At 32.6% G+C, this 53993-nt stretch carries 49 protein-coding genes and 1 pseudogene (1 of these 50 only partly in view); 20 read left to right on the plus strand and 30 right to left on the minus strand.

The window, feature by feature from the left end; all coding sequences use genetic code 11:
* The 5 genes from ACN0WY_RS11645 to ACN0WY_RS11665 all read right to left on the minus strand — a co-directional run.
* On the minus strand, nt 1-725 hold the beginning of the coding sequence (locus tag ACN0WY_RS11645) for a TonB-dependent receptor (RefSeq protein WP_417800452.1). Its footprint begins 1744 nt before the window's first position; 725 of the gene's 2469 nt are visible here — the first part of the coding sequence; it begins with the start codon at nt 723-725; its stop codon lies beyond the left edge, outside the window.
* Nucleotides 726-879: 154 nt separating this feature from the next.
* Nucleotides 880-2298, minus strand: coding sequence for a hypothetical protein (locus ACN0WY_RS11650; protein ID WP_417800453.1), 1419 nt, complete (start codon nt 2296-2298; stop codon nt 880-882).
* Complete coding sequence (locus ACN0WY_RS11655; RefSeq protein WP_417800454.1) at nt 2298-3242, minus strand: alpha/beta fold hydrolase; 945 nt, start codon at nt 3240-3242, stop codon at nt 2298-2300. The genes ACN0WY_RS11650 and ACN0WY_RS11655 overlap by 1 nt, the downstream gene beginning before the upstream one ends.
* Nucleotides 3243-3245: 3 nt before the next feature.
* The gene (locus ACN0WY_RS11660; protein WP_330489407.1) at nt 3246-4748 is read right to left on the minus strand and encodes a class I adenylate-forming enzyme family protein; all 1503 of its coding nucleotides are present in this window, start codon (nt 4746-4748) and stop codon (nt 3246-3248) included.
* On the minus strand, nt 4723-6231 hold the full coding sequence (locus ACN0WY_RS11665) for a sodium/pantothenate symporter (RefSeq protein WP_330489406.1): 1509 nt from the start codon (nt 6229-6231) through the stop codon (nt 4723-4725). The genes ACN0WY_RS11660 and ACN0WY_RS11665 overlap by 26 nt, the downstream gene beginning before the upstream one ends.
* Before the next feature lie 231 nt (nt 6232-6462).
* On the opposite strand from ACN0WY_RS11665, the gene ACN0WY_RS11670 reads away from it, so the two are divergent.
* From ACN0WY_RS11670 to bioA, 5 genes are read left to right on the plus strand one after another with little or no spacing between them, the layout of a single operon-like run.
* Complete coding sequence (locus ACN0WY_RS11670; RefSeq protein ID WP_417800455.1) at nt 6463-7590, plus strand: aminotransferase class I/II-fold pyridoxal phosphate-dependent enzyme; 1128 nt, start codon at nt 6463-6465, stop codon at nt 7588-7590.
* 8 nt (nt 7591-7598) lie between these two features.
* Nucleotides 7599-7979, plus strand: a complete 381-nt coding sequence (locus ACN0WY_RS11675) for a putative signal transducing protein (protein WP_417800456.1) — start codon at nt 7599-7601, stop codon at nt 7977-7979.
* On the plus strand, nt 7976-8584 hold the full coding sequence (gene bioD, locus ACN0WY_RS11680) for a dethiobiotin synthase (RefSeq protein WP_417800457.1): 609 nt from the start codon (nt 7976-7978) through the stop codon (nt 8582-8584). Before ACN0WY_RS11675 ends, bioD begins: the two co-directional genes overlap by 4 nt.
* Nucleotides 8585-9733, plus strand: coding sequence for a hypothetical protein (locus tag ACN0WY_RS11685; protein ID WP_417800458.1), 1149 nt, complete (start codon nt 8585-8587; stop codon nt 9731-9733).
* The gene (bioA, locus tag ACN0WY_RS11690; protein WP_417800459.1) at nt 9711-10976 is read left to right on the plus strand and encodes an adenosylmethionine--8-amino-7-oxononanoate transaminase; all 1266 of its coding nucleotides are present in this window, start codon (nt 9711-9713) and stop codon (nt 10974-10976) included. Before ACN0WY_RS11685 ends, bioA begins: the two co-directional genes overlap by 23 nt.
* Here bioA and ACN0WY_RS11695 read toward each other — a convergent pair.
* Complete coding sequence (locus tag ACN0WY_RS11695; RefSeq protein ID WP_330489400.1) at nt 10962-11399, minus strand: cytochrome c oxidase assembly factor Coa1 family protein; 438 nt, start codon at nt 11397-11399, stop codon at nt 10962-10964. The two genes, bioA and ACN0WY_RS11695, sit on opposite strands and share 15 nt — an antisense overlap.
* 88 nt (nt 11400-11487) lie before the next feature.
* Here ACN0WY_RS11695 and ACN0WY_RS11700 point away from each other — a divergent pair, with 88 nt between their 5' ends.
* Together ACN0WY_RS11700 and bioB are read left to right on the plus strand one after the other, a co-directional pair.
* The gene (locus ACN0WY_RS11700; RefSeq protein WP_330489399.1) at nt 11488-12651 is read left to right on the plus strand and encodes a beta-ketoacyl synthase N-terminal-like domain-containing protein; all 1164 of its coding nucleotides are present in this window, start codon (nt 11488-11490) and stop codon (nt 12649-12651) included.
* Between the two features lie 106 nt (nt 12652-12757).
* Entirely contained in the window at nt 12758-13855 is a 1098-nt protein-coding gene (bioB, locus tag ACN0WY_RS11705; protein WP_330489398.1) for a biotin synthase BioB, read from the plus strand.
* A 34-nt stretch (nt 13856-13889) separates the two neighbouring features.
* On the opposite strand, the gene ACN0WY_RS11710 is transcribed toward bioB, so the two are convergent.
* From ACN0WY_RS11710 to ACN0WY_RS11725, 4 genes are all read right to left on the minus strand, one after another.
* Complete coding sequence (locus ACN0WY_RS11710) at nt 13890-14468, minus strand: methyltransferase domain-containing protein (RefSeq protein WP_417800482.1); 579 nt, start codon at nt 14466-14468, stop codon at nt 13890-13892.
* A 105-nt stretch (nt 14469-14573) separates the two neighbouring features.
* Nucleotides 14574-15161, minus strand: coding sequence for a porin family protein (locus ACN0WY_RS11715; protein WP_274634365.1), 588 nt, complete (start codon nt 15159-15161; stop codon nt 14574-14576).
* Between the two features lie 24 nt (nt 15162-15185).
* Entirely contained in the window at nt 15186-15959 is a 774-nt protein-coding gene (locus ACN0WY_RS11720; RefSeq protein WP_417800460.1) for a membrane metalloprotease, read from the minus strand.
* A 118-nt stretch (nt 15960-16077) separates the two neighbouring features.
* Nucleotides 16078-17130, minus strand: a complete 1053-nt coding sequence (locus ACN0WY_RS11725) for a hypothetical protein (protein WP_330489394.1) — start codon at nt 17128-17130, stop codon at nt 16078-16080.
* Between the two features lie 128 nt (nt 17131-17258).
* On the opposite strand from ACN0WY_RS11725, the gene ACN0WY_RS11730 reads away from it, so the two are divergent.
* The 4 genes from ACN0WY_RS11730 (at nt 17259) to ACN0WY_RS11745 (ending at nt 22214) form a co-directional block, all read left to right on the plus strand.
* Nucleotides 17259-17768 (plus strand): RNA polymerase sigma factor, encoded by a 510-nt coding sequence (locus tag ACN0WY_RS11730; protein WP_417800461.1) that lies wholly within the window; start codon nt 17259-17261, stop codon nt 17766-17768.
* A 49-nt stretch (nt 17769-17817) separates the two neighbouring features.
* Entirely contained in the window at nt 17818-18729 is a 912-nt protein-coding gene (locus ACN0WY_RS11735) for a FecR family protein (protein ID WP_417800462.1), read from the plus strand.
* On the plus strand, nt 18719-21247 hold the full coding sequence (locus ACN0WY_RS11740) for a TonB-dependent receptor (RefSeq protein WP_417800463.1): 2529 nt from the start codon (nt 18719-18721) through the stop codon (nt 21245-21247). Before ACN0WY_RS11735 ends, ACN0WY_RS11740 begins: the two co-directional genes overlap by 11 nt.
* A 94-nt stretch (nt 21248-21341) precedes the next feature.
* The gene (locus ACN0WY_RS11745) at nt 21342-22214 is read left to right on the plus strand and encodes a cupin-like domain-containing protein (protein ID WP_417800464.1); all 873 of its coding nucleotides are present in this window, start codon (nt 21342-21344) and stop codon (nt 22212-22214) included.
* 32 nt (nt 22215-22246) lie between these two features.
* Here the strand turns inward: ACN0WY_RS11745 and ACN0WY_RS11750 are convergent, their stop codons facing one another.
* From ACN0WY_RS11750 to panB, 7 genes are all read right to left on the minus strand, one after another.
* On the minus strand, nt 22247-22609 hold the full coding sequence (locus ACN0WY_RS11750) for a hypothetical protein (protein ID WP_417800465.1): 363 nt from the start codon (nt 22607-22609) through the stop codon (nt 22247-22249).
* Nucleotides 22610-22633: 24 nt separating this feature from the next.
* Entirely contained in the window at nt 22634-22903 is a 270-nt protein-coding gene (locus ACN0WY_RS11755; protein ID WP_330489388.1) for a TM2 domain-containing protein, read from the minus strand.
* Between the two features lie 35 nt (nt 22904-22938).
* A complete protein-coding gene (locus ACN0WY_RS11760) occupies nt 22939-23331 on the minus strand; it encodes a VOC family protein (RefSeq protein WP_330489387.1) in 393 nt (130 codons plus the stop codon).
* A 1-nt stretch (nt 23332) separates the two neighbouring features.
* Nucleotides 23333-23791 (minus strand): DUF1801 domain-containing protein, encoded by a 459-nt coding sequence (locus tag ACN0WY_RS11765; RefSeq protein ID WP_417800466.1) that lies wholly within the window; start codon nt 23789-23791, stop codon nt 23333-23335.
* A 76-nt stretch (nt 23792-23867) separates the two neighbouring features.
* Nucleotides 23868-24827 (minus strand): 2-hydroxyacid dehydrogenase, encoded by a 960-nt coding sequence (locus ACN0WY_RS11770; protein WP_417800467.1) that lies wholly within the window; start codon nt 24825-24827, stop codon nt 23868-23870.
* Nucleotides 24828-24877: 50 nt separating this feature from the next.
* Nucleotides 24878-25204, minus strand: a complete 327-nt coding sequence (locus tag ACN0WY_RS11775) for a four helix bundle protein (RefSeq protein ID WP_417800468.1) — start codon at nt 25202-25204, stop codon at nt 24878-24880.
* 73 nt (nt 25205-25277) lie between these two features.
* Nucleotides 25278-26096, minus strand: coding sequence for a 3-methyl-2-oxobutanoate hydroxymethyltransferase (panB, locus tag ACN0WY_RS11780; RefSeq protein WP_330489383.1), 819 nt, complete (start codon nt 26094-26096; stop codon nt 25278-25280).
* Nucleotides 26097-26261: 165 nt separating this feature from the next.
* Here panB and ACN0WY_RS11785 point away from each other — a divergent pair, with 165 nt between their 5' ends.
* The 5 genes from ACN0WY_RS11785 (at nt 26262) to ACN0WY_RS11805 (ending at nt 29268) form a co-directional block, all read left to right on the plus strand.
* Nucleotides 26262-26735: a nuclear transport factor 2 family protein gene (locus ACN0WY_RS11785; RefSeq protein ID WP_330489382.1), complete on the plus strand. Its 474-nt coding sequence runs from the start codon at nt 26262-26264 to the stop codon at nt 26733-26735.
* A 5-nt stretch (nt 26736-26740) separates the two neighbouring features.
* Complete coding sequence (locus ACN0WY_RS11790) at nt 26741-27661, plus strand: hypothetical protein (protein WP_330489381.1); 921 nt, start codon at nt 26741-26743, stop codon at nt 27659-27661.
* A gap of 15 nt (nt 27662-27676) precedes the next feature.
* On the plus strand, nt 27677-28249 hold the full coding sequence (locus ACN0WY_RS11795; RefSeq protein ID WP_417800469.1) for a sigma-70 family RNA polymerase sigma factor: 573 nt from the start codon (nt 27677-27679) through the stop codon (nt 28247-28249).
* A 5-nt stretch (nt 28250-28254) separates the two neighbouring features.
* Nucleotides 28255-28515: a hypothetical protein gene (locus tag ACN0WY_RS11800; protein WP_417800470.1), complete on the plus strand. Its 261-nt coding sequence runs from the start codon at nt 28255-28257 to the stop codon at nt 28513-28515.
* Nucleotides 28516-28626: 111 nt separating this feature from the next.
* Nucleotides 28627-29268 carry an O-methyltransferase gene (locus ACN0WY_RS11805; RefSeq protein WP_417800471.1) on the plus strand — a complete coding sequence of 214 codons (642 nt, stop codon included), beginning with the start codon at nt 28627-28629 and terminating at the stop codon, nt 29266-29268.
* 85 nt (nt 29269-29353) lie between these two features.
* Here the strand turns inward: ACN0WY_RS11805 and ACN0WY_RS11810 are convergent, their stop codons facing one another.
* Nucleotides 29354-30472 (minus strand): histidine decarboxylase, encoded by a 1119-nt coding sequence (locus tag ACN0WY_RS11810; RefSeq protein ID WP_330489378.1) that lies wholly within the window; start codon nt 30470-30472, stop codon nt 29354-29356.
* A 165-nt stretch (nt 30473-30637) separates the two neighbouring features.
* On the opposite strand from ACN0WY_RS11810, the gene ACN0WY_RS11815 reads away from it, so the two are divergent.
* A complete protein-coding gene (locus tag ACN0WY_RS11815) occupies nt 30638-31102 on the plus strand; it encodes an Lrp/AsnC family transcriptional regulator (RefSeq protein ID WP_417800472.1) in 465 nt (154 codons plus the stop codon).
* A gap of 33 nt (nt 31103-31135) precedes the next feature.
* On the opposite strand, the gene ACN0WY_RS11820 is transcribed toward ACN0WY_RS11815, so the two are convergent.
* The 8 genes from ACN0WY_RS11820 to ACN0WY_RS11855 form a co-directional block, all read right to left on the minus strand.
* Entirely contained in the window at nt 31136-31417 is a 282-nt protein-coding gene (locus ACN0WY_RS11820) for a twin-arginine translocase TatA/TatE family subunit (protein WP_330489376.1), read from the minus strand.
* Between the two features lie 98 nt (nt 31418-31515).
* Nucleotides 31516-31809 (minus strand): FoF1 ATP synthase subunit delta/epsilon, encoded by a 294-nt coding sequence (locus ACN0WY_RS11825; RefSeq protein ID WP_099214712.1) that lies wholly within the window; start codon nt 31807-31809, stop codon nt 31516-31518.
* Nucleotides 31810-31853: 44 nt separating this feature from the next.
* Nucleotides 31854-33365 carry a F0F1 ATP synthase subunit beta gene (atpD, locus tag ACN0WY_RS11830; RefSeq protein WP_330489375.1) on the minus strand — a complete coding sequence of 504 codons (1512 nt, stop codon included), beginning with the start codon at nt 33363-33365 and terminating at the stop codon, nt 31854-31856.
* Between the two features lie 169 nt (nt 33366-33534).
* The gene (locus ACN0WY_RS11835; protein WP_417800473.1) at nt 33535-34890 is read right to left on the minus strand and encodes an OmpA family protein; all 1356 of its coding nucleotides are present in this window, start codon (nt 34888-34890) and stop codon (nt 33535-33537) included.
* A gap of 119 nt (nt 34891-35009) precedes the next feature.
* Nucleotides 35010-36203, minus strand: a complete 1194-nt coding sequence (gene kbl, locus ACN0WY_RS11840; RefSeq protein ID WP_330489373.1) for a glycine C-acetyltransferase — start codon at nt 36201-36203, stop codon at nt 35010-35012.
* Nucleotides 36204-36249: 46 nt separating this feature from the next.
* Nucleotides 36250-39378: a UvrD-helicase domain-containing protein gene (locus ACN0WY_RS11845; RefSeq protein WP_417800474.1), complete on the minus strand. Its 3129-nt coding sequence runs from the start codon at nt 39376-39378 to the stop codon at nt 36250-36252.
* Nucleotides 39379-39467: 89 nt separating this feature from the next.
* Complete coding sequence (locus ACN0WY_RS11850; protein ID WP_417800475.1) at nt 39468-40304, minus strand: ZIP family metal transporter; 837 nt, start codon at nt 40302-40304, stop codon at nt 39468-39470.
* A 28-nt stretch (nt 40305-40332) separates the two neighbouring features.
* A complete protein-coding gene (locus tag ACN0WY_RS11855; protein ID WP_417800476.1) occupies nt 40333-40992 on the minus strand; it encodes a metal-dependent transcriptional regulator in 660 nt (219 codons plus the stop codon).
* A 133-nt stretch (nt 40993-41125) separates the two neighbouring features.
* Here ACN0WY_RS11855 and ACN0WY_RS11860 point away from each other — a divergent pair, with 133 nt between their 5' ends.
* The 3 genes from ACN0WY_RS11860 to ACN0WY_RS11870 all read left to right on the plus strand — a co-directional run bounded on the left by ACN0WY_RS11860 (nt 41126) and on the right by ACN0WY_RS11870 (nt 48413).
* Nucleotides 41126-43456, plus strand: a complete 2331-nt coding sequence (locus ACN0WY_RS11860; protein WP_417800477.1) for a TonB-dependent receptor — start codon at nt 41126-41128, stop codon at nt 43454-43456.
* A gap of 135 nt (nt 43457-43591) precedes the next feature.
* Nucleotides 43592-46339, plus strand: a complete 2748-nt coding sequence (locus ACN0WY_RS11865) for a carboxypeptidase-like regulatory domain-containing protein (protein ID WP_417800478.1) — start codon at nt 43592-43594, stop codon at nt 46337-46339.
* 121 nt (nt 46340-46460) lie between these two features.
* Nucleotides 46461-48413, plus strand: a complete 1953-nt coding sequence (locus tag ACN0WY_RS11870) for a hypothetical protein (RefSeq protein WP_417800479.1) — start codon at nt 46461-46463, stop codon at nt 48411-48413.
* A 56-nt stretch (nt 48414-48469) separates the two neighbouring features.
* Here ACN0WY_RS11870 and ACN0WY_RS11875 read toward each other — a convergent pair whose 3' ends face one another.
* From ACN0WY_RS11875 to ACN0WY_RS11890, 4 genes and pseudogenes are all read right to left on the minus strand, one after another.
* Nucleotides 48470-48895, minus strand: coding sequence for a hypothetical protein (locus tag ACN0WY_RS11875; RefSeq protein WP_330489366.1), 426 nt, complete (start codon nt 48893-48895; stop codon nt 48470-48472).
* Nucleotides 48896-48983: 88 nt separating this feature from the next.
* On the minus strand, nt 48984-49955 hold the full coding sequence (locus ACN0WY_RS11880) for a zinc metalloprotease (RefSeq protein ID WP_330489365.1): 972 nt from the start codon (nt 49953-49955) through the stop codon (nt 48984-48986).
* Between the two features lie 366 nt (nt 49956-50321).
* Nucleotides 50322-53180 carry a translation initiation factor IF-2 gene (gene infB, locus ACN0WY_RS11885; RefSeq protein ID WP_417800480.1) on the minus strand — a complete coding sequence of 953 codons (2859 nt, stop codon included), beginning with the start codon at nt 53178-53180 and terminating at the stop codon, nt 50322-50324.
* A 132-nt stretch (nt 53181-53312) separates the two neighbouring features.
* A pseudogene (locus tag ACN0WY_RS11890) lies at nt 53313-53993 on the minus strand (transcription termination/antitermination protein NusA); the annotation flags it as partial.

Genomic DNA, 53993 nt, shown 5'->3' on the forward strand with positions numbered 1-53993 from the left:
GTTCCTTCTGAAGTCCTTGGGTTTTTAGTTATTGTACTTACCAAACCGTTATGAGCATTTGGTCCATACAGTGTTCCATTAGGGCCTAATAATATTTCTACTCGTTCAACATCGTCTTTCGTAACTGTTGAAAACGACCCATAAGGCAACCCTGTAGCGATTAACATAGAAACTCTATCGTCGGTCATTTGTAAGTTTTTTGAATTGAATGCCGAATTAAATCCTCTAATATTAATACCCGTTCCTAATACTCCGCTACGCACAAAATCAACTCCTTTTTGTCTTGCGGCTAATTCACCTATGTTAAAACTTGGAAAATCTTGAATATCTTTAGCATTAATTACATTAACCGTTGCGGGCACTTCTGTAATTTTTTGCGGTTTTTTATTTGCTGTTAAAATAACCTCGTCTAAAACACTACTTGCTTCTTTTAAAGAAATGTTTAGTTGTGTGTTTTTTCCTTTTTGAACAGCTACTGTTTTAGTTATACTTTCAAATCCTACAAATGAGATAAGTACATTATAAGATCCTTCTTCAATATTTTCAATTGCAAATTTCCCTTCAAAATCGGTATCAATCCCCTTGTCTATACTTTTAATATACACTGTGGCTCCTGGCAAAGGCACTCCATTGGTATCTGTAACTATTCCTGTAACACCTCCTGTACCTTGAGCACTCATTGTTAAAGAACTAATTAAGACTAAAAAGAAAAATAGTTTTTTCATAATTTTAGATTGTTATTAAGTTTGTTTCTCTCGCAATCTATTGGGAAATAGAAAATAAACTATTTAAAAAACAAAAACTATAAAGTGTGACTTTGAATAACTTTTATTTTTTAACTATAAAAACCACACAAAAAATTCAGCTACAAAAGGGGAGTTACTGTATATGAGACTTTAATTGTAAAAAAGCTTCTGGAAGGTTGTCTGACAGCTTATTTATTACTTTAAACATGAGTTGCTTCTGGTTTATTGTAGGTTGGATATTTCCTAAAGGCTGTTTTATTTCTTCTAGTAAACGAGTCGAATTAATTTTTCCTTCCATATATCTTGACAGTGAAATACTCCAAGATATATTCGGAACATAATTGTTCTTTTTTTGGCGTTCTTTTTCTTTTTCTATCAAGTTAAATTTAGAAGCTAGTTTCAACACTTCATCATATTTTTCTTCTGTGACTAACACGTTAATATATGATGTAAAAAAATGATGCCAGCGATGTTTCAACACTTCTTTTTTATGTTTTCTTAAAAAGGCTTTTGCTGTTGCTTCGGCTATTTTATGTTTATGAAGTTCTGAAAGCACCCGAACTTTATAGGAACAATACCCTATTTTTTGATGATAATTATGAATTTCTTTATAGAGCCCCTCATACTTTTCAAGTAAATAATATGCTTCTTCAGGTTTGTTATTTCGCAACAAAATAGCTACTAAATTATTCAAATACATTAAGGTATCATTGTTGTTCTGTCTAATAGAAAGGTGCCCATAGAACTCTGCCTCTTCAAACTCGTTTTGTTTTGAATGCAACAAAACTCGACTCGCATAATAGTTAGAAAGTAGACGCCTTGAATACATTTTTCCTTGACTGAAATACACATCTATTTGATTGAAAAGCAATTTTAACTTATCATTCTCATTATAATTTGTGTACATAAATGCCAACAATACAAATGCTTGATAGCGATTTTTACCATCGATTGATTCATCTTTAAACACATGTAGCAACCAATCTTCTAGATGTTTTGTTTCATTATTATTTAACGTATACTGATTGGTAATTTCTGTGGTTGCTTCATACAACTTTTCGTGTATTTCTTTTGCTGCTATATAATTAGCTTCATAGTCCTTAATAAAGTTAGCCACAATTTCGTGATCTTTATAACGCATCCGCACTAATAAATACGACTTGTACTCTTTGGCAAGAGTATAAAGACTCTGAAAATTATGCTTGATGGATTTGTAAGTGATGATATACTGAAGAAATTCTTTTTCCTCTTGTGAAGTGATGGCATCGGTTAAAATTTTCTTTTTTAACGACATTAACCAATCTATAGTAACATCAACATCTATGTTGCTAAGTTTTTTTTGAGTCCAGTTTTTTACATATGAATACTTTCGTTTATCTATAGAAGTATCAAACTCTGTAAAACCATTTTTTGACAATGCATTTTTTATAATAAGATTGCTTATTACACATTTTTCTTCTCCTTTAAATGAATACACTGTTTGAAGGTATTTTGCTTCATTTGGCAAAATAGTTTTACTAAACTCTCTGAATTTTTTAAGTTTTGTTTTCATTAATCACTTTCTACAAATTCTTGTATGAGCAAGTTAACTTTTTTAAACTTTTCAAATTGCGCAAAATGTCCACAGTTTTCTATATATTTTACAGTAGCATTTTTAATTTTATCTTTCGCTACATTTCCCACATCTTGAATCGTTAATGTAGGATGTAAATACCTGTTTGGAATTAACTTGTCTTTATTTCCCAAAACAACTAAAGTTTTTGGAGAAATTTTTTCTAAATCGTCATACACGGGATCGTCTAACATTCCAAATACACTTTTTACAATCGCATTACAGTGTGCATCAAAATCGGATGCTTGTTTAATTCGAATACGATCTTCAATCATTTTTGAAACCTCTGCTGGTTGTTCAAAAAAGTTGAGTGCATAATTTTTTGCAATTTGGTCGTTTGAGGTGTTCTTTACTACTTCTGCTGTGTATACACTTTTAAGAACATTTCCTTGATCTTTTGTGAATTTTTCCAACCCTGCTGGGGCTATTAACACTAATTTTTGCACCACTTCTGGATGCTGTAATGCTAGCCTCATACTCGCTTGTCCTCCCATAGAATGCCCGACTAAAACCACATTTTTTAATCTTTTCTTTTTGATAAATTTAGATACAATATCAGCAAAAAACGTAGGCGTATAGGCTACTTCTGGTTTTGAAGATTTACCATGACCAGGCAAATCGACGGCAACACAAGTATAATTCTCTTTTAAAGCTTTTATATTTTTAGACCAAGCATCTGCATTACTACTTAAACCATGTAAAAAAAGTAAGGTCTTAGCTCCTTTTCCTTCTTTAATATATGCAATTTCTATAGTATCAATTTGTATACATCTCGTTTTAAATTCATAACCTGAAAGTAGTTCTTTCATTGCTTTTTTTGTGCTTTGTGCTAACGCAATGGTGTTTATTAATGTAAAAATCAACACCAAACTTACCTGTTTCATCTTTTATGTATTAATCGAATTAAAATAGCGTAACAAATCTTTTCTCGATACTTTGCCTACACTTGTTAAAGGTATTTCATCTAAAAAGAATATATATTTTGGATGCTTGTATGACACCAATGTTTCCTTTAATTCTACTCTTATAGCTTCAATCGTAATTTCTTTATTTTCAAGTGTTATGAAAGCCACCCCTATTTCTCCCCATTTTTCATCTTTCATGCTTAACACTACCGCTTTTTTAATTCCTGTTAGTGTTTCTAAATGTGCTTCTATTTCTTGCGGATAAATATTTTCTCCTCCAGAGATATACATCTCATTTTTTCTCCCTTTCATATACAAATAACCATCTTTATCCATATATACAAAATCACCTGTAAACAACCACCCTTTCTTAATAGCATTATTGGTTTTTACAGAGTTATTCCAATACCCAGGAGTTACAATATTGCCCCTTATACATAGTTCACCTACTTCATTGAACTTTACCTCCTCTCCTTCTTTATTTACTATTTTGGTTTCTAAATAAAAATTAGGTTTGCCTATTGAGTTAGGTTTTAACGCTGCCATTTTATGATGAAGTGATGTTATACTAGGGCCTGCTTCTGTTAAACCATATCCTGGACGTATGTATATGTTTTTTTCTTTCTTCCAATACGACACCAATTCAGGTGGGACTTTTTCTCCGCCAGAAATAATATAACGCAGTTCTTGAAGACCGATCTTTTTAAAAACAGGTGTTTTTTGCATCATTAACAACATTGTTGGAAGCGCCATAAACAACGTTGTTTCATTTAACTCTAGCAAGCACAACACCTTTTCCGCATCAAACTTTTCTAGCATCCCAATATGGGCTCCTTTGTGCAATAATGGAGTAACAAAAACATTCCATCCTGATGTATGATAAGGCGGTAAAGTATTTAATGTAGAATCTCTAAATGTTATCCCTAATTGCATAGAGGTATTTAAACTGTTCCAAAACAACATTTTGTTTGTGTACAACACTCCCTTAGGATTTCCTGTAGTACCTGAGGTATAGAAAATAAACAATGGATTTTCTTCCTTAATAGTATAGTCTCTCCTTACAACTTCAACCGTTTTATTTTTATAGAAATATTTTACATCATTCATTAACAGCACAGAAGAACTCACCAATTCCAACCCTTCAAATTTCTCTATAAAACCCTCACTATAAACAACTAATTTGGGTGTACAATCGTCTATTAGTTTTTGTAATTCATTTACAGAAAAACGGTAATTTAAAGGCACCAAAATACCCCCCATTCTTTGACAAGCTACAAAAAGAACGATATACTCTAAACCGTGTTCTGCTAAAACAGCAACTCTATCTCCTTCTTCTACCCCTATCTTAATGAACTTAGCTACCAATCTATCCGCATAGGTATCTAAATCCTTATACGTATAGTTTTCATGAGTATCATAAGAAGTAAGCGCTACTTTATTGGGCGTGTAATCTGCCCACTTAGCTATCCAGTTTAACGTGCTCATTTGTTTTTTTAGCGTCTAATTTATAAAATATATATCCCACTACAAGTGATGCAACTATACCAAAAGCCGCAGAAACTCCCGGGTTATTCACAGGCTCCTGCATATAAGGCGTAAGCCTACCGTAATAAATACCAAAATGCACTACTATAGCAGTAATGCTTGCTAAGAAAACTGACCTTACAGATACATTTCTTAAAAAAGTTCCAAATAAAACTGGCACAAATGCAGCTGCAAAGTAAGCATATACTCCATTTTGCGCGAAGATTGCCACACTTACATCTGGATTTTTAATTTGTTCCCAGCTCAACAAAAAGCTCACAATTGCTAAAATGACAATCACTATTTTATTTATTGCTATGGTATTTTCGCCAATCTTATCTTTAAAAACAGGTTCCAATATATCGGAAGTAATTGTGATTGACAATGACTGTATTAAACTTTCCAACGTAGAAAGTCCTGCTGAAATAAGTCCCACAACTATAATTAAACCTACCCCAACAGAAAACTTAGCTACTACATACGTTGGTATGATTTCATCCATTTTTAGCGCTCTTCCATCAACTGTTAAATCTGGAAAACTAATTCGCGCATACAACCCTACAATAACAACCAAAAAGAACACAACCATAAAAACGATTCCACTAAATAAGTAGTTATTTATTTTTTTGGCATCTTTTAACAGCAGTGATTTGGTAATAATATGTGGTTGACAAACAATAGCCACTCCGATAATTATCTGGGTGACAATGATTTCAAAATAATCTCTAAATAAAAAGCTTGACGGATTTGTAGGCTTCGTTAAATTAGGATCAATACTTGATAATTTATCCATAAAACCACCAAATCCTCCTTTAAAAAACTCAAAACCAGACCCCAATAAAATCAATGCAACTACAAACATTATGATAGCTTGAATAGTATTGGTATATACCATCGAGTTTGCCCCACCAAACATCATATATCCAAAAACAAATGCAACGATTCCCATCAATACATAAAAAGGATTTACATTTAATGCTTTAGAAACAACCTGTGTGAGCCCTACATTAATTAACACAATAAATGTAATGAGTAACAACGCGATGATTCCGAAGAAAAAAGCATAGTTTTTACTTTCGTAACGCTTACCTATCCACTGTGCCATTGTAGTAGCCTTTACAGCACTACCATGTTTAGCAAACCCTTTTGTAAAAACAACTAAAGAAATAAACGCAGCAATTGGTAAAACCACAGCAAAAGAAATTACCCCCGAAATACCATAAAGTGAAATAAACCCTGGATTAATAATAAAAGTTGCAGCACTTGTCATAGATGCAGCTAATGATAAGCCCACCACCCAAGCAGGAAATCCTATATTTCCAACAGCGTAATCTTTTATAGTTGTATTCTTTCGTGCACCACGCACTACGAAATATAAAATCACAGCAGCATATACTGCTAACAAAACATACATGTAAGTTACTAACTTTTCTGACGCTATCATAAATTATAAGATCTGTTAAAAAACAAATAAAAAAACTTTAAGACATTAAAGCTGATAAATTTAATCTTATTTAAGTGAGACTTTGTTAAAAAAACAGACCATTTATATTATTTTCTTTTAAAAGTAAGAATAATTAAAAGTGAGACTTTGTTAAATTAATGCGTTTACACTTATGTTAAGATTTCTAACCAAAGAATCACTATATTAAAAGCACTTCTTTATTTTTACGTTATGAAATTTCCTAAAAAACTATACCAAAAAATCATACAACGAGAGGCACAGAATTCTTTGAGGAAGCTTGGCAAAAAAAAATCACTTATTGATTTTTCTTCCAATGATTATTTAGGGTTTGCAAAATCTGAAATTTTATTTGATAAGACACATCAGTTCTTAGTCGATAATAATAGTAAGATTAATGGAGCTACAGGGTCTCGGTTACTTTCTGGAAATCACAAACTATATACAGTAGTTGAAAAACAGTTAGCTAAACTTCATAATTCAGAAACTTCTTTGATTTTTAATTCTGGTTATGATGCTAATATTGGTTTTTTTGCTTCGGTACCTCAACGTGGTGATATTGTTTTATATGATGAACTCATTCATGCATCCATAAGAGATGGGATTCAATTATCCAATGCAAAATCTTTTAAGTTCAAACATAATGACACAAAAGATTTAGAAGAAAAAATACTTCGGTTTACTCAGAATAACGATTCAGAAATTTATGTGATTACTGAATCTGTTTTTTCTATGGACGGAGATTCTCCCGACTTGATAGCAATGTCACAAATAATCCAAAAACATGCGAATGTACATTTTGTTATAGATGAAGCGCATGCTTTAGGTGTATTTGATTTTGGGTTGATTCAAAAACTACAATTAGAGAATAATATTTTTGCACGAATTATCACTTTCGGAAAAGGTTTAGGATGTCATGGAGCAGCCATTTTAGGAAGCAAACAATTACAACAATATCTTGTAAATTTTGCCCGTAGCTTTATTTATACTACTGGCTTGTCTCCTCATGCTTTAGCTACCATAAAGATTGCTTACGAAGAATTAGCTTTTAGTAACTCTCTAGAGAAACTACAAGAAAATATTCAGCATTTCATTTCTGAATCAAACAGATTACAGTTAAATTTTATTGAGAGTACTTCTGCGATTCATTGTTGTATTATCTCTGGCAACGAACATGTAAAAAGTATGGCTTTACAATTACAGCAACAGGGTTTTGAAGTGAAGCCTATTTTATCTCCTACCGTTCCTACAAACCAAGAACGTTTGCGTTTTTGTTTACACGCATATAATTCTAAAGAAGAAATTACAAATCTTTTAGAGAACCTTGCTACTTTTGTTTAAAAAATACAATGCGAGATAATTATACCATTTTAGCTGTGTTTGAATACTCTACTGAAGCACAAGTTGTAAAGGCTAAATTAGATTCAGAAGATATCAAAACCATGTTGATGGATGAAAAAACAATAGATTCTGACCCATTGATTAGTCAAGCTATTGGTGGAGTAAAATTACTGGTACACAACAATGATTTAGAAAAAGCTGCTACTATTTATAATGAAATAAGAGAATATACAAAGGATGAAAACGGAAATAACATTCATTGTCCTAAATGTAATTCAACAAAAATACTAGTTGCCGATTTACAACGTAAAAATATCTTTTTTATGCTCTTTCCTTTTTTTGAAAGTAAAAAATTCATCTGCAACGATTGTAAAACAATTTTTAAATGAAAAAATATTTTATTACAGGAATCTCTACAGAAGTAGGAAAAACCGTTGCTGCTGCTATTGTCACAGAAGCTTTACAAGCAGATTATTGGAAACCTATTCAGTCAGGTGACTTAGAATATTCTGATACTCATAAGGTAGAAAAACTAATTTCTAACTCAACCACTGTTTTTCACCCAAACTCGTATGCACTACAAACACCAATGAGTCCGCATGCATCCGCAGAAATTGACGGAGTGACTATTGAAATTGACAGCATTAAAGAGCCTTCGACTAAAAATCACATAGTTATTGAAGGAGCTGGTGGATTACTGGTTCCTTTAAACGATAAAAACACCTTGTTAGACGTTATTCAACCTGATTATAAAGTTATTGTAGTTTCTCGTCATTATTTGGGAAGCATCAATCACACCTTATTAACAGTTAACTTATTAAAAGAAAAAGGGTTTGAAGTTTCGTTAATTTTTTCAGGAAACGAACATAAAACAACGGAGGACATTATTAAAAAAATGACAGGTGTGTCTGTAATTGGACGTATTGAAGAAGAGCCTTATTTCGATAAAAATGTAATTAAGGAGTACGCTGAATTATTTAAAAGCAATCTATAAATGAAAGCCATTACCGCAAAACATCTTTGGTCTTTTCCATTACTTTTTGGTTTTTTCGGAGGGATTATAGGACTAGTTTTGCGCTATGCTTTTACAGGAAGCATTGCTAACTTTCCTTTTAAGTTTGTATTGCACTCCCATTCTCACATTATGTTATTGGGTTTTGTTTTCAATGCTTTAATAACACTGCTTTTTACACGGTTTACGAATGGAATTGATAAAACTTCTTATCGATTATATCTTGCTTTACAAGTTTGTATTGCCATTTTGTTAGTAGGGTTTATTATACAAGGGTATGCATTGATTACCATTATATTCTCTACCTTACACTTGTGGATTAGTTATTGGTTAGTGATTAGACTGTGGAAACGATTAGTTGGTGGAAAATCAGACCTAACATTAATAAAAGCAGGAATTATCTTTCATTTTATTTCTTCCATTGGCCCCTATGCACTAGGGCCATTAATGGCAATGAAAATGCAAGCTTCTCCTTGGTATCAACAAGCTATTTTTTTCTACTTACACTTTCAATATTTCGGCTCCTTTTTTCTTTGGATGCTTGCTATATTTTTCCAAAAAACAGCAGTTAGACTCTCAAAAAAACAAACCATCTTAATTATTAGTGCTCTTGTACTATTATATGCACACTCATTAAAGTATAGTTTTAGTCTTCTTGCTATTCAAATTATTGGAGGTATTGGCTCTATAATCCTGATGCTATTTCTCTTAAAACTAAAAAAATCATTTTCAAAACAAAAACTCACATACCAATTATTTTTGGGGCTGCTACTATTTATCGGAATCATGAATTGCTTTGGTAGTATTCCTTGCTTTTCGAACTTAGTTATAACGAACAGGTTTATGCTCATAGCTTGGTTACATTTCCTATTTTTAGGAATGTACCTGCCTTTTATTTGGATAGAATTGGAGACAAAAATCCATCAAAGCATCTGGATAGTTTATACCTTTTTCTTACTTGCTTCAGAAGCCTTTTTAGTTTTTCCTGCATTTTTTGCTGAATTGTTTTCAACCTCAATTATGTGGCTATTGTTTATTGCCTATTTCGGAGTGGTTTTATGTATTTCTATTGTACATTTGACAGCTCTTTTTCAAAAGAACAAAACATATGAACTTACAAGAACGCGATAAAAAACATTTGTGGCATCCACTAAAACAACATCAAACACATCCAAACAGTTTAGGAATTGTAAAAGCCAAAGGATGTCTCCTAACCGACGAACACGGTAACGAATATATCGATGCTATTTCGTCTTGGTATACCTGTATGTTTGGGCATTGTAATGATTATATTACAAGTCGTGTATATGAACAAATGCAAACATTAGATCAAATAATGTTTAGCGATTTCACCCATGAACCTGCCATAAAATTATCGGAAGAATTGATGAATATTCTTCCTAAAAATCAAAATAGAATTTTCTTTAACGACAATGGTTCTACCGCAGTAGAAGCGGGTATTAAAATGGCTTTGCAATACTATTTTAACAAAGGAGAAAAGCGCACTACCTTTATTGCTTTTGAAGATGGTTTTCATGGTGATACGTTTGGCGCAATGTCTGTTTCTGGATTATCAGTATACAATGGTCCTTTTGAAGATTTTTTAATGGATATTCAACGTATTCCTGTCCCAAACGGTGAGAATAATGACTTTATAGCAGAACAACTAAAACAAATTATTTCAGAAAACCAAGTTGCTGGATTCATTTACGAACCTTTAGTTCAAGGTGCTGCTGGAATGAAAATTCACAAAGCTGAAGATCTAAACAACATCTTGGAGGTTTGCAAAAGCAATGATATTCTTACCATCGCTGATGAAGTAATGACCGGTTTCGGAAAAACTGGGAATCATTTTGCTTCTGATGAAATTGCTACCAAACCAGATATTATATGCTTAAGTAAAGCGTTGACCGCAGGATTGGTTCCGATGTCAATTACTTCATGTACTGAAGAAATTTACACGGCTTTTTTAGACAACGATATTGCCAAAGGTTTTTTCCATTGCCATACCTATTCTGCGAATCCGATAGCTTGTAGTGCTGCATTGGCAAGTATTGAGCTTTTGAAAACTCAAGAAATTCAGGACAATATTCAGTTTATTGAAAAGTCTAATAAAACTTTTGCTAAAAAAACAGAAAATCATCCAAAAGTAAACTCTACAAGAGGTAAAGGGGTTATTTTAGCGATTGATTTAAACACCAATTCTGGTCGTTATGGATCGCTGCGTGACCAGCTTTTAACATCTTTTATGAATGAAGGAGTCTTCTTGCGCCCGCTAGGTAATACTATTTACATTCAACCTCCTTATGTAATTACAAAGGAACAGCTTGATAAAATTTATACAACTATAGAAAAGGTTCTAGATAGTCTCTAGAACTTTTTCCTTTTCTAATAAATTAATTTCTTCTTGAGTTTCTTTAATATGGACGTATAAATCTTCGTAAATCCATTCTCCATCTATCTTAATTCCTCTAACAATAAGAGTTCCTTCTCCTTTATCTCCTCTTATCGGAATAGAAAAATCTACATTTCCATCGTCATTGGTAAGAGAAATATTTCCTGATGGAATCCCATATTTTTCAATAGGCTGTCCCAAGTTTTCAATAACCAACTCGTTTTTAGATGCTTGTTCAATAGCATATTCAACAGGAGTAGAGCTTGTCATTATTTTCGATACTCCGAAAAATGCTGCTCCCACACCTAAAACAATTAATAAAATAAACCCTAAACAACCAGTTAATGGTATAAACCACAACCAGTTTCTTCCAAACCAACTTTTTTGATGTTGCTCACTCATAACTTCAATAATTTTATCCCAAGATAAATATTTTTATTTTCTTTAGAATACTTGATTTTACCTTTATTTTTGCTGAAATTTTATCGTGTTGAAAGAACTTATCTCCATAACATCATTTGCTTCTGTTTCTGCCTTGGGAAGTACTCCTGAAAAAATATGGAAGAACTACCTTAATAAACAGCATTTTTTAAGTTTTAAAGACTTTGAAGATTCCAAAGCATGGGTAGCACAATTACCAGATGAAGATAAACATGCTATTGAAAATGTTAGAAACTCTGACAATAAATACAAAAATTTAGATCCATCTGTTTTGTATACGCTGTTTGTTGCTAGAAAAGCAATGGAACAAACAAACTGGAAAGCTTCTGATAACTTCGGAATTAATATTGGTTCTTCTCGAGGAGCAACTTCTTTATTTGAAAAATACCACAAGGAGTTTTTGGCTACAGGCAAATCATCTACCTTAAGCTCTCCAACCACTACTTTAGGAAATATTTCTTCTTGGATTGCACATGATTTACAAAGTAACGGTCCTGAAATTTCACATTCTATAACTTGCTCAACTGGACTGCATTCTTTATTAAACGGAGTGGCCTGGTTGCAATCGGGAATGTCAGAAAAATTTATGATTGGTGCCAGCGAAGCTTCACTAACTGATTTTACTATCGCGCAAATGCAAGCATTAAAAGTATATTCTAAAGAAAACGATGAATATCCTTGTAAGGCTTTTGACCTAAACAAAACCAAAAACACCATGGTGTTAGGGGAAGCTGCTTCGGTATTTTGTTTAGAGAGTGGATGTAAAGAAAATGCCATCGCTTTTATTGAAGGGGTTGGATATGCAACGGAAGTATTAAAACACAATACCTCGGTGACTACCGATGCTGAGTGTTTTCAAAAATCAATGAAAATGGCATTGGGCACTATTTCTCCAGATGAAATTGACGCTATTGTAATGCATGCACCTGGAACCATTAAAGGAGATCAATCAGAAATTAATGCGATTCAAAAAGTATTTTCTAACAACATACCATTTTTAACTACCAATAAATGGAAACTTGGTCATACGTTTGGCGCATCTGGTTTGTTAAGTTTAGAGTTAGCCGTATTAATGTTACAGCACCAACAACTCATTGATGTTCCTTTTGCTCAACCTCAACAAGTACCTAAAAAACTCACTAAAATATTAGTAAATGCTGTTGGTTTTGGAGGGAATGCGGTTTCTGTTTTAATTACATCAAAAAACACATAAAACTAATTGAAGAAGACAATTCTTCTTCCAGAGAAAAATAAGACTCATAAAATTCCGCTTTCGAAGCGGAATTTTTTATTTTTACCACCACAAACAACTCGAATTTATGACTGAAATTAGACACGATTGGACGAAAGAGGAAATTCTAGAAGTATACAATAAGCCATTAATGGAGCTTTTGTACGAGGCTTCAACTATGCATAGAAAATACCACGACCCAAACACCGTACAGGTAAGTACCTTAATTTCTATAAAAACTGGTGGATGTTCTGAAGACTGTGGATATTGTCCGCAGGCTGCACGTTATCACACCAATGTTGAAGGAAATGATTTAATGACTGTAAACCAAGTTAAGGCACAAGCTTTACGTGCCAAAGAAGGGGGATCGTCAAGAGTTTGTATGGGCGCAGCTTGGAGAAATGTAAAAGACGGACCAGAATTTGACCAAGTGTTAGAAATGGTACGTACTATTAATAAACTAGATATGGAAGTGTGCTGTACCTTAGGTATGGTTACCGAAAACCAAGCAAAACGTTTAGCAGAAGCTGGTTTGTATGCTTATAATCATAATATTGATACTTCAGAAGATTATTATGACGATGTAATTTCTACACGTGCTTTTAAAGATAGAGTAGACACTATTGAAAACGTGCGTAAAACAAATGTAACTGTTTGTTCTGGAGGGATTATTGGTATGGGAGAATCATTAGAAGACAGGGCTGGAATGTTAGAAACCTTAACTCGCTTCTCTCCACACCCTGAGTCTGTACCAATCAATGCATTAGTAGCTGTAGAGGGTACTCCGTTAGAGGAGCAGCCACCTGTAAACATTTTTGAAATGGTTCGTATGGTAGCTACTGCTCGTATTGTATTACCAGACTCACAAGTACGTTTATCAGCAGGTAGAACGCAAATGAGTAGAGAAGGTCAAGCAATGTGTTTCTTTGCTGGAGCTAACTCTATTTTTGCAGGAGATAAGTTATTAACTACTCCAAATCCTGACATCAACGAGGATATGAAAATGTTTGAAGATTTAGGTTTAAACACACAGAAACCTTTCTTTAAACATGAGCAAAGAGAGTCTGTTGAAGCTAAAGATTCTCAATACGAAGCCTTAGGTGAAAAACCAAAATGGACGAGGCCAGATCATAAGATTGAACGTAACGAACAAAAAAAGCAAGAGGCTAAAGAAGTAAGAGCCTAATTAAATAAAAATAACCGTTGAATTAATTCAACGGTTATTTTTTTATCATTTTAATAAATAGTTCCATTCCTTGTCTACCTTCTGATGAGTTATAACAAGACTCCATACTTCCTGTAAAATACGGTGCGAAGTATCTTTCATATTCATTTTTTTTTCCTCCAAAAGGTGGATGGTCTTCATTTAGTACTGCATCAAACAGCAAGCCAACTAGCTTACCTTTTTCAACAAGTAATTCACGTGTTTTTTCAGCATACTTAGGTCTTAACTCTGGATTGATAGCGCAGAAAAAAGTCTGTTCTATAATCAAATCAAAAGTACCTTTTAACTCAAAAAAATCAGCGTGAATTAAATTTTCCTTCGGGAAGCCAGGAACTCTATTTTGAATTCTTTTTAAAGGTTCTTTGGCAATATCAACTACAAAAACATTCTTAAATCCTTTATTAAATAAATACTCCGCCTCGTATGAGTTGCCTCCACCAGGTATTAAAATTCGAAGATTTTTATCTTCTAATTGATCAAAATACTCTTTTAACGGATTAGATATTTTTCCTAAATCCCATCCAGTTTTATTATGTAAGTACTTATTGTTCCAAAATGTTTCTGACAATTCTATCATTTCTTCTTACTTTCATTTTCACAAATTTAGAAATAATATCATGTTTTATGATAAAAGAGCTTAATATCAAAAAAAGCGATGTATAAAACACCGCTTTTTTTATTAAAAGTCAAACCCTATATAAAACTGCCAGACTCTATTTTTGGGTTTATCTTCATCATATATATCATTCAATCCTAAATGGTACCTTACTCCTAAACTTACTCCACTATTTGTTTTAAAACCTCCACCAAAATTCAATCCCCAATCAAAATTTCTAGGATCAAACTCTTTTGAGGTATCATACAGAATAAAGCCACTATCAAAAGTTTCTTTATGTGCTATTGAAAGTCCTATTTGGGGTCCTGCCTCTAAAAAAAAGTTATCAGAAGGATACAGTTTTACCATTAAAGGAAGATTTATATAATCTAACTCTTGCTTATAAGTACCACTTCCATCTATAATTTTATATCCTTGTTGTGAATACAGTAATTCCAATTGAAGTGATACATTATTTCCTATAAATGACTCTCCATAAAAACCTATATGGAAACCATGTAGCTGTTCTGTTTCAGAGTCTCCATTAAAACTCACTGCAGACAAGTTATATCCTCCTTTAATACCAGCTTTGGACTTTTTACTACTATCTTGTGCAACTATAGATGCACTAATCATTGTTATAAATACTATTACTAACTGAATTTTTTTCATTTTTTATCGATTTAATTTTACGATCTACTTTCCACCATTAGCTTGTAAATCTGCTATACATTGGCTATCTAATGTTGGAATTTGATTTGATGAGAATACGTTTCCTATACCTTGACTAGTTTCTGCTGCCCAATACATTAAACAGCTTTCTTCGTTACAATGTTTTGGATGATCTGCATCTTCATGATCTGTCTGCAAAGGAGTTCCTAAATTTGTAAGCCCTAAAATATGTCCGAATTCATGGTGAATTACACTAGATTCTAATAAGCTTCTTTCTGGTTCAAATGCACCATTACTTAGTTCTCTAATAGTTTCTTCAAAGATTACAAATGACGTATTATAATATGCAGTACCTAAAACAAAAGAAGAATCGGAGTCTTTTGAAGATTTACCATTTACAAACAATGCCCAAACCGCTATAGTATTTTGTGTATTATAATAAGTTCTATACTGGTTCTCAATCGCTACAACATCGTTGATTGTATAGACTTCTTTTCCTGTAGCAGGTATTGGTTTCGTATATAATTCTACTCCGTTTGATTTGAAAGTTCTTTCTTCAATAAAGTTTTTAAAATTATTCTTTGCTTCTTCTGTAGGCTCAAAACCTTCAATATAAGCTAGCTCAACAATCATTTTTTTATAACTATTGTCCGATAACAAATCATTTGCTGAGGCTCCTGTAGGCTTTCTGTTCTCTTTTACAGCCTCAGCACTATCATTAATTATTGATTCACTTTCTGTTGAGCATGCCCAAAACAAAACACTGAACAGTAAAACTATAAAAAACTCTTTTCTCATTATTATTCCTTTACCTTACACTTACGTAATTTTAGTATCATTGGTTTTTAAAACTTTAGGCTACTACTAGCGTAGCCATAAAGTTCCAAAATCAACTAACTTAAAAATATTTAATTTTTTATATCTTTTTAAATGTTAATGTTACTGAAGTATCTGTTGTACTTTGTAATGTTAGTAAAGTACTTGTATAAGTAGTTACAATCCATTCGTTATTTAAAGCACTTACAGCTGTTCCGGCTCCAAACTGAACCTCTAAAAGGACTCTTGTATCTGACTCTACATCATATTCTCCTTCAATGTTTTCTAAAGTTGTGTTTACAATATTTCTTACTATTAATTTTCCATCATTAGTAAACTCTATAGTATATGCAGCATATTCTTCCGCTTTTTCCACTCCTGCCTCAATAAAGCTTTCTACCTTAAATTTAGCTTTACTGATAATGGTTTCTAATTCGTCAGCTGCTGCTTCTGCTGCTTCCTCTTCCTCTTCATAAGAAGTACACTCTTCAACAGCATCTTCAAATTCAGAATCGCTATTAATTTCCACAGAACTACCATTACTTAGAGTTACAATTATTGGATACTTCACAGAGAATAACTCGTTTGAATCTAAATTATCCACAAAATTGTACAACTGCTTCTCTGATTCAATTACAACAGTACCTGTTTGCTCTAAGTTAATACCATAGGTTAGCATTGATATTGGAAATTCTATTTTTGCACAAGAGATAGCATCTTCCATTTCATCTGATGCTTCATCACATTTTCTATTTAATTCTTCCAATTCTGTTTGTGAAGTAATAGTTACTTCTGTATAGTTATTTAACTTTACTGTTATTGGAAAATTAAAAACTACGGTATCATCATCATCATTAAACTCGTCCATTATTTCAAGAACTAAACTATAGTCTAGTTCATTTATAATAGTTACTTCTTTACCATTTACAGTTGCTGTCACTGGAAACAATAACTCAGCACATGAATTTCCATCTAAAAAATCATCTTCTGATCCATCGTTCATACCTGTTCTTTTATACTTCTTTGCCGTTTCAGAAGTTGGGGTATTTGCATTTGGATTTGTACCTACTTGTTCATTTTCTTCTGATTGACATGAGGTAAAAATTGTCAAAGCAGCTAATGCAAGTATGGTTATTAATTTTATCGTTTTCATCTTAATAAATTTTAATTTTTTAAACATTTGTTTTTTGAGCTCTTTCTGTCCTTTAGAAAACTATAAATCGTTTTACCCTACCTTTGTTTTCGATTTTTTTTCTATTTTAACTCTATAAAAGCATTCATATGACTAAAAAATCACTGTGTAATGAGGAAGATTTTAACGCGTTTTACAAAGCTAATATTCAATTCGTTACCAACTTCTCATCTTATAAATCTAACGATAAAGATACTGCCCTAGATTTAATACAAGAAGCTTTTTTAAAAATGTGGGAAAAATGTTCAGAAATATCATATGAAAAAGCAAAATCGTACTTATTCACCAGTGTAAACAACCTTTTTTTAAACAAATTAAAGCATGAAAAAGTTGTTTTAAACTATGCTAAAAACGCTCCTTATTTGGATATAAATAATCAAAATCCAGAATATTTATTAGAAGAAGAAGAATTTAAAAACAAATTAAAAAATGCTGTCGAAAATTTAACAGAGGCTGAACGAGAAGTTTTTTTAATGAATAGAATAGACGGTAAAAAATATCGAGAAATTGCTGAGTTACTAAATATCTCGCAAAAAGCCGTTGAAAAAAGGATGTCATCAGCATTAAAAAAATTGAAATCAAAAATAGAATTATTGTAAGGGTAGGGAAATTTACTTCTTTATTGTCTAAAAGTTAGTTAAGCACAAAATGAAAGATGAACAATACATATTAAAATGGTTAAACGGAGAAATCTCCGATGAAGAACTGTCTCTATTAAAGCAAGATAAAAACTTTAAAAATCTTGAGAAAATAGCACATTATTCTTCTCACATAGAAACTCCTAAAGTGGATATTGAAAAGGCTCTTAAAGAGTTTGAACTAAAAAAAGCTACTTCTAAAAAAAGCAAGGTTATCCCATTAAGTTATAAGAACTTTTATAAATATGCTGCAGCTATTATTGTTTTACTAGTTTCTTCTTATTTCTTACTTTTCAATAATTCAGTAAACTTTAGTACGCAATATGCAGAAACAAAAACCTTTAACTTACCAGACGAATCTGAAGTGATTTTAAATGCAAATTCTACTGTATCTTTCAACAAAAAGGATTGGAAAAACAGTAGAGACATACAACTTAAAGGAGAAGCTTTTTTTAAAGTCAAAAAAGGAAATTCTTTCACCGTAAATACTTCTGTTGGAAAAGTTACTGTTTTAGGAACCCAATTTAACGTTAAAGAAAGAAAGAATTATTTTGAAGTAAAAACCTACGAAGGTTTAGTTAGTGTAAACTACAACAACTCACTAATTAAATTAGCTAAGGGGAAAATATTTAAGGTTATAAATGGTAAAATTGACACTTTAAATACTTTTAATATTAATCATAAATCTTGGTTACAAGATGAGTCTAATTTTAAAAGTACTCCTTTCCAATTTGTGCTAGACGATTTACAAAACCAATATGGTTATGTTATAAAAACTAAAGATGTTAATTTAGAGCAGCTTTATACTGGTGGTTTTACTCATAAAGACATAAATATAGCGCTGCAAGCAGTTACAATTCCTTTGCAGTTATCGTATAAAATAGAAGGAAAAAACATTACTATTTACAAGAATGGTCAATAAAAAAACTACCTTTTTATTTCTTTTCCTATTTACCTTTGCTATCAAAGCACAGGATGTTATTAGCAAAACTTTACTGAAAGATGTCTTAATTGAAATTGAAAAAAAGCATCAGGTAACTTTTACGTATTCCGATAAGGATTTAGAAAATGTATACATTGCCAAACCCAATGATAGTTTATCATTATCTGAAACCATAAACTACTTAGAGTCTGTTACCATCTTTAATTTTAAAATTTTAGATAATCGGTTTATTACTGTATCATACTTGGAAAAGAAAATTCCTATTTGTGGAACGGTAGTAGACAGTAACACACTTGAACCATTGGCTTTAGCTACTATCTTAGTTAATAATACTAGTAATGGAACTACATCTAATACTAACGGTGAATTCAATATCAACTCAGTTCCTGCAAATGCAAACATTATTATTTCTTACGTTGGATACAAACCTATTATACTACCGGCCAAAGATTTATTCTCTCAAAACTTGTGTAAAGAAATACACTTAGAAAGTTTGTCAGAAGAATTATCAGAAGTAATTATTCCTAATTTTTTAACTACTGGTCTTCAAAAAAACATTGATGGAAGTACCGTTTTAAAAACTAAAAAATTCGGAATTCTTCCAGGTTTAATAGAACCTGACATTTTAAAAACAATTAAAGTACTTCCTGGTGTAGAAAGTGTGAATGAAAGTGTATCGAACATTAATGTGCGAGGTGGAACAAACGATCAAAATTTAATGCTTTGGGATGGAATTAAGATGTACCATACGAGTCATTTTTTTGGTTTAATTTCTGCATATAACCCATATTTAACAGAAAAAGCTACAGTTACCAAAAATGGCACTAGTACAAAGTTTAGCGATGGTGTTTCCAGTACCGTCAACATGCAAACCACCAACAAAATTACTCACACATTCTCTGGAGGAGCTGGTTTTAATTTGTTAAGTGCAGACGCTTTTTTACAGGCACCTATAACTAAAAAACTCGAAATTCATGCCTCAGCAAGAAGATCTTATACCGATTTTTTTAATACCCCAACCTATGACAAGTATTTTAGTAGAAGCTTTCAAGAAAACTCTATAGCTTCCAACAAAGAAAATGAAGCCTCAACTGATTTCTATTTCTATGATTACTCTTTTAAAGTGTTATACGACATCAATAAAAATCATTCATTAAGAGCTAATTTAATAAGTATAAAAAATAACTTAGAATACACAGAAGAATATACAAACAATGACTCAACAGTAGAAGAAAACAGTAATTTAAAACAAGAGAATCTTGGGGCTAATATTAGTTGGAATGCCAATTGGTCGCCCAAATTTTCTACAGAATTCTCTACTTTTATTTCTGATTATAAAATAAATTCATCAGACTTTAATAGAGAGACTGATCAATTTCAAACTCAATTCAACAATGTTTTAGAATCTGAAATTAGGTTTATTGCTAATCATCATTTTTCAGCTGTTTTTCAACTTACAAACGGTGCTGTTTTTAATGAAATAGGTGTTGCCAACAAAACAACTGTTAATGCTCCTACATTTTCTAAATCTGTAAAAGAAGTTTTACTTAAATCTGCTCTTTTTTCTGAGGTAGTTTATCGTAAAAATAACACTTATGCTAGAGTAGGTTTTCGTGCTAATTATTTTCACGATTTTAATAAACTTATCATAGAACCAAGGATTAACTTAAGACAACAACTTTATAATAGTCTATTTTTAAAATTAGAAGGAGAGTTTAAAAATCAAACAACTGCACAGAAGATAGATTTTCAAGATAACTTTTTAGGTATAGAAAAAAGAAGGTGGGTTTTGGCTGACGATGATCAAACACCTATTATTAAAAGTAAGCAACTATCTTTTGGGGCAGAATATTCAAAAAACAACCTACAAATAGATCTTACTGGTTTTTATAAGTTTGTTAATGGTATTACTGTTGCCAATCAAGGTTTTTATAACAATGTCCAAACACTAAATTCTATAGGAGACTACAAAGTAAAAGGTGTTGAGTTTTTAATTAATAAAAAAACTAAAAAATTTAGCAGTTGGTTGAGTTACACCTTTGCTGAAAATAATTATACATTTAAAACTTTTACACCTGATACTTTTCCTAGTAGTTTAGATATTACACACTCTTTTAGTAGTGCTATTAACTATAACATTACCAACAATGTTAAACTCTCTTTAGGTGCTATTTTACGTTCAGGTACCCCATATACAGAACCTGTTAAAGACAATGAGACCATTCAAGATGGTAATAGAGTTATTGTAAACTATGATACTCCAAACAAAGAAAGGCATCCTAATTTCTTCAGAATTAATGCTTCTGGAAGCTATAATTTTAATCTTACAAAAAATCTAAAATCAACTATAAGAGTTGGTTTCACTAATATTAGCAACAGAAAAAATATTATAAACACCTATTATGTTGTTGATGAAAACAACACTGATAATGCTAAGGAGATAAATACTTACGCATTACCCTTTACACCAAATATTAGTTTCAGAGTTAATTTTTAAAATCCGCTCATGGTTTGACTTAATTTTTAACATTGTTAACTCAAAAAAACATCATAACATTTTCTTAACTTTGCTTCTCGAAAAAATTGAATGTATGGGATTACAGTTGCAACAAATAGACAGAGTAGAAACCATTACTAAAGAAGACTTTATAAAAAACTACTTTAAACCTCAAAAACCTGTAGTTATTGAGCGTTTTATTGAAGACTGGCCAGCTTACTCTAAATGGTCTTTAGAGTATATGAAAGAAGTAGCTGGCGATAAAACAGTTCCGTTATATGATGACAGGCCTGTAGATTATAAAGACGGTTTTAATGAACCTCACGCAACCATGAAAATGAGTGAATATGTAGATTTACTAAAACGTGAACCTACTAAATTCAGGATTTTCTTATGGAATATTTTAAAAGAAGTACCTCAATTACAAAAAGACTTTACCTTTCCCGATTTTGGTTTGCGTTTAATGAAAGGATTGCCAATGCTATTTTTTGGCGGACGAAATTCTTATACATTTATGCACTACGATATTGACTTAGCTAATATTTTTCATTTTCATTTTGAAGGAAAAAAGAGATGTATTTTGTTTGACCAAAAACAGAATAAATTCTTGTATAAAATTCCGCATTCGTTAATTACTCGTGAAGATATTGACTTTAACGACCCCGATTTTGAAAAATGGCCTGCCTTAAAAAAGGCTAAAGGTCATATTGCTGAATTAGAACATGGTAATGTATTGTATATGCCTGAAGGATACTGGCATTACATGCGTTATGTAACCCCTGGTTTTTCTATGAGTTTACGTGCTATTGCTCGCAATCCTAAAAACTTAGGAAAAGCTGTTTACAATGTATTTATTATGCGTACAATCGATAATATTATGCGTCGTATTAAAGGTCAGAAATGGATTGACTGGAAAAACGAACAAGCCATCGTTAGAACCAATAAAGCTAATAATATTGCATCATAAAAAAAGCGCCAATAGGCGCTTTTCTTTTATCTTTATTTTCCAAAGAGTCTTTGAAAAAAACTCTTGGTTTTAGTTTTGGTTTCTTGAAATCCTTCGTTAGTATCTTCTGCAAAATCGGCCATATGTTCACTCGCCTCTCCTGCTACTTCTGAAGCTTTTTCAGTGATATTTTCTAACACTTCTTTGGCTTCGTTTGTTAATTCATTTGCTTTTTCTTTAGCTTTTTGAATTGATTCATCGGAAATAATTTCTTCAACTTTTTCTTTTACATCTTCAACTATATCTACCAAATGTTCACCTGTTTCTCCAACCAACTCACTAGCTTTCTCCGTTATGTTATCCATAACTTCTTTTGCTTTGTTTAAGGTATCCTTTGTGTTTTTAGTGTCAGACATAGTAAAAATATTAAAAAAGAACGTTTAGAACCAACCTCTATGGTTAACTTGATAAGTATCTACAAACTCTTCGTCAGATTTTGTTAAATAGATGATTCCTTCAATAAAAGGAATAATTCCTGCAAAACCACAAGTTATAATTGAAGCAATAATTTGTATAATTCCTTCTTTGGTATACCCTAATACAAATTTATGTATACCAATTGAACCTATTAAAATTGCTAAAATACCTGCTAATACACGTTTACTTTCTTGATTAGGAACAGTATTCCCGTTTTCATCAATTACATTCATTTTTTTATTTTTTTATTTATTAGACGGTGCTAAATTTATAAAAAAGCTTCGTCTTTTGGCTCCCATAACTCAATTTTATTTCCGTCTAAATCTACAATCCATCCAAACTTTCCATAATCATACTCCTCTATTTTATCCATCACTGCAACACCATTTTCTTTCAACTCCTCTAACAACTCTACCAAATTTTCTACTCGATAATTAAACATAAAATCTTTTCTAGAGGGTTCAAAATAGTTTGTATCTTTTGCAAACGGACTCCATTGGGTAGACGCCTTTTTCCCTTCGTTATCCTTCCACCAAAACGTACATCCCCAATCATCAGTATTAAAACCTAAGTTATTTTTATACCAGTCTTTCGTTGCTTTCGGGTCTTCTGTTTTAAAAAAAACTCCTCCTATTCCTATTACTTTACCTTTTTTCTTCATTTTATTTCTTTTTTACGACTGATTCATACATAGAAATCCATTCATCTACAGTTATTTTTGTACATAATTCTGCAACTAATTCATACGGAATATCATCCAGTTTTTTAAAACGAATACAGCTTTTTCCCATGTCTAATTTCCTTTTTGAATACTTAGGATACTCTGCCACAAACCAATCATATAACTCTTCATGAGCATAAATTCCGCTATGATATAGGTTTATTGAGTTTTTTTGTGAAGCTAAGTTCATAAAAGGAAGTGGTAATTTAGAATCGCAATGATAACCTTCGGGGTATTTTGAGTGCGGAACATAATACCCAATCATATTATAATTGATTCCTTCTTCAAATCCTTCAGGCAGATTTTCATTGATTAGCTTGCGAAGCTTTTGTAAAACTTCTTGTCGTTCTTCTGGAACCTGAGAAATATATTCTTCTACTGTAGCTACTTCATATTTCATGTTACATGATTTAGAAGTATCAAGTTAGCAAAATTTTTCTCGATAATCGAGTATTAAAAATTCTTATTCTCTTTAACTAAAATTTCTCACTGCGATAGTTTTCTTTGATTTTATCTACAATAGTTTGTGCTAGCTTTTCTTTACTTTCTATAGTCCAACCTGCAACATGAGGAGAAAGTAACACATTTTCTGCATTAATTAAATATCGTAATGCTGGTGGCACTACTTCAATTTCTTGATTTGTAAATAGGTTTTCGAACGATTTTTTCTCGTATTCTAATACATCTAACCCTGCTCCTAAAACTTTTCCTAACTGTAAAGCCTCAACCAAATCTTTTGTTACTACCGATTTTCCTCGAGCTGTATTTAACAACCAAAAAGGTTTTGAAAAACTATTAATAAAGTCTGAGTTCACCATTTTTATGGTAAGTTCTGTTTGTGGGGTATGTAAACTTAAAACATCCGCTTTTTCTTGTAATTCTTTTAAAGAAACTTGTTGAGCATTTTTATCACCTATAGCTGACTTAATATCATAGCAAATCACTTCAACATCGAAACCTCGGAGTTTTTTGGCAAAGGCTTTCCCCATATTTCCATAACCGATGATTCCCACCGTTTTTCCGTCCAATTCTATCCCTCTATTTTCTTCTCGCAACCATTTACCTTCTCGTACTTCTTTATCTGCTTTATTAAGCTTATTAAATAAAGAAAGTAACATTCCTAAGGTATGCTCTCCTACTGCGTTTCGATTTCCTTCTGGTGCTGATATTAAGTCTACTCCTTTCTTTTCAGCATAATCACAATCAATGTTTTCTAAACCAGCTCCTACTCGTCCTATAAACTTAAGATTTGTTGCTTTATCTAAAAATTGTTTATCTATAGTAAATCGACTACGAATAACAATTCCTTCATACTGATGAATTACCGTTTCTATTTCTAATTTTGAAGAAGTATAGTCTTCATAATTCTCAAACCCCAAATCATTTAATTGATTTATTAAAAGAGGGTGATTGGTATCTAAATGAAGTATTTTCATTAAAATAGATTATTAGATGGTTGGATATTTAAAATTTTTGATAGTTGTATTTAGCTTAATGTTGAATTGAATTCAGACATCATTTTCACTACACTCATTAAAGTTTCTGTATAATTTTCTAAATCAGTTTTAGAGATAAACCCCAAATCATAACTAAGTAACAATTGAGTTTCAACCTCATAACATGGACCTAATGCAATTACCAAAAATCTAGAAAAATCTTTATTGGATATTCTTGAGCAACCTTCAGCTATATTTGAAGGAATAGATATTGATACGCTTCTGAATTGAGATACTAATCCGTATTTTTCATCTTCAGGAAATTTTGATGTGAGTAAATAAATGTCTTTGCAAAAAGACCTGTGCTCACTTGCCAAAATTTAAATTCCTTATATCTATGCATCTCTTAACTTCTAGAAATCGAATAATCCAACTATCTAAAAATTTAAATTAATATTGTTCTTCTTCGTTTGGAAAGTCTTGACTTTTTACGTCAGTAATATACTGCTCAAAAGCATTGGTCATTTCTGTATGCAAATCTAAATATCTACGTAAGAAACGAGGGTTGAATTCATGTGTCATTCCTAACATATCATGCATTACCAATACTTGTCCATCTACACCTGCTCCTGCTCCAATTCCTATCACTGGAATCGTTAAAGCTTCAGCAACTTTTTGTGCTAACTTCGCTGGCACTTTTTCCAACACGATAGCAAAGCATCCTAACTTTTCTAACATTAACGCATCTTTCATCAACTTCTCCGCTTCTTCTTCTTCTTTTGCTCTTACTGTGTAAGTTCCGAACTTATAAATAGATTGAGGGGTCAATCCTAAATGTCCCATTACAGGTATACCTGCATTTAAAATTCGTTTGATAGAGTCTTTTATTTCTTTACCTCCTTCTAATTTTATAGAATGTGCTCCACTTTCTTTCATGATTCTAATAGCAGAACGCAATGCTTCTTTAGGATCTGATTGATAGCTTCCAAAAGGTAAATCAACCACTACCAAACAGCGATCAATTCCTCTAACTACAGAACTTGCATGATATATCATTTGATCTAATGTAATGGGTAAGGTAGTTTCGTGACCCGCCATTACATTGGATGCTGAATCTCCTACTAAAATTACATCTATTCCTGCACCATCAACAATTTTTGCCATGGTATAGTCGTAGGCTGTAAGCATTGAAATTTTTTCTCCATTGGCTTTCATTTCAACAAGAGATTTAGTGGTAATTCTTTTATATTGTTTTTTTGCTACAGACATTTCTTTTATTTTATGGATTGTAAAAATACATAATTATTCAATGGTTTTATTTATTCTAGACTTAGAAGCATTGTGTTTTTGGCTTTTTAAGCTAGTTAATCTTCTGTTAATTAAACTTTAGCCGTTTATTTTTTTAATAGTTTTACCTAGCCAAACTAAACTAACATGCAAAAAATTTTTACCTTATTAATTGTTTTTGTGCTTACAACTGTGGTAAGTGCTCAAGAAAACTCAGAAGAAAAGGCCATTAAAAAAACGATTGAGACCTTTTTTGAAGGATTACATAAAGGAGACAGTACACTTGTAAGTGCCACACTTAATTCTACAATTAAAATTCAAACTACCTTTACCAACAAAGAGGGTAAGAATGTTCTGGTTACTGAAAGTAAAACCAAGCTACTTACCAATATTGCTAATAAAAAACCAGCACATACTTATTTAGAAAAATTAGTATCCTGGGATATAAAAATTGATGGGAATTTAGCTTCTGTTTGGACTCCTTATGAATTTTACCTAAACGAAAAGTTTAGCCATTGTGGAGCCAATTCTTTTCAGCTTTTCAATAATAATGGGAAATGGGAAATCATATATTTAGTTGATATGAGACGTAGAGCTAATTGCAACGTTCTTAAACAGTAATTACTATGAAAAAAGTTGGATACCTCTTTTTGTTTATTTCTTGTGTTAGTTTTGCACAAAAACCTCAATTATTCCTTCCCGAGTTATTTAATGAGCTACCTAATATCAGGGATATTTCAATCAGTAAAAATCAAAATGAATTTTATTTTACTATTGAAACTTATTTAAAAGAGTATTCTTTTATTGCCTACTCTAAAAAAATAAATGGCAAATGGCAAAAACCGAAGGTAGCGAGTTTTTCAGGTCAATACAAAGACTTAGAACCTTTTTTGACTCCTGACGGATTACAGCTATTCTTTGCTTCTAATAGAAAAAATAATGACTCTGGAGAAGTGAAAAAAGACATGGATATTTGGTATGTAACACGAAAATCCTTGTCCAGTAATTGGTCTGAACCTATAAATATTGGTTCGCCAATAAACACGCCTGCGGATGAATTTTATCCTTCAGTGACAAAAAAAGGGGATTTATTTTTTACAGCAGAATATGAAAACTCTAAGGGTAAAGAAGATATTTATGTAAGTAGGTTTATTAATGGTGTTTACACCAAACCTGTTTCTCTTAATTCTGGAGTAAACTCTGAAAAATATGAGTTTAATGCTTTCGTAGCACCTGATGAAAGTTTTATAATTTTTACTTCGTATGGCAGAAAAGATGATTTAGGTAGCGGAGATTTGTACATTAGTAAAAAAGGGAGTAATAACAAATGGCTTCCAGCAGAACATTTAACAAATCTCAATTCAAAAAAACTGGACTACTGTCCTTTTGTAGACCTTGTAAATAATAAAATTTATTATACAACCAGCAAAAGTAACATTTCAAATAAATTAACTAAAAAGAGAAATTTTAACGAAATAATAGACTTCATTAAAAACAGCCCGAATGGACTAAGTAGAATTTATGTTACTAATTTCCACAAAAAATAACTTATCTTTGATTCAATGAATCTAACAAATCCTTCAAATACTTTAGCCCCCGATAAATGGGTAGACAATTATGCTGATTACTTATTTAATTATGCTGTTGCGCGTGTAAACAACTCCAATGTTGCTAAAGATTTGGTACAAGAAACTTTTTTTGCAGGGTTAAAATCTGCAAAAAATTTTGAGGGAAAGTCTACAGAACGTACATGGTTAGTTTCAATTTTAAAAAGAAAAATAATCGACTACTATCGAAAAATAAACTCAAAAAAAGGGCAGGCAGAAGTACGAATGAGTTTTTATGATAGTGGAGAAAATGAAGGTAGCTGGATTGAAGAACGCGTACCACAAACTTGGGGTAACGATGCTGATAAAGACATTGAAAATGAAGAATTAAAGAGTCAGCTAGATAAATGTATTGATAATCTACCTGAAAAATACGCCATGGTGTTTAAAATGAAAACCATACAACAGTTTGAAACAGAAGACATTTGTAAGGAACTTGATATTTCTCCGTCAAACCTATGGGTTATTATTCATAGAGCCAGAACACAATTGAGAAGCTGTATGGAAAAAAACTGGTTTAATAAATAAAAAAAATGTTTAAATTTTTTAAAATTACATGCGACGAAGCTACCACCATTTGCGACAAAAGTCAATATGGAGAGGCTACTACGTATGAAAAATTACAACTTAATTGGCATTTATTTGTTTGTAAGGTATGTGCTTTATACTCTAAGCAAAATAAAAAAATGTCTCAAATTTTGAACGTAAAAACTCTTAGTTGTAATAAAGATAAAGTTTGCTTATCTAGTAAAGACAAAGAAGAATTAAAAGAACAATTAAGTAAACTTAATTAGACAATTTTGGTTTTTTTAAAAACCATTTTTTGATTTTTTGTTAGATTGAAACGGAATTTATTATAGTGATAAATTCCGTTTTTTTTAATTTTGCACACTAAAACGTTTTACATGCATTTTTTACCTGAAAAATTAGACAATTATGTTGTTACCCATTCTCAATCTGAGCCTAAACTATTACAAGAATTAAGTAGAGAAACTTGGCAAAAAGTATTAAATCCTCGTATGTTAAGTGGTGCTTTTCAAGGAAGGGTTTTAGCTATGCTTTCTAAATTAATCCGCCCCAAATCAATTTTGGAGATAGGTACTTACACTGGGTATTCTGCTTTGTGTTTAGCTGAAGGATTATCTAAAGAAGGAAAACTTTATACAATTGATAAAAATGAAGAATTAGAGGAGCTTCAACATAAATATTTTCAAAAATCTGACTATAAAAATCAAATAACACAGTATGTTGGTAATGCTATAGATATTATTCCCACTATCGATTCTAAATTTGATTTGGTATTTATAGATGCTGATAAGTCTAATTATGTAAATTATTTTCATCTAATCATTGAAAAAATGAATAAAGGTGGGGTTATTTTATCTGACAATGTCTTATGGAGTGGAAAAGTTGTTGAAGAACTAGATCCTAAAGATACCGACACTAAAGTTCTTTTAGAGTATAATAGACTTTTAAATGAAGATAATCGCTTAGAAACGGTGTTATTACCCATACGAGATGGCTTAACAATTAGTAGAGTTTTATAAAATAAAAAAGCAACCTTAGTAGGCTGCTTTTTTATTTTATAGCTATGTCCCGTCCTAAAATAGGTTGACTCACTATAAAAAAAGTTTAATTATGAGTTAATCTTTCTACAATAAACAACTCCTTTGTGTAATCTTCAATAAATGCATCTATTTGACATTTTTCTATCCCCGGTACACAAATAATGTGAGCCATATCGTTTTCTGAAGCCAATTGGTATTTTTTACACAAAGCATTAGATGGTTTTTCTAACACCACTGTAAGTGCTTCATTATTTCTCCATGCATTAACTCCTATCTCTCTTAATTTCATCTCAGTATAAGCCGCAAGTTCTTGTGATTTTCTTGCTCTGGCTACCAACCCTTCTTTTCCGTGCTTTTCTATAAAAGCCCATAAGAGTAGAGGTGTTAATCCATTTCTTGAACCTGTAATTGTCGTATCTAAGGTTCCAACATACGAAACCGAATTTACAATTCTATTTCTGTGCTTGCGTTTTGCCAAAACTATTCCACACGGTATGGGGCCTCCAATAAACTTATGTCCAGATATAGAAATACTATCAATTCCTTCTGCAAAATCAAACTTTGGTTTTGGCGTAACAAAAGGAGCAATGCATCCTAAAAATGCCGCATCACAATGAATATAGTAATCTTTAATAGCATATTTTTTAATAATACTTTTTATTTTGTCTAAATCATCTACAGCCTCAGTCATGGTTGTACCTATATTTAAAAAGAAAATTGCAGGTTTATCTCTATGAAGCGTTATTAGACTTTCTAAGTCATTATAATCGATCTCTCCATTCTCCTGACTTCTTACAACAATATTCTTTAAATTTAATAGATGCAAATTCTTTTTAACACTATAATGTGTAGACTCGCTATAATATACTACTGGATTGTTAAAACTCTCTCTTGCTAAATACAAACCGTAAAGATTTCCTTCTGTTCCTCCGTTAGTAACATACCCCCACACATCATTCGTTGAAGATGATAAAATGTTAGCAAAAAAACCAACAACCTCTTTTTCTACATCTTTTGTGTCTATTGACAACGTTGAAGGAGATTCTGGATCTCCCACATTATTAATGCATAAATTTAAAAAAGGCGCAAATTCACTGTAGTTAAAATCTTTGGCTAAAGGATAACCTAAAAAGTTAGATGAAGCCTCACTAATTCTGTCATAAATTTCTTTTATTCTACTCATACTTACCTAGTTTAAATATTATTAAGTTACTTAACAAATATACTTTTAAAGAATAAAAAACCAGACAGCACGTTATAATAAAGAAAAAATAACTATTTTTAAATCATTAACAGGAACAAAATCTATTTCCTGTCTTAAAACTATTTTAAAACAGAAAAACTTACCATGAATCAGCTAGATAATGTAGATAAAAAGCTATTAGAAGAATTACAAAAAGATTGTAAACAATCTATAAAACAACTAGCCAACAAAGTAAACCTTTCTATTACTCCAACTCATGAGCGAATAAAAAAAATGGAACTAAATGGAATTATAGATAAGTATGTTGCTTTGTTAAACTTAGAAACTATTGATAAGAGCTTAATTGTATATTGTCAAGTAACTCTTGTTAAGCATCAAGAAACCGCTTTTAAAGAGTTTGAAGAGTATATGTTTAAAATAGATGAAATTGTAGAAGTTTCATATATAGCTGGAGTTTATGATTTTTTATTAAAAGTTGTTTTAAAGGACATGAATGAATACCAGGATTTTGTATTAAAAAAATTGTCGCAATTAGAAGTCATTTCAAACATTCAAAGTTCATTTGTTATGAAACAGGTAAAAAACACCACAAAAATAAAAATGGTGTAATTTTATATAAAACTACACCATTTTTATTTATTCTTAACGGTTTCTTTTTATCGGTCCCGTGAAATCGTCAATATTGTCTTTTACTTCGTTTACTTCCTTGTTTATATCTCTAACAAAGTCTGTGTCTATACCTTGTTTTTTTGCACTGTCATTAATCTCTCGTTTAATATCATTTGTAGCATCTTTAATTTGACGCATACCTTTGCCTAGTCCTCTAGCTATTTCAGGAATTTTATCTGCCCCAAATAACATGACTACTATTAACAAGATTACAAAAATCTCAGGTCCACCAATAAATAAAAATATTCCATTCATTACTGCAAAGATAATTAAATTCGACTTCCTATACTTTGTTGAACTAAAAAAAGCAACCAAAATTTGGTTGCTTTTAATTTTATAGTGATAAGTGCATATTAATCTGCAAGAATAATTGCTTTATTATCTTTCATTTCTATAGTTCCAGATTTAATTTTTAAAGTTAGTACTTTATCATCTTCTGGTAATCTTTCAATACTTCCATGTAAATCATCAAAAACTAAATGCTCTTGAGTATGTACGTGTACCTTTACTCTTCCTTCATTTAAAATAGACACCACAGGGGCGTGATTATTTAACATTTGGAACTCTCCATTTACACCTGGTACGACTACTGAGTCAACTTCTGATGAAAACAAGATAGCTTCTGGTGTTACAATTTCTAAATACATATTTTAATGCTTTAGGGCTTTAAGCTAGTGCTTAAGGCAATTAATTATGCTTCTGCTAACATTTTCTCTCCAGCATCAATCGCTTCTTGAATTGACCCTTTTAAGTTGAATGCTGCTTCAGGATACTTATCTAATTCACCATCCATAATCATGTTAAATCCTTTGATAGTATCTTTAATATCTACCAATACACCTGGAATTCCTGTAAATTGCTCTGCTACGTGGAATGGTTGAGATAAGAAACGTTGTACACGACGTGCTCTGTGAACTACCAATTTATCTTCCTCAGATAATTCTTCCATACCTAAGATGGCAATAATATCTTGTAATTCTTTATAACGTTGTAAAATTTCTTTTACTCTTTGTGCACAATTATAGTGCTCATTTCCTAAAATATCAGCAGTTAAAATTCTTGAAGTAGAATCTAACGGGTCTACTGCTGGGTATATACCCAACTCGGCAATCTTACGAGATAATACTGTAGTTGCATCTAAGTGAGCAAATGTTGTAGCTGGTGCTGGGTCTGTTAAATCATCCGCAGGTACGTAAACCGCTTGTACAGATGTAATAGATCCTTTCTTTGTAGAAGTAATACGTTCTTGCATTGCTCCCATCTCTGTTGCTAATGTTGGTTGGTATCCTACTGCTGATGGCATACGTCCTAATAAAGCTGACACCTCAGAACCTGCTTGTGTAAAACGGAAGATGTTATCTACGAAGAATAACACATCTTTTCCTTGTGCTTCACCAGCTCCGTCACGGAAATACTCGGCAATTGTTAATCCAGATAATGCTACACGAGCACGTGCTCCTGGTGGCTCATTCATCTGACCAAATACGAAAGTAGCTTTAGAATCTCTCATTCCTGGTTTATCAACTTTAGATAAATCCCATCCTCCATCTTCCATAGAGTGCATAAAATCATCACCGTATTTGATAATTCCAGATTCTAACATCTCACGTAATAAATCGTTTCCTTCACGAGTTCTTTCACCTACACCAGCGAATACAGATAAACCTCCGTGTCCTTTTGCAATGTTGTTAATTAACTCCTGAATTAATACAGTTTTTCCTACTCCTGCACCTCCAAATAATCCAATCTTACCTCCTTTAGCATAAGGCTCAATTAAATCGATTACTTTAATCCCTGTAAATAGTACTTCGGTAGAAGTTGATAATTCTTCAAATTTTGGTGCTTGACGGTGAATTGGCAAACCTGCTTCACCTTCTTTAGGTAAATCTCCTAATCCATCAATCGCATCACCTGTTACGTTAAATAAACGACCGTAGATATCATTACCTATTGGCATTTGAATTGGGTTACCAGTAGCAATTACTTCTTGCCCTCTTTGTAAACCGTCAGTTGCATCCATAGAAATGGTACGAACTGTATCTTCACCAATGTGTTGTTGAACTTCTAAAACTAAAGTTGAACCGTCTGCTTTTTTAATTTCTAACGAATCATAAATCTTTGGCAATTCAGCACTTTCTGTATTAAACTCAACATCGATTACTGGACCAATAATTTGAGAAACTTTACCTGTTATTGTAGACATTACTATATGTAATTAAAGTTATTTTATTTACTATATGAGTTTTAACTCCTTTTTTCAAGGTGCAAAGGTAATTTTTTTAGCGGAATTTAAAAAACCTTTCGAAGTATTTTTCCATAAAAAAAAGCCTCACATTAGTGAGGCCTTTATTGATGTTATGATTGTAATTAAATTACTTTACTAATTTAATCTCAACACGTCTGTTTTCAGCTCTACCAGCTCTTGTTTTGTTATCAGCGATTGGGTAGTCTTCACCAAATCCAGCAGAAGTTAATCTTTTTGAATCAATTCCTCCTTTTACAACTAAGTAATCTAAAACAGCTTTAGCTCTTTTTTCAGATAATCTTTGGTTTAAAGAATTAGATCCTGAACTATCAGTATGTCCTTGGATGCTAAAGTTAGCTTTAGGATATTCCTTCATAATTCCAGCGATTAAATCTAATTTACCAGTAGTACCAGTTCTAAAAGTAGATTTTCCTGAGTTAAAGTAGATAGCTCTTGCGAACTCGTTTAATTTCTTAACCGCTTCTTCTTTGATTACTACTTCAGGACATCCGTTGTTAGATGCTACACCTGCTTCGTTTGGACATTTATCGTCTTTGTCTAATACTCCGTCTCCGTCAGTATCTGGCCAAGGACATCCGTTGTTAGCAGCTGGACCAGCAGTGTTTGGACACTTATCTTTTCCGTCTACAACACCGTCTCCATCAGCATCAGGACAACCGTTGTTAGCTTTAGTTCCTTTTTCAGTTGGACAAGCATCATCTTTATCAGCGATACCATCACCATCAGCATCAGGACAACCGTTTAATGCAGCTAAACCAGCAACTTCTGGACATGCATCATCAGAATCTTTGATTCCGTCTCCGTCTGTATCAGGACATCCGTTGAATTCTTTTAAACCAGCAACTTCTGGACATGCATCATCTTTGTCATATACTCCGTCTCCGTCAGTATCTTTTCCTCCGAACTTAAATACTAAACCAATTGAGTGTTGGAAGTGATCTTTTACTTTATCAGCAAATTCTTTCTTTCCACCTGTTTGGAAGTTTAAACCTAAGTTTTCGTTGAACCATACGTTGAATCCAGCACCAGCATTTAACATACCTTCTCCTTCATCAGCTAATGAAGTATAACCTCCACCAACGTATACATAAGGATCCCACCAACCAGTGTTACCAATAATGTTGTTAACGTCATACTTTACGTTAGCATCGATTGCCCAGTAAAGCTCATCCATATCATCTTCTGTACGGAAAGTTTCAATTTTATTTAACGATCCTGCTAATTGTAATGTAAACCCATCGCTTAAGTATCTATCAACAGTTACTCTTGAAATTGATGGTAAGATATTCCAGTCACTAGTACCGATGTAATCTTTAGCATAATCTCCAAAATCTGAAGGGATCCTAACGTCTACTGCGTTAACCCCGAAACCAACCGCCCAAGGGTTGTCTGAATCCTGTGCGCTAACGTTTACAGCAGCAAACGCAAATAAAGCCATCACAGCTAATTTTAATTGTTTCATTATTAAAAATTTAAATTAAAAGTTCGTTTATATATTACGCAAATGTAAGTTGTTAAAACTTATTTACAAAAACAAATCTACAAAAACTTACAACAAAAGCAAGTTTTTGAACAAGATATTTATATCACTTTTAGTTCCTTTCCTACCTGAATAAATGCGTTAATTGCCTTGTCTAAATGTTCTTTTTCATGAGCAGCTGATAATTGTACTCGAATTCTTGCTTGCTCTTTTGGAACCACTGGATAGAAGAATCCAATTACATAAATACCTTCTTCTAACAACTTATTCGCCATTACTTGAGACAACTTAGCATCATACAACATTACTGGTACAATAGCCGCATCAGCTCCCACCAAATCAAACCCTGCTTTTTCCATTTCTGTACGGAAATAATTGGTGTTCCACTCTAATTTATCTCGTAAAGTAGTGTCGTTTGACAACAAATCAAACACTTTTAACGATGCTCCTACAATAGCAGGTGCCAATGAATTTGAGAATAAATACGGTCGAGAGCGTTGGCGCAAAATTTCAATGATTTCTTTCTTTCCTGTCGTATATCCTCCCATAGCTCCTCCGAGTGCTTTTCCTAAAGTTCCTGTAACTATATCTACTCGATCCATTACCTTTTTAAGCTCTACAGTTCCTCTACCAGTTTTTCCGATAAATCCTGCTGCATGACATTCATCAACCATAACCATGGCATCGTACTTATCTGCTAAATCACAAATTTCATCTAACTTAGCTACGATTCCATCCATAGAAAAAACACCATCAGTTACAATAATTTTAAAACGATGTCCTTGCTTATTTGCTTCAATTAATTGCGCTTCTAACGATGCCATATCGTTATTATCATAACGATAACGCGCTGCTTTACATAAACGCACTCCATCAATAATAGACGCATGATTTAAACTATCGGAAATAATTGCATCTTCTTTCGTTAATAAGGGTTCGAAAACACCTCCATTGGCGTCAAAAGCTGCTGCATATAAAATAGTATCTTCTGTCGTATAAAAATCCGCAATCTTTCTTTCCAGTTGCTTATGAATATCTTGCGTACCACAAATAAAACGTACAGATGACATTCCAAACCCATGCGTATCCATAGTATCTTTTGCTGCTTGAATTACCTCTGGATGATTAGACAACCCTAAGTAATTGTTGGCACAAAAATTAATTACCTCTTCTCCTGTAGAAATTTTAATCACCGCATCTTGTGACGAGGTAATAATTCGTTCTGATTTATACAATCCAGCATCTTTAATATCCTGAATTTCCTGTTGTAATTGTTCTTTTATTTTTCCGTACATAATTTATGTTTGAAAGTTGTTTGCTATAAAAGGTCAAAGTTAGTTGTTAAACTTCTTCAACCAAAATTTCTTCGTTAATATATACCAGTAGTTTTTTAACCACCTTAAAATTCATTGTTTGTAGTACTCTCTGGTATCGTAATAATTGTTGATGATATGCTTTAGAAGGCTTGCCTGTTTTGTAATCAATAATTACGACTTCGTTATTCGAATTAAAAACCAACCTATCTGGAATTATAATTTGACCATCAACATCTACAATTTCTCTCTCATTAAATACCACAAACGCTCCAGAAAAATAGTTTTTCAATTCAGAATGATTCACTATTTGTTGAATGTTTTTTATTACTTCAAATGATTTTTCTTGTGGTAATACTCCTTGCTGCTCATAACGATAAACCACCTTCTCGACCTCTTCTTTTGTACTAATTTCTGCCATCATTCCATGAACCAAATTACCAAACTCAATCGCTTTTCCTTGTTCTGTATCCCACAATTTTGAAGCGCTTGCTAACATGCGAATATTATGTTCCTTCCAAGGTGTAGATATGAACCCTTCCTGTAGTTGAATTCCTGATGTTTTCTTTTTTAAAACACTTACTCTTTCTTCATCTCCAATAGCATAGTTTAAAACCTCATCGCTCCACTTACCTAACTGCTTTAAGTAGCTGATAAATACTCCTGAGTAAAAGTTTGTATTTTCTTCCCCTTTGGATGATATTTTATACTCTGTTACAACATGTAGTTGCTCTACCGCTCTAGTAAGTGCTACATATAACAGATTAAAATTGTCTAATTCTAACTCTTCTCTTTGTTGTTGATAAATCTCAGCTCCCCTATCATTCACATAGCTCAAATCTTTATTGAAAGAAACGAGTAGTTCTTTAAATCCTTCATAACTTTCTGGCAGTTTATTTAGCCAAACTTTCGGGTTTATTTGTCGGTATACCTCTAAATCATACGGAAAAATTACTACGGGAAATTCCAACCCTTTTGATTTATGAATTGTCATCACTTGCACTGCATTTCCGCTTTCGGGGGCCACGATACTCAACTTGTCTTTTTTTTCTGACCAGAAATCTAAAAACTCTTGAATACTTGTTCCTCTTCGTTGTTGCTCCAATACCACATCTAAAAAGAATTGTACATAAGCATCTGACGAAACTATTAACTGAAAACCTCTAATAATCTCCTCTATTTTCTCGTAAAAAGGCAACTGATGAAATGTGGATAACTCAAAAGATGTTCCGTACTTTTTCAATTCTAAGAAAAGTTTTTCGTTTGGTTGATGTAGTAACTCATCAATAAACGAATGGGTATCTTTGGTTACTTTCAAATGTTCATACAAAAAATAAAGTACCTCTAAACAAGTTTCCTTGTCTTTTGGATGTTGAACTATTTGTAAAACGTTGACAATAAAATTAACTTTTGAGCTGTTTTCTAACAATAGCGTTTCTGAAGAAATGATATCCACCCCGTTTTCAGACAAATAGTTTGCCACTGCAATTCCATCTTTCTTTTTACGAACTAAAATACAAATCTCATTCAGCAAAAAATTAGCTTCTAAATTTTTAACAAGTTCTAGAACTTTCTTAGGATATTTGATTTTCTCTTTTTCCTTATCTTCTTCTTTTCTCAAAAAAGAAAGCGAAACAAATCCTCCTTTTTTAGCTGTTGTTAACTGTTTATTCCCTTCGACAAACAACTGCTTATACGACTCGTTTTGTAAAAAGGTTGCTACGTGTTGAAAAAACTGATTATTAAAATCTATCACCTCAGCATAACTTCTAAAATTAGTTTCTAAAGTTTTTATGCTTTTAGAAATTTGAAACGGATTATCCTCTCCTGAGCCAAGACCTATAAATTGCTCTGACTTTCCTCCTCGCCAACGGTAAATTGCTTGTTTCCCGTCACCTACCAACAACAAATTACTGTTTTCTTGTGCCAATGCATTGTCGATTAACGGAATTAAATTTTGCCATTGCAAAGACGATGTGTCTTGCATTTCATCAATAAAATAATGCATAAATCGCTGCCCTATTCGCTCGTAAATAAACGGAGCAGGTTGGTCTTTGATATTTTCAGAAATTAACTGATTAAATTCTGCATTTAATCGCAGGTTATTTTCTTCTTTTAAATGTGTTAATTCTTGATTGATATTATTTAAAACTGCTAAAGGAATAATACTTTTCAATGCTAGTTTATTCATTGAAAATTGTTGATACAATTGCTCTGATTGCATATACAACTTTAAAAGTTCAGGCAAAACTCCTTCAATAGCTGATATGATATCTTCTGATTTTGATTTTGAATAAAAAGCACCTTCTTCAATTCGTTCTCTTAATTTACTTTGGTCGAAAAACTTTGCTTTTTCTGGATTTTCAGCTAGTGCTACAAAATGATTTGGCAGCATCGATCGGTAAAAATCGCTATGTGTTAATTGCCTATCTTCAATTATTTGTAGAGCTGTCTCTCCAATTTCTTTCCAGCGTTTTTTTATCTCTTTTTGATGTTGAAATAACGTTCCTTTTAAATTGGTAAAATCAGCAAGTTCTTTATCGGCTAGTTTTTTAAAGTGTTTTGTATCGTCTTCATTCAACAAGATTTTAGCAAACTCATTTAATTCACGAGAAATATCCCACGATTTATCTTCATCTGCTTTATCTAAAGAAAAATCAATCAACAATTTAGTCAATGCCTCATCACTTCCTATTTTAGAAACTAGTACATCTACCGCCTCATTTAGTAGTGAAGCAGCATCCATTTCTACTTCAAAATTAAGTGGTAGTCCTAAATCATAAGCAAAGCTTTTAATAATTTTATGGGTAAAACTATCGATTGTTGTTATTGAAAATGCAGAATAGTTCCGAAGGATTTCGTTTAATATTTTACTACTTCGTTCTTTTATTACGACTCTATCCAGTGAAGTTTCTCCTAAAATAATTTCCAGCAAGTCGTTTGTTTCTCCAGCTGTAAAAGTTTGTAAATTATTCAATACTCGCTCTTTCATTTCCCCTGCTGCTTTATTAGTAAAGGTAATTGCCAGTATTTTTTGAAAACGAAAAATATCTTCAGATTGCAGTAATACCTTGAGGTATTCTTTTACTAATGTAAAAGTTTTACCACTACCAGCAGAAGCATTGTATACTTGAAAAGTTGACGAATTTTCTAACAAAGTAAAATATAATTAGGCAAGCAATTTAACCAAAAAAAGATTCCCGCTTTTGCGGGAATTGTACTTTTATGTTTTATACGAGAGTTTTTCTATCCTAAACCAACATCTAACGACATCATCACTATAAATCCACCAATAAAACCTAAGGTAGCGATATCGGTATATTTATCTCGTTGGGTTTCAGGAATTACTTCTTCAACAACTACAAAAATCATCGCTCCTGCAGCAAACGCTAATGCATAAGGTAAAATCGGTGTAAAAAAAGATACGGCTACGGCTCCTAAAACTGCTGCCATTGGCTCTACGATAGCAGATAATTGTCCATACCAAAAACTTTTAAAACGACTTACTCCTTGCCTTCTTAGTGGCATTGCAACTGCAAATCCTTCTGGGAAATTTTGAATCCCAATACCAATAGCTAATGAAATAGCCGCGATAATCATTTCGGTTTGCTCTACTCCTACCATTGTCGAAGCTGCTCCAAACAACACCCCTACTGCTAATCCTTCTGGAATGTTATGTAAGGTAATTGCCAAAACCAACAATGTTGTTTTGTGCCAGCTTGTTTTTACACCTTCAACTTCGTGTTCTTTAAAGTTAATATGCAAGTGTGGTAATATTTTATCCATACCAAATAAAGCCAAAGCTCCCAAAGCAAAACCGACTGCAGAAGGAAGTACTTTTAAAAACCCTTCTCCTGGGCTATTATCTATTGCTGGAGCTAATAAACTCCAAAAACTTGCTGCAACCATTACTCCTCCAGTAAAACCAAGCATCCCATCTAAAACAGCTCGATTCATTTTCTTAAAAAAGAATACTAACGCTGCCCCTAAAGCCGTTAAGCCCCAAGTGAATAGCGATGCATATAATGCTGCTTGAATTGGGTGTTCTTTACCAAAATTTACTAATTGATTAAATAAATTCATTTATAAAAAGTTATTTCTTGTTATGTGCTTAACGTGATTTTTGAATATATAAATTACTTGCTATTTTATTGGATACTGTGAGAGTTTTCTCATCCATTTCTATAACTAGAGAACCATCAAAGGGTTCTTTTTCTACTACTTTTATTTGCTTTCCTAATGCTATTTCCTGTTTATCTAAAAAACGTAAAAACTCCGAAGAACTATCATCAACCCCTACACAAACTCCAACTTCATTTTTCTTCAAAGTAGACAACAAACTTTTTTCTATTACCTGCAAGTTTCCTTCTTTGTCTGGAATAGGATCTCCATGTGGATCTCTTTTTGGATAATCTAAAAAAGCATCCAACTCATTAATTAATTTTGGAGATTTAATATGCTCTAACTGTTCTGCTACTTCATGCACTTCATCCCAAGAAAAATTGAGTTTGTCTACCAAGAAAACTTCCCACAACCTATGTTTACGAACAATATTCGCTGCTATTTTCTTTCCAAAATCAGTTAATGTTACTCCTTGATATTTTTTATAGCTAACCACGTTTTTTTCTGATAACTTTTTAACCATATCAGTTACTGAAGATGCCTTTGTTTCTAACTTTTTTGCAATCGCATTTGTACTAATTCCTTTCTTGTAATCAGCAGCTAAATGATACATTGTTTTTATATAGTTTTCTTCAGACTGGCTAAACATCGTTATTTTTTTAGGTATGCAAATATATAGTTTTTGATTTAATTAAACATATTTTTAGTCAAGACTAAAAATTAATTTATATTTGCAAAAATATTAAGTTTTAAAAACTGTTCAACAGTAAACTATTTTCAACATGAAAAATCACATAGCCTTAGCAGTCATATTATTATCAAGTATTGTAAACGGACAAATAATTAAAGGAAGAGTTACTTCTACTTCTGGAGAAACCATACCATTTGCTAATGTATTTATAAAAGGAACAGAACACGGAACTACTACAGATGATTCTGGAAACTATATATTAAAAACAACAAAAAACAAACTCGTCTTAGTTGCATCTAGTATTGGTTTTTTATCTGAAAGAAAAACAATTACACTAAACAAAAACGAGGAGAAAACAGTTCATTTTACATTAACCGAAACAGCAGAAATTTTAGATCAAGTTACTGTTACTGGAACACGTACTGATAAACGTAGAACCAACAGTCCAGTAATCGTTAATGTTATCAATAGTCAAACCTTGGCAGATGTACAGGCTTGTAATTTGTCTGAAGGATTGAAATTTCAAACTGGTTTGCGTGTAGAAACAGACTGCCAAACATGCAACTACACACAACTTCGCATGAATGGTTTAGCAGGTGGCTACTCACAAATTTTAATTAATGGACGCCCTATTTTTAGCCCTTTAACTGGTTTATACGGATTGGAACAAATACCCACCAACATGATTGAACGAATAGAAGTTGTTCGTGGGGGCGGATCTGCTTTGTATGGCTCAAGCGCAATTGGAGGAACGGTAAACGTCATCACTAAAATTCCTAAAAAGAACAAGTATAGCATTGGTTATACCTATCAAAATATCAAAGGGACTTCTGATCATATTATTACGGGGAATGCCACCCTAGTAAATGAAGATAACAATGCTGGTGTTTCCTTTTTTATAAATAACAGAAAAAGAGAGTTGTACGATGCTAATGATGATAACTTTTCTGAACTCCCTGAATTAAAAAACAATTCATTTGGTACTAACTTGTTTTTCCTTCCTACAGAAAACCAAAAAATAGAAGTGAATTTTAGCAAAATGAACGAATATCGCTACGGTGGAGAAATGGTTGATAAAGTTCCTCATTTTGCACTGCAATCGGAAGAACGCATACACGACGTTTACGTAGGGAATATCGATTATCAAATCAACTTTAACAATGATAAAAGCGCTATAATTTCTTATTTTGCCACACAATATACCAATAGAGAACATTATACAGGGATTCGTCCAGATATTAATACTCCTGAGTACACAGAACATTTAGCCAACCCTCCTTATGGTAATTCAACAACCACTACTTTTCAAGGTGGATTACAATTCAATCATCAATTAGAGAAGTTTTTAGGAGGAAACAATGTACTAACTTTAGGTGGTGAATTTGTACAAGATGATGTTTTTGATGCTATTGAGGCATATAATTACAAGGTAGATCAATTAACTCAAAACTTCGGATTCTTTTTTCAAAGCGACTGGGAAATCAACAAACAATTAAACTTATTAACAGGTATTCGTTACGACAACCATAAGCTACATACTTTAAAACAAGACCAAACTGAAAAAACGATTGTAAACAATGTAGCTAGTCCTCGAGTATCTTTATTATTTACCCCTTTTGAAAACACACAAATTAGAGGAACTTGGGGAACCGGATTTAGAGCACCCCAAGCTTTTGATACCGATTTACATATTGCCTTTGCTGGTGGTGGAATTTCTCGAGTTGTATTGGCCGATAACCTAAAAAGAGAACGCTCAAATAGCTACACTCTATCTTTCAATTACGACAAACCTACTGAGCATTACATTTACGGATTTACTTTTGAGAGTTTTTACACCAACTTAGAAGATGCTTTTTATTTAGAGTCTATAGGAGAAGATGAGTTTGGTGAAGTTTTTGAAAAAAGAAATGGTGATGGTGCCGTTGTAAAAGGAATCACTTTAGAAACACGATTAAATTATGATGGTATCTTGCAACTAGATGCGGGTTTTACCTATCAGTCGAGCCAATATAATTCAGCCGTTAACAATTCAGACGAACTTCCTTTAAAAAAAGAGTTTTTACGCACACCTAGTACCTATGGATATGCTACCGCAACTTATACTCCAAACCAAAAATTTAAAACAGCTTTAAACTTAGTGTATACAGGAAGTATGGAAGTACTGCATTTAGCTTCTCCTCAAAACCTATCTGTAGATGAATACTTTACTTCTCCTTCTTTTTTAAACTTAGGAATTAACACTAGCTATACTTTTAGTTTAGAAAAACTAAACACTAATTTAGAGTTTATTGCTGGTATCAAAAACATTTTTGACGCATATCAATCAAAATTTGATGTAAGTAAAGGGCGTGACAGCAATTTTATTTACGGTCCTGCTACACCCAGAACCTTTGTTTTTGGCTTAAAATTTACAAACAATTAATACTTTAATAACATACCAAAAGTTCGTTAACATTAACGAAACATTCTAATAATACAAACGTAATTCCTACATAACATTAGCTTTACTATTTAACTTGAATTTTGCGGGATAAATAAACAGAATTCAAAGATTAGAATGAAAAAAATATTATTTATAGCTTTTTTAAGCTTATGTAATCTAGCATTTTCTCAAAGCAAAGGTACTGTTACTGGTACAGTTACTGACAAAGAAATGAGCGGAGAGGCGTTACCTTTTGCGAATGTCTTTATTAAAGGAACTTCTATCGGGGGGACAACCGATATGGATGGTAAGTACACGCTTAGTGTGCCTGCTGGAAACCAAACTATTGTATTTAGCTTCGTTGGTTATCAAACAGTTGAAAAACCAATATTAGTAAAAGCAAACGAAACTATTACAGTTAATCAAGAATTAGGTGCTAATGAAGGAGTGGCTTTAGACGAGGTTAAAATTAATGCAACTGTTAGTAGAGAAAAAGAAACGGCCTTATTATTAGAGCAAAAGAAAGCTACAGTAATTAAAGAAAGTATTGGAGCACAAGAGCTAGCTAAAAAAGGAGTTAGTGACGCTGCTGCTGCAACTACAAAGATTTCTGGTGTTAATAAAAGTGAAGGTTCTGGTGACATCTACATTCGTGGTTTAGGTGACAGATATTTATCTACTACTATGAATGGATTACCAATTCCTTCTGACGATGTTAGTAATAAAAATGTTAATTTAAGTTTATTCAACACTAATGTTATACAAAACGTAGGTATTAGTAAAACCTATGCTACGTCTAGTTATTCAGATCAAGCATCAGGAAATGTAGATATTGCTTCTAAAGAATATACAAAAGACATGTTTGCTATAGGTATAAGCGGAGGTGTTAACACAAACGCTATTGAAGTCGACAATTTTAGAAGAACTACCATTAGTGATGATGTAACTTTTGGATTTCACCAAAAGAAATTTGCTCTTCAAAACCAAATGACCCTACAAGGATGGGATACTAAAAAAGGAGAGACTCCAATTAATTACGGAATTTCTTTATCAGGAGCCAAAAGATTCAATTTATTCAATAAAGAGTGGAAAATCTTAGCTTCTGCTTCACATTCAAAATCATCTGAATATAGAAATGGTTTATTTAAAGCATACAGATCTAACGTATTAAACAACTCGTTTACTGATGTTGAAAACTTCATTGCTAAAACAAACTCTACTGGTTATATAAGAGTTGATTTAAAATTAAACGACAACAATAAATTAAAGTACAACACTTTATTTGTGAACAAAGGTGAAGATGGATTATATGAACAAGGTAGAAATGGAGAAGGGTATGTATTTGATCAAGACCCACAAGAAGAAGGAGCTTTTGTAAGAGACCAAAACTTTAAACAAACGACTATGTTTGTTAACCAATTAATGGGAGAACATAAGTGGAATAAAAACAATGAATTAAACTGGGCTACTGGTTATAATTTTGTTTTGGCAGAAGAACCAAACCGTATTAGAAATGAAGTAAACATTTTAGATATCAATTCTAGTCCTTTAATTCAATTTGCTCATGTTGGAGATTACCAACAAAGAAAATCTTCTCAAAAAATTGAAGATACTGAATACAATGCTTTTATTGAAAATCACTGGTCTTTAGGTAATGTTGCTGATGAATACGAAGAAAAACCTTATACGTTAAACTACGGATTAAACTTCCGTAAGAAAGAAAGATCTTTTAATTCTTTATTTATAGGATTTAGAGCAAAAGATTTTACAGCTCCTTCTGTTGATCAAATTTCAGAAACGTTACAACAAGGAACGAACGCTGGTTTAATTTTAAGAGAACAACAACCAGATTTATACCAAGGTGAGTTATTGGTTTTAGCTGCTTATACTAACTTTGACTTCAAATTTGACAACAAATTATCTGGTAATATCGGTTTGCGTTTTGAGAGAGATGAAATTGACATGGCTTGGAATGTAGCAAACCGCCCTGGTAGATTTGGATCGACCAATAGAGTTTATGAAAGTTTGTACCCAAGTGTAAACTTAAAATATGAATTAAACGATAGAAACTTTATTCGTTTTGCATCAAGTGTAACTCAAACATTACCTGAATTCAAAGAATTATCTCCTTTCGAATACGTTTCTCCAACGGGTCGTGTTATTGGAGGTAATGAAGACTTAGAAAAATCTGACGTATATAATATTGATTTAAAGTGGGAGTTTTTCCCTAGTAGAAGTCAGTTAGTTTCTGCTACTGCTTTTTACAAACAAATCAACAACCCTATCAACTTAACACAAGACCAAGGTTCATCAGGTTACTTTAAATTCTTCAATACAGGTGAACAAGCTGATATTCTAGGTTTTGAAGTTGAAGGTAGATTGGATCTTTTAAAGAACGAAAACGAAGAAACTGTATTAAATGCTACAGCTAACTTAACTAAGATGTGGTTTAATCAAGATTTATCTCCTAGATACCAATTTAAAGGAAAATCTGAATCTGAATTACAAGGAGCTTCAGACTTTATTGTTAACGGTTCTTTAAGTTATTCAAACAATAAAGAAAACGAATTCATTGCTACTTTAACAGGTAACTATGCTTCTGATAAAATTTATGCATTAGGTGCCCCTGAAGATTTTGACAACAGTGCTACTCTTTACAATGATGAAATTATTGAAAAAGGTTTTGTAACCCTAGACCTTGTATTAAGTAAACAAATTTTTAAAGGATTTACGGCAAAGTTAGTTGGTAAAAACCTATTAGATCCAAAAATTGAGCAAACTCAATTAGTTCGTGATTTAAACACTTTAATTGAAACTAACCAAACTGTACTGTCTTACAAAAAGGGAAGACAAGTTTCTTTGAGCCTAAATTACACGTTTTAAGCTTCATTAACCTTAAATTAATATTCATTGTTTTATATAACAATCAATTAATATTCAGTTAAAAGAAACGAAAAACACAGGTTCTTAATTTGCAGAATAAAATTAAACTAAAGAACTCAAAATGAAAAGATCATTCAAATTATTAAGTATAGCAGCTCTTTCTGCTGCAGCTTTAACTTTTACAAGTTGTGGTAGTGATGACCCAGCTATTTTACCTCCTGATGTTTCTGATGTTGTAGAAAAATTACAAAACGGAATCATGAGTGGTGAGCTTTCAGAAGATTATACATTATCAAATGCCTCTTATTCTTTAACTAGCTCTTTCGTTATTAAAGACGGAGCTACATTAACCATTCCTGCAGGAACTAGTATTGTTGCTGATGCTAAAGGAACAGATGTTTATATTGCTGTTTTACAAGGTGGTAAAATTAACATTAACGGAACTAACAGCAACCCTGTGGTTATGAGTTCTAGTGATGGTAAGCCTGGTGATTGGGGTGGTTTAACTATTTGTGGTAAAGCAACCACTACTGCAGGAACAAATGTTACTGCTGAAGTTGGAGGGTTTATTTACGGTGGTACTCAAGATGATGATAACTCAGGTGTTATTAAAAACTTAGTAATTAAGGGTACCGGAGCACAAATTAATACTGAATCTCAATACAACGGAGTTTCTTTCTATTCAGTTGGTTCAGGAACTACAGTTGAAAATATCGCTGTTTTTGATGGGGCTGATGACGGAGTTGAATTCTTCGGAGGAACAGTTTCTGCTAAAAACTTATACTTAGAAAACTTGGAAGACGATGCTATAGATTGGACTGAAGGGTGGAATGGTACAGTTGAAAACTCTTATGTAATTAATACCAAAGCTGGTTTCTCAACTGTTGTAGAAGCTGACAAAGACAACAAAAACCCTAAATTAATTAACTTAACAGCAAAGTCTATTGTTGGTGGTACTGCTTTACAATTTAAAAAACAATCAGGTGCTACTATTACAAACTTATTCTTAGACGGGTATGATGACAATGTTGACATGAAAGATGGAGGTCCGTTAGCAAACGTTATTATTGACGGTGAGGCTGCAAAATTAGACACTGAGTATACCGCAGGAACTAAAGTTGATATCTCTGCTTGGTCTTTCATTAATGGAGAAATTGTTGAGATTACTCCTTTAGTAGGTGAGGTTACTGGAAACGTAACATTAACTTCTGATAAAACTTATAACTTAACTGGTTCTTATATCGTAAAAGATGGAGCTACTTTAAATATTGAAGCGGGGACAAAAATTATTGTTGATCCAAAAGGAACAGATGTTTATATCGCTGTTTTACAAGGTGGTAAAATTAACATTAATGGTACTGTTGATGCTCCTGTAGTAATGGCTTCTGCTGCTGGAAAACCAGGAGATTGGGGTGGTTTAACTATTTGTGGTAAAGCAACAACTTCTGCAGGTGTAGATGTTACTGCTGAAGTTGGAGGATTTATCTACGGTGGTACTCAAGATGACGATAACTCAGGGGTTATTAAAAACTTAGTAATTAAAGGTACTGGAGCACAAATTAACACAGAATCTCAATATAACGGTGTTTCTTTTTATTCTGTAGGTTCTGGAACTGTTGTTGAAAACATTGCTGTAATTAACGGTGCTGATGACGGAGTTGAATTTTTTGGAGGAACCGTTTCTGCAACTAACTTATACCTAGAAAATAACGAAGATGACTCTGTAGATTGGACTGAGGGATGGAACGGAAAAGTAACGAACACTTACATTTCTCATACCATCGCTGGTTTCTCAACTGCTTTCGAAGGAGACAAGGTGAACAACAACCCTCAGTTTGAAAACTTAACAGCTATTTCAACTGTTGGTGGTACTGCTTTACAATTTAAAAAGACTTCTGGAGCTACCATTACTAATATCTGGTTAGAAGGATATGACAAAAATATCGATATGAAAGATGGAGGACCTTTAGCAAACGTTGTAATTGATGGAGAAGCTGCTTCTACTACAGCTGATTACAAAACAGGAACTAAAGTTGACATCTCTACTTGGTCTTGGAAAGAAGCTGGGTTATAATAGCTTATCCAATATATAATTTATGAAAAAACCGAGCAATATGCTCGGTTTTTTACTTATTCATTTACATTGGAAAGCTTGTATAAAAAATCTTCTAGCTTTTTTAATTCTTTAGGCGGATTACCCGCATCAAAAGTGATTGACTTGTATTCTTTGTCGGCTATTTTAATGGTAAATTCAGCATGCAACGCTCCATCTGTTATTCTTTTATCACTAGGTGCCTTTAAATTGCTTATTTCTTCTAAATTTATCTCATTAACCACAGCGTTTAATTCTTCTAATTTTTCTTTTGCTATTTCTATACTCCCTTCCTTTTCATAGGTTTTGTATGATAGTTTATTTCCTTCAATAGTTAACTGTACCATACTGCCTCTTGTTTGGGCTTCATAAGCTACTTTATCAAACCCTTTTGTTTTATTTTGTGCAGCACAATTCATCATTAATAAAAACATTACAGGAGCTATTATTTTTAGGTATTTCATTTATTCTTGTATTTTTAGTTGATGATAATAAAAAGACGCTCTTTAAAATAAAGAACGTCTTGATATGTGAATTTCGTATTAAAACAGACTAGTCTGCCATAGTAGCTCTAAATCCTCCTGGAGCAAATACCGCATCCATTCTGGCTTTTTGCCCTTCAGTAAACATATACATACAGCTATCGTCTGAGTAATCCATAAAGTTCATAGTCATGTTAGCACTTCCACACTCAATTACTGGGTAAGTAGGACATCCTCTACTATTACCATCAGCATCTGGAGTATCAGCAACAAAGTCGCTAGCACCACATCCACCATCACCCCAAATGTGACGTAAGTTTAAGTAGTGACCTACTTCGTGTGTAGCAGTTCTTTGATTACGACCAACAAAACTATGTGCTAAAACTACCCCATCTGTAGACCAGCTACCTCCTGGGAATTGTGCATATCCTAAAATTTGTCCTCCTCTATATGGCATAACATTAACAATCCAGATGTTTAAAAACTCTTGTGGATTTACAACATCACTACCTCCTGAAGAAGTAAACTTCATTGAATCGTCTGGTCTCCAACTTCTCTTTTTTGTGTTTTGAACTCTAATTACATCTTCAATAACAAAATCAATATTTACATTAGCTTCAACTCCAGCAAACTCAGCAGGCATTGCTCCTCTATTAGGGTTTTGCAAGTTAAAATCTTCGTTTAATGCATCTATTTGGTCTTGTAATACTGATAACGATAAGTTTTCACTCGCTTGACGGTAGATTACGTGGTATACAACAGGTATTTGTATTTTTCCATTTACTAACCTAGCTTGAACCTCGCCAGACTTAACTTTTTGTACATAAGATGCTGTAAAACTTTCAATATTTTCCATTTTACTTTTTAAGCTAGGATCGTTAGCCATATTTGCTTCTAGAACATCGTTAGCAAAACATTGTTTTTCTGCTTTTTGTAAAGTTGATGCTTCAACTTCTGGTTCTAAATCTGGGTTTTGTTCATTTGTTTGACAACCTACTAAAATTCCAGCAGCGATTGCCATGGTAAGAAAAATTCTTTTCATGTTGTGAATGTTTAAAAATTAATTTTAAGAACACTTAACAGTGTTGTTTGTTTTGTTAAAAAACAGGAAACAAAACTTATCTAGAAAGAAATTGTTAATTTTTTATTATTAAAATAAAAATTTGAAGGGTTTTTTAACGATATGCAATGTATAGTTTTAAATACACAATCAAAAATTTTTTTCTTAACTCATTTACAACGGTTTAATCTCCCTAAACATCACTTGCGAACGATAATGGACAATAATATCTTTTTTAAAAACTCTACCAATCAACTGGGTAAAAAAAGTCATTTGTAACCAATTAACATAAAAAAAGGAGCCTAATTAGGCTCCTTTTATATGCTATAAAACAAAAAGATATTACTATTACTTAAGTTTTTTCTTAACTGCAACTTCAGTATAAGCTTCTAATGTATCTCCTTCTTTAATATCGTTGTATCCTTTTATTTGAAGACCACAATCGTATCCTTTGGTTACTTCCTTAACATCGTCTTTAAAACGTTTTAACGATGCTAATACACCATCATGAACGACAATTCCATCTCTAATTACACGAACCTTAGCATCTCTTGTAATTTTCCCTGTCATTACCATACATCCTGCAATGTTACCAATTTTAGAAATTTTATAAACCTCTCTAATTTCTACATTTCCAAGAACTTCTTCTTTCATTTCAGGAGATAACATTCCTTCCATTGCATCTTTCAGATCGTTAATAGCATCATAGATAATTGAATATGTTCTGATATCAACTTCTTCTCTATCTGCTACCGAACGTGCGTTTCCTTGAGGACGTACATTAAACCCAACAATAATAGCATCAGAAGCAGTTGCTAATAACACATCAGATTCAGTAATTGCTCCAACTCCTTTGTGAATAATATTTACTTGGATTTCCTCTGTAGATAATTTTTGGAACGAGTCTGTTAATGCTTCTACCGAACCATCCACATCTCCTTTTAAGATGATATTTAATTCTTTAAAATCTCCTAAGGCGATACGACGACCAATCTCTGCAAGTGTTAATGTTTTTTGCGTTCTAACTGATTGTTCACGTTGTAATTGAGAACGTTTTGCTGCTATTTGCTTAGCTTCACGCTCATCTTCAAATACATTGAATTTATCACCAGCTTGAGGTGCCCCATCTAAACCTAAAATTGATACTGGTGTAGAAGGTCCTGCTTCTTCTACTTTTCTTCCTTTATCATCAAACATAGCTCTTACTTTACCACTATGTTTTCCTGCTAAGATATAATCTCCAATTTTTAATGTACCTGCTTGTACTAAAATTGTAGATACATATCCTCTACCTTTATCTAATAAAGCTTCTACTACGGCTCCGTTTGCATTTTTATTAGGGTTCGCTTTTAACTCTAATACTTCTGCCTCCAATAATACTTTTTCTAATAACTCATCAACCCCTTGTCCTGTTTTAGCAGAAATTTCTTGTGATTGAATGTTACCACCCCAATCTTCTACTAATAGGTTCATAGAAGAAAGTTGTGTTTTAATATTGTCTGGATTCGCGTTCGGCTTATCTATTTTGTTTATTGCAAAAATAATTGGCACTCCTGCTGCTTGTGCATGAGAAATTGCCTCTTTTGTTTGTGGCATTACATCATCATCCGCAGCTACTACAATAATAACTAAATCGGTTACTTGAGCTCCACGAGCACGCATTGCTGTAAAGGCTTCGTGACCAGGTGTATCTAAAAAGGCTATTTTGTGGTCTCCTACCTTCACGGCATAAGCACCAATGTGCTGTGTGATTCCTCCTGATTCACCCTCAATAACATTTGCGTTACGGATATAATCTAACAATGATGTTTTACCGTGGTCTACGTGTCCCATTACAGTAATAATCGGTGCACGAGTGATTAAGTCCTCTGGTTTATCTTCTACCTCTTCAATTGACTCTTCAACTTCAGCTCCAACAAACTCTACAGTATAGTTAAACTCTTCGGCAACAATTTGTAATGTTTCAGCATCTAAACGTTGATTCATTGTTACCATCATTCCTAACATCATACAGGTAGAAATAATTTGAGTAACAGGAACATCCATCATGGTTGCTACTTCACTTACCGTAACAAATTCTGTTACTTTTAACACCTTGCTTTCTGCTTGTGCTGCTTGCAATTCAGCTTCACTTTGCTGACGGTGCGCATCTCTTTTGTCTCTACGGTATTTTGCACCTTTTCCTTTTTTAGATTTACCTTGAAGTTTTTCTAAAGTTTCTCTAACTTGTTTTTGAATTTGTGCTTCTGTTAGCTCTTCTTTTGGAGCCGTAGCTGGTCTTCTACCTCTTTGACCTCCTCGGTTACCACCTCTTTGACCTCCTCGGTTTTGACCTCCTCTATTATTATTTCCTTGAGGTTTAGCTCCAGTTCCAGGAGTTCCTGGCTTGCTAATTCTCTTACGCTTCTTTTTATCTCCGTCAGCTTTATTCGCTTCAGGTTTTTTCTTTTTGGGTCTTTCAAATTGTTTTAAATCAATTTTTTGACCTGTAAAATTAGGGCCGTCTAATTTTTTGTACTGAGTTTTAATTTTCTCAGCATTCTCTGGAGTTATCTCCACCTCCTTTACTGGTTGCTTCACCTCTTTAACCTTATTTTCAACAGTCTTTTTTACTTCTTTAGGCTGTTCTTTTTTCACTTCCTTTTTAGGAGCATTAACTGTTTGTTCCTTTGGTTTTTCAGTTTTAGGAGGTTCTGGCTTTTTCTCTTCAACCTTAACTGGTTCTTCCACTTTTTTAGTTTCTTGAACTGGTTGAACAGACTCTTCTTTCTTCGGTTCCTCTACTTTCTCCTCTTTTTTAGTAGGCTCTGGTTTTACTTCTTCAGCTATTTCTTCAATAGCCTTACCAGTTTCAACATCTATTTTACCTACTGTTTTAAGTTCTAACTTTTCAGCTTTGGCTTTTAAAACTTCTTGTTTTTTAGCTTCCTCTTCTAATCTCTTTCTTTCTTGCTCTTGTTCTAATTGCTGACGAATTGCCTCTTTCTCTTTTTTCTTTTCTTCGCTCACTTCTTTAGAGGCCACCTTTTTAGATTTATCAGTTTGAAAACCATCAAATAAAATTTGATATTCAGCATCTGATATTTTGGTAGTAGGGCGAGCTTCGATCTCATAGCCATTTTTAGCTAGGTGTTCAACAGCTCTATCTAAAGAAATGTTTAGTTCTCTTAAAACCTTATTTAGTCTTAATTTTTTGCCTTCAGCCATATATTATTTTATACTTTTTATTGAAAAAACACACTTTACACGCGCAGTACGTATAGTTATGCTTTTTTTCTTCTTTTTGCTAGATTTTGTATAGTTTTCCACACAGGATACTAGCTTCCTTTTTATTTTATATTAATCTTCGAATTCTTCTCTTAAAATTCGTTGAACATCTAAAATTGTTTCTTCCTCTAAATCGGTTCTTTGTACTAACATTGATACGTCTTTTTCTAAAACACTCTTTGCTGTATCTAAACCTATTTTCTTGAATTCTTCAATTACCCAAGCTTCGATTTCATCAGAAAACTCTGTTAACTCAACATCTTCTTCTTCGATACCTTCTCTTTGAACGTCAATTTCGTAACCTGTTAACTCACTTGCCAAACGAATATTTACTCCAGCTCTACCAATTGCTTTTGATACTTCTTCTGGTTTTAATAAAACATTGACACGTCCTTTTTTACCATTCTTCTCTTCATCAAACATTTCAATATCTACTGAAGTTACTTTAGCTGGACTTAGTGCTCTAGCTACAAATAGCTGCTCGTTTTTTGTATAGTTGATCACATCAATATTTTCGTTTCCTAGTTCACGAACAATACCGTGAATACGAGAACCTTTTACACCAACACAAGCTCCAACAGGGTCAATTCTATCATCGTAAGAATCTACGGCTATTTTTGCTTTATCTCCAGGAATTCTTGCAACACCTTCAATAGTAATTAAACCGTCGAAAACTTCAGGAATTTCTTGTTCAAATAATTTCACTAAGAACGCTGGCGAAGTTCTTGATAAAATAATAGCAGGTTTATTACC

It is taken from the genome of Tenacibaculum sp. (assembly GCF_048269885.1).
Lineage (GTDB): Bacteria > Bacteroidota > Bacteroidia > Flavobacteriales > Flavobacteriaceae > Polaribacter.

Coding starts and splice junctions, on each gene's coding strand:
- ACN0WY_RS11650 (WP_417800453.1), bottom strand. CDS start 2,298: ATGAAAACAAAACTTAAAAAATTCAGAGAGTTTAGTAAAACTATTTTG.
- ACN0WY_RS11655 (WP_417800454.1), bottom strand. CDS start 3,242: ATGAAACAGGTAAGTTTGGTGTTGATTTTTACATTAATAAACACCATT.
- ACN0WY_RS11660 (WP_330489407.1), bottom strand. CDS start 4,748: ATGAGCACGTTAAACTGGATAGCTAAGTGGGCAGATTACACGCCCAAT.
- ACN0WY_RS11665 (WP_330489406.1), bottom strand. CDS start 6,231: ATGATAGCGTCAGAAAAGTTAGTAACTTACATGTATGTTTTGTTAGCA.
- ACN0WY_RS11670 (WP_417800455.1), top strand. CDS start 6,463: ATGAAATTTCCTAAAAAACTATACCAAAAAATCATACAACGAGAGGCA.
- ACN0WY_RS11675 (WP_417800456.1), top strand. CDS start 7,599: ATGCGAGATAATTATACCATTTTAGCTGTGTTTGAATACTCTACTGAA.
- bioD (WP_417800457.1), top strand. CDS start 7,976: ATGAAAAAATATTTTATTACAGGAATCTCTACAGAAGTAGGAAAAACC.
- ACN0WY_RS11685 (WP_417800458.1), top strand. CDS start 8,585: ATGAAAGCCATTACCGCAAAACATCTTTGGTCTTTTCCATTACTTTTT.
- bioA (WP_417800459.1), top strand. CDS start 9,711: ATGAACTTACAAGAACGCGATAAAAAACATTTGTGGCATCCACTAAAA.
- ACN0WY_RS11695 (WP_330489400.1), bottom strand. CDS start 11,399: ATGAGTGAGCAACATCAAAAAAGTTGGTTTGGAAGAAACTGGTTGTGG.
- bioB (WP_330489398.1), top strand. CDS start 12,758: ATGACTGAAATTAGACACGATTGGACGAAAGAGGAAATTCTAGAAGTA.
- ACN0WY_RS11715 (WP_274634365.1), bottom strand. CDS start 15,161: ATGAAAAAAATTCAGTTAGTAATAGTATTTATAACAATGATTAGTGCA.
- ACN0WY_RS11720 (WP_417800460.1), bottom strand. CDS start 15,959: ATGAGAAAAGAGTTTTTTATAGTTTTACTGTTCAGTGTTTTGTTTTGG.
- ACN0WY_RS11725 (WP_330489394.1), bottom strand. CDS start 17,130: ATGAAAACGATAAAATTAATAACCATACTTGCATTAGCTGCTTTGACA.
- ACN0WY_RS11730 (WP_417800461.1), top strand. CDS start 17,259: ATGACTAAAAAATCACTGTGTAATGAGGAAGATTTTAACGCGTTTTAC.
- ACN0WY_RS11735 (WP_417800462.1), top strand. CDS start 17,818: ATGAAAGATGAACAATACATATTAAAATGGTTAAACGGAGAAATCTCC.
- ACN0WY_RS11740 (WP_417800463.1), top strand. CDS start 18,719: ATGGTCAATAAAAAAACTACCTTTTTATTTCTTTTCCTATTTACCTTT.
- ACN0WY_RS11745 (WP_417800464.1), top strand. CDS start 21,342: ATGGGATTACAGTTGCAACAAATAGACAGAGTAGAAACCATTACTAAA.
- ACN0WY_RS11750 (WP_417800465.1), bottom strand. CDS start 22,609: ATGTCTGACACTAAAAACACAAAGGATACCTTAAACAAAGCAAAAGAA.
- ACN0WY_RS11755 (WP_330489388.1), bottom strand. CDS start 22,903: ATGAATGTAATTGATGAAAACGGGAATACTGTTCCTAATCAAGAAAGT.
- ACN0WY_RS11760 (WP_330489387.1), bottom strand. CDS start 23,331: ATGAAGAAAAAAGGTAAAGTAATAGGAATAGGAGGAGTTTTTTTTAAA.
- ACN0WY_RS11765 (WP_417800466.1), bottom strand. CDS start 23,791: ATGAAATATGAAGTAGCTACAGTAGAAGAATATATTTCTCAGGTTCCA.
- ACN0WY_RS11770 (WP_417800467.1), bottom strand. CDS start 24,827: ATGAAAATACTTCATTTAGATACCAATCACCCTCTTTTAATAAATCAA.
- panB (WP_330489383.1), bottom strand. CDS start 26,096: ATGTCTGTAGCAAAAAAACAATATAAAAGAATTACCACTAAATCTCTT.
- ACN0WY_RS11785 (WP_330489382.1), top strand. CDS start 26,262: ATGCAAAAAATTTTTACCTTATTAATTGTTTTTGTGCTTACAACTGTG.
- ACN0WY_RS11790 (WP_330489381.1), top strand. CDS start 26,741: ATGAAAAAAGTTGGATACCTCTTTTTGTTTATTTCTTGTGTTAGTTTT.
- ACN0WY_RS11795 (WP_417800469.1), top strand. CDS start 27,677: ATGAATCTAACAAATCCTTCAAATACTTTAGCCCCCGATAAATGGGTA.
- ACN0WY_RS11800 (WP_417800470.1), top strand. CDS start 28,255: ATGTTTAAATTTTTTAAAATTACATGCGACGAAGCTACCACCATTTGC.
- ACN0WY_RS11805 (WP_417800471.1), top strand. CDS start 28,627: ATGCATTTTTTACCTGAAAAATTAGACAATTATGTTGTTACCCATTCT.
- ACN0WY_RS11810 (WP_330489378.1), bottom strand. CDS start 30,472: ATGAGTAGAATAAAAGAAATTTATGACAGAATTAGTGAGGCTTCATCT.
- ACN0WY_RS11815 (WP_417800472.1), top strand. CDS start 30,638: ATGAATCAGCTAGATAATGTAGATAAAAAGCTATTAGAAGAATTACAA.
- ACN0WY_RS11820 (WP_330489376.1), bottom strand. CDS start 31,417: ATGAATGGAATATTTTTATTTATTGGTGGACCTGAGATTTTTGTAATC.
- ACN0WY_RS11825 (WP_099214712.1), bottom strand. CDS start 31,809: ATGTATTTAGAAATTGTAACACCAGAAGCTATCTTGTTTTCATCAGAA.
- atpD (WP_330489375.1), bottom strand. CDS start 33,365: ATGTCTACAATAACAGGTAAAGTTTCTCAAATTATTGGTCCAGTAATC.
- ACN0WY_RS11835 (WP_417800473.1), bottom strand. CDS start 34,890: ATGAAACAATTAAAATTAGCTGTGATGGCTTTATTTGCGTTTGCTGCT.
- kbl (WP_330489373.1), bottom strand. CDS start 36,203: ATGTACGGAAAAATAAAAGAACAATTACAACAGGAAATTCAGGATATT.
- ACN0WY_RS11850 (WP_417800475.1), bottom strand. CDS start 40,304: ATGAATTTATTTAATCAATTAGTAAATTTTGGTAAAGAACACCCAATT.
- ACN0WY_RS11855 (WP_417800476.1), bottom strand. CDS start 40,992: ATGTTTAGCCAGTCTGAAGAAAACTATATAAAAACAATGTATCATTTA.
- ACN0WY_RS11860 (WP_417800477.1), top strand. CDS start 41,126: ATGAAAAATCACATAGCCTTAGCAGTCATATTATTATCAAGTATTGTA.
- ACN0WY_RS11865 (WP_417800478.1), top strand. CDS start 43,592: ATGAAAAAAATATTATTTATAGCTTTTTTAAGCTTATGTAATCTAGCA.
- ACN0WY_RS11870 (WP_417800479.1), top strand. CDS start 46,461: ATGAAAAGATCATTCAAATTATTAAGTATAGCAGCTCTTTCTGCTGCA.
- ACN0WY_RS11875 (WP_330489366.1), bottom strand. CDS start 48,895: ATGAAATACCTAAAAATAATAGCTCCTGTAATGTTTTTATTAATGATG.
- ACN0WY_RS11880 (WP_330489365.1), bottom strand. CDS start 49,955: ATGAAAAGAATTTTTCTTACCATGGCAATCGCTGCTGGAATTTTAGTA.
- infB (WP_417800480.1), bottom strand. CDS start 53,180: ATGGCTGAAGGCAAAAAATTAAGACTAAATAAGGTTTTAAGAGAACTA.